Annotated in this window: 48 protein-coding genes and 9 pseudogenes; 30 read left to right on the forward strand and 27 right to left on the reverse strand. The window is 69.4% G+C overall.

The window, feature by feature from the left end; translation table 11 throughout:
* The first annotated feature begins 811 nt into the window (after window positions 1–811).
* The 11 genes from ACFYY6_RS32245 (at window position 812) to ACFYY6_RS32295 (ending at window position 11,455) form a co-directional block, all read left to right on the forward strand.
* Window positions 812–2,557: an ABC transporter substrate-binding protein gene (locus ACFYY6_RS32245; RefSeq protein ID WP_386610859.1), complete on the forward strand. Its 1,746-nt coding sequence runs from the start codon at window positions 812–814 to the stop codon at window positions 2,555–2,557.
* A 10-nt stretch (window positions 2,558–2,567) separates the two neighbouring features.
* On the forward strand, window positions 2,568–3,518 hold the full coding sequence (locus ACFYY6_RS32250) for an ABC transporter permease (RefSeq protein ID WP_351525726.1): 951 nt from the start codon (window positions 2,568–2,570) through the stop codon (window positions 3,516–3,518).
* Entirely contained in the window at window positions 3,515–4,501 is a 987-nt protein-coding gene (locus ACFYY6_RS32255) for an ABC transporter permease (protein ID WP_351525727.1), read from the forward strand. The genes ACFYY6_RS32250 and ACFYY6_RS32255 overlap by 4 nt, the downstream gene beginning before the upstream one ends.
* Window positions 4,501–5,505, forward strand: coding sequence for an ABC transporter ATP-binding protein (locus ACFYY6_RS32260; protein WP_351525728.1), 1,005 nt, complete (start codon window positions 4,501–4,503; stop codon window positions 5,503–5,505). Before ACFYY6_RS32255 ends, ACFYY6_RS32260 begins: the two co-directional genes overlap by 1 nt.
* Entirely contained in the window at window positions 5,502–6,521 is a 1,020-nt protein-coding gene (locus tag ACFYY6_RS32265) for an oligopeptide/dipeptide ABC transporter ATP-binding protein (protein ID WP_351633320.1), read from the forward strand. Before ACFYY6_RS32260 ends, ACFYY6_RS32265 begins: the two co-directional genes overlap by 4 nt.
* Window positions 6,522–7,013: 492 nt before the next feature.
* Complete coding sequence (locus ACFYY6_RS32270) at window positions 7,014–7,547, forward strand: sigma-70 family RNA polymerase sigma factor (protein ID WP_351524843.1); 534 nt, start codon at window positions 7,014–7,016, stop codon at window positions 7,545–7,547.
* On the forward strand, window positions 7,544–8,206 hold the full coding sequence (locus tag ACFYY6_RS32275) for a zf-HC2 domain-containing protein (RefSeq protein ID WP_389196939.1): 663 nt from the start codon (window positions 7,544–7,546) through the stop codon (window positions 8,204–8,206). Before ACFYY6_RS32270 ends, ACFYY6_RS32275 begins: the two co-directional genes overlap by 4 nt.
* 254 nt (window positions 8,207–8,460) lie before the next feature.
* Entirely contained in the window at window positions 8,461–9,144 is a 684-nt protein-coding gene (locus tag ACFYY6_RS32280; RefSeq protein WP_351524845.1) for a hypothetical protein, read from the forward strand.
* Window positions 9,144–9,821 (forward strand): class F sortase, encoded by a 678-nt coding sequence (locus ACFYY6_RS32285; RefSeq protein ID WP_386609591.1) that lies wholly within the window; start codon window positions 9,144–9,146, stop codon window positions 9,819–9,821. The genes ACFYY6_RS32280 and ACFYY6_RS32285 overlap by 1 nt, the downstream gene beginning before the upstream one ends.
* A 158-nt stretch (window positions 9,822–9,979) precedes the next feature.
* The gene (locus ACFYY6_RS32290) at window positions 9,980–10,717 is read left to right on the forward strand and encodes a hypothetical protein (RefSeq protein WP_386609592.1); all 738 of its coding nucleotides are present in this window, start codon (window positions 9,980–9,982) and stop codon (window positions 10,715–10,717) included.
* Between the two features lie 294 nt (window positions 10,718–11,011).
* The gene (locus ACFYY6_RS32295; protein ID WP_389196942.1) at window positions 11,012–11,455 is read left to right on the forward strand and encodes a hypothetical protein; all 444 of its coding nucleotides are present in this window, start codon (window positions 11,012–11,014) and stop codon (window positions 11,453–11,455) included.
* Between the two features lie 430 nt (window positions 11,456–11,885).
* On the opposite strand, the gene ACFYY6_RS32300 is transcribed toward ACFYY6_RS32295, so the two are convergent.
* From ACFYY6_RS32300 to ACFYY6_RS32310, 3 genes are all read right to left on the reverse strand, one after another.
* Entirely contained in the window at window positions 11,886–12,212 is a 327-nt protein-coding gene (locus ACFYY6_RS32300; RefSeq protein ID WP_351524849.1) for a hypothetical protein, read from the reverse strand.
* Window positions 12,213–13,030: 818 nt separating this feature from the next.
* A complete protein-coding gene (locus ACFYY6_RS32305; RefSeq protein ID WP_389196944.1) occupies window positions 13,031–13,501 on the reverse strand; it encodes a DUF6225 family protein in 471 nt (156 codons plus the stop codon).
* Window positions 13,498–13,644 (reverse strand): hypothetical protein, encoded by a 147-nt coding sequence (locus tag ACFYY6_RS32310; protein ID WP_386609595.1) that lies wholly within the window; start codon window positions 13,642–13,644, stop codon window positions 13,498–13,500. Before ACFYY6_RS32310 ends, ACFYY6_RS32305 begins: the two co-directional genes overlap by 4 nt.
* A 322-nt stretch (window positions 13,645–13,966) precedes the next feature.
* On the opposite strand from ACFYY6_RS32310, the gene otr(A) reads away from it, so the two are divergent.
* Window positions 13,967–15,856 carry a tetracycline resistance ribosomal protection protein Otr(A) gene (gene otr(A), locus ACFYY6_RS32315; RefSeq protein ID WP_389196946.1) on the forward strand — a complete coding sequence of 630 codons (1,890 nt, stop codon included), beginning with the start codon at window positions 13,967–13,969 and terminating at the stop codon, window positions 15,854–15,856.
* A 534-nt stretch (window positions 15,857–16,390) separates the two neighbouring features.
* Here the strand turns inward: otr(A) and ACFYY6_RS32320 are convergent.
* The 3 genes from ACFYY6_RS32320 to ACFYY6_RS32330 are packed head-to-tail and all read right to left on the reverse strand — an operon-like array spanning window position 16,391 to window position 18,498.
* Window positions 16,391–17,377 carry an MBL fold metallo-hydrolase gene (locus ACFYY6_RS32320; RefSeq protein ID WP_351633335.1) on the reverse strand — a complete coding sequence of 329 codons (987 nt, stop codon included), beginning with the start codon at window positions 17,375–17,377 and terminating at the stop codon, window positions 16,391–16,393.
* Window positions 17,374–17,820, reverse strand: a complete 447-nt coding sequence (locus tag ACFYY6_RS32325) for a PaaI family thioesterase (RefSeq protein ID WP_388651770.1) — start codon at window positions 17,818–17,820, stop codon at window positions 17,374–17,376. Before ACFYY6_RS32325 ends, ACFYY6_RS32320 begins: the two co-directional genes overlap by 4 nt.
* A gap of 60 nt (window positions 17,821–17,880) precedes the next feature.
* A complete protein-coding gene (locus tag ACFYY6_RS32330; protein ID WP_351524855.1) occupies window positions 17,881–18,498 on the reverse strand; it encodes a LysE family translocator in 618 nt (205 codons plus the stop codon).
* A gap of 111 nt (window positions 18,499–18,609) precedes the next feature.
* On the opposite strand from ACFYY6_RS32330, the gene ACFYY6_RS32335 reads away from it, so the two are divergent.
* A complete protein-coding gene (locus ACFYY6_RS32335; RefSeq protein WP_351524856.1) occupies window positions 18,610–19,062 on the forward strand; it encodes an Lrp/AsnC family transcriptional regulator in 453 nt (150 codons plus the stop codon).
* A gap of 233 nt (window positions 19,063–19,295) precedes the next feature.
* Here the strand turns inward: ACFYY6_RS32335 and ACFYY6_RS32340 are convergent, their stop codons facing one another.
* Window positions 19,296–19,559 (reverse strand): DUF4333 domain-containing protein, encoded by a 264-nt coding sequence (locus tag ACFYY6_RS32340; protein WP_351524857.1) that lies wholly within the window; start codon window positions 19,557–19,559, stop codon window positions 19,296–19,298.
* Window positions 19,560–20,212: 653 nt separating this feature from the next.
* On the opposite strand from ACFYY6_RS32340, the gene ACFYY6_RS32345 reads away from it, so the two are divergent.
* Entirely contained in the window at window positions 20,213–20,656 is a 444-nt protein-coding gene (locus ACFYY6_RS32345) for a CBS domain-containing protein (RefSeq protein WP_351524859.1), read from the forward strand.
* Between the two features lie 270 nt (window positions 20,657–20,926).
* Here ACFYY6_RS32345 and polX read toward each other — a convergent pair whose 3' ends face one another.
* The 3 genes and pseudogenes from polX to ACFYY6_RS32360 all read right to left on the reverse strand — a co-directional run bounded on the left by polX (window position 20,927) and on the right by ACFYY6_RS32360 (window position 23,701).
* Window positions 20,927–22,654, reverse strand: a complete 1,728-nt coding sequence (gene polX, locus ACFYY6_RS32350) for a DNA polymerase/3'-5' exonuclease PolX (RefSeq protein ID WP_351524858.1) — start codon at window positions 22,652–22,654, stop codon at window positions 20,927–20,929.
* Between the two features lie 218 nt (window positions 22,655–22,872).
* Window positions 22,873–23,106 (reverse strand): annotated as a pseudogene (locus ACFYY6_RS32355) (CBS domain-containing protein); the annotation flags it as partial.
* A gap of 418 nt (window positions 23,107–23,524) precedes the next feature.
* On the reverse strand, window positions 23,525–23,701 hold the full coding sequence (locus ACFYY6_RS32360; RefSeq protein ID WP_351521670.1) for a hypothetical protein: 177 nt from the start codon (window positions 23,699–23,701) through the stop codon (window positions 23,525–23,527).
* 910 nt (window positions 23,702–24,611) lie between these two features.
* Between ACFYY6_RS32360 and ACFYY6_RS32365 the strand changes: the two genes are divergently transcribed.
* The 6 genes from ACFYY6_RS32365 (at window position 24,612) to ACFYY6_RS32390 (ending at window position 30,247) form a co-directional block, all read left to right on the forward strand.
* On the forward strand, window positions 24,612–25,538 hold the full coding sequence (locus ACFYY6_RS32365; protein WP_351521668.1) for an alpha/beta hydrolase: 927 nt from the start codon (window positions 24,612–24,614) through the stop codon (window positions 25,536–25,538).
* Window positions 25,535–26,098 carry a hypothetical protein gene (locus tag ACFYY6_RS32370; protein ID WP_351521666.1) on the forward strand — a complete coding sequence of 188 codons (564 nt, stop codon included), beginning with the start codon at window positions 25,535–25,537 and terminating at the stop codon, window positions 26,096–26,098. The genes ACFYY6_RS32365 and ACFYY6_RS32370 overlap by 4 nt, the downstream gene beginning before the upstream one ends.
* Before the next feature lie 160 nt (window positions 26,099–26,258).
* The gene (locus tag ACFYY6_RS32375) at window positions 26,259–26,465 is read left to right on the forward strand and encodes a linaridin-like RiPP (protein ID WP_148838109.1); all 207 of its coding nucleotides are present in this window, start codon (window positions 26,259–26,261) and stop codon (window positions 26,463–26,465) included.
* A gap of 284 nt (window positions 26,466–26,749) precedes the next feature.
* Window positions 26,750–27,625, forward strand: a complete 876-nt coding sequence (locus ACFYY6_RS32380) for a hypothetical protein (RefSeq protein ID WP_351521664.1) — start codon at window positions 26,750–26,752, stop codon at window positions 27,623–27,625.
* A gap of 52 nt (window positions 27,626–27,677) precedes the next feature.
* Window positions 27,678–28,433: a class I SAM-dependent DNA methyltransferase gene (locus ACFYY6_RS32385; RefSeq protein ID WP_388651699.1), complete on the forward strand. Its 756-nt coding sequence runs from the start codon at window positions 27,678–27,680 to the stop codon at window positions 28,431–28,433.
* Window positions 28,430–30,247: an ABC transporter ATP-binding protein gene (locus ACFYY6_RS32390; RefSeq protein WP_389196949.1), complete on the forward strand. Its 1,818-nt coding sequence runs from the start codon at window positions 28,430–28,432 to the stop codon at window positions 30,245–30,247. The genes ACFYY6_RS32385 and ACFYY6_RS32390 overlap by 4 nt, the downstream gene beginning before the upstream one ends.
* Before the next feature lie 765 nt (window positions 30,248–31,012).
* Here ACFYY6_RS32390 and ACFYY6_RS32395 read toward each other — a convergent pair.
* Complete coding sequence (locus ACFYY6_RS32395) at window positions 31,013–31,513, reverse strand: hypothetical protein (RefSeq protein WP_351521660.1); 501 nt, start codon at window positions 31,511–31,513, stop codon at window positions 31,013–31,015.
* Between the two features lie 92 nt (window positions 31,514–31,605).
* Between ACFYY6_RS32395 and ACFYY6_RS32400 the strand changes: the two genes are divergently transcribed.
* On the forward strand, window positions 31,606–32,097 hold the full coding sequence (locus tag ACFYY6_RS32400) for a helix-turn-helix domain-containing protein (RefSeq protein ID WP_351521659.1): 492 nt from the start codon (window positions 31,606–31,608) through the stop codon (window positions 32,095–32,097).
* Here the strand turns inward: ACFYY6_RS32400 and ACFYY6_RS32405 are convergent.
* From ACFYY6_RS32405 to ACFYY6_RS32415, 3 genes are all read right to left on the reverse strand, one after another.
* Window positions 32,036–32,803 (reverse strand): TniB family NTP-binding protein, encoded by a 768-nt coding sequence (locus tag ACFYY6_RS32405; protein WP_386609602.1) that lies wholly within the window; start codon window positions 32,801–32,803, stop codon window positions 32,036–32,038. The genes ACFYY6_RS32400 and ACFYY6_RS32405 overlap by 62 nt on opposite strands.
* A 91-nt stretch (window positions 32,804–32,894) precedes the next feature.
* Complete coding sequence (locus ACFYY6_RS32410) at window positions 32,895–34,085, reverse strand: tryptophan 7-halogenase (protein ID WP_351521656.1); 1,191 nt, start codon at window positions 34,083–34,085, stop codon at window positions 32,895–32,897.
* Window positions 34,082–37,111 (reverse strand): LodA/GoxA family CTQ-dependent oxidase, encoded by a 3,030-nt coding sequence (locus tag ACFYY6_RS32415; RefSeq protein ID WP_389196952.1) that lies wholly within the window; start codon window positions 37,109–37,111, stop codon window positions 34,082–34,084. Before ACFYY6_RS32415 ends, ACFYY6_RS32410 begins: the two co-directional genes overlap by 4 nt.
* A gap of 331 nt (window positions 37,112–37,442) precedes the next feature.
* Between ACFYY6_RS32415 and ACFYY6_RS32420 the strand changes: the two genes are divergently transcribed.
* Window positions 37,443–37,625, forward strand: a complete 183-nt coding sequence (locus ACFYY6_RS32420; RefSeq protein ID WP_389196954.1) for a hypothetical protein — start codon at window positions 37,443–37,445, stop codon at window positions 37,623–37,625.
* A gap of 291 nt (window positions 37,626–37,916) precedes the next feature.
* A complete protein-coding gene (locus tag ACFYY6_RS32425) occupies window positions 37,917–38,225 on the forward strand; it encodes a hypothetical protein (RefSeq protein ID WP_351633371.1) in 309 nt (102 codons plus the stop codon).
* A gap of 230 nt (window positions 38,226–38,455) precedes the next feature.
* Here ACFYY6_RS32425 and ACFYY6_RS32430 read toward each other — a convergent pair.
* The 6 genes and pseudogenes from ACFYY6_RS32430 to ACFYY6_RS32455 all read right to left on the reverse strand — a co-directional run.
* A pseudogene (locus tag ACFYY6_RS32430) lies at window positions 38,456–38,607 on the reverse strand (DUF4158 domain-containing protein); the annotation flags it as partial.
* A gap of 747 nt (window positions 38,608–39,354) precedes the next feature.
* The gene (locus tag ACFYY6_RS32435) at window positions 39,355–39,789 is read right to left on the reverse strand and encodes a DUF6892 domain-containing protein (protein WP_351633377.1); all 435 of its coding nucleotides are present in this window, start codon (window positions 39,787–39,789) and stop codon (window positions 39,355–39,357) included.
* Between the two features lie 1,115 nt (window positions 39,790–40,904).
* Window positions 40,905–41,969 (reverse strand): annotated as a pseudogene (locus ACFYY6_RS32440) (PP2C family protein-serine/threonine phosphatase); the annotation flags it as partial.
* A 107-nt stretch (window positions 41,970–42,076) separates the two neighbouring features.
* Window positions 42,077–43,859: pseudogene (locus tag ACFYY6_RS32445) on the reverse strand (reverse transcriptase domain-containing protein).
* 490 nt (window positions 43,860–44,349) lie between these two features.
* Window positions 44,350–44,592, reverse strand: coding sequence for a hypothetical protein (locus ACFYY6_RS32450; RefSeq protein ID WP_389196956.1), 243 nt, complete (start codon window positions 44,590–44,592; stop codon window positions 44,350–44,352).
* Between the two features lie 474 nt (window positions 44,593–45,066).
* On the reverse strand, window positions 45,067–45,660 hold the full coding sequence (locus tag ACFYY6_RS32455; protein WP_351521647.1) for a TetR/AcrR family transcriptional regulator: 594 nt from the start codon (window positions 45,658–45,660) through the stop codon (window positions 45,067–45,069).
* A gap of 92 nt (window positions 45,661–45,752) precedes the next feature.
* On the opposite strand from ACFYY6_RS32455, the gene ACFYY6_RS32460 reads away from it, so the two are divergent.
* Window positions 45,753–45,968: a hypothetical protein gene (locus tag ACFYY6_RS32460; RefSeq protein ID WP_351521646.1), complete on the forward strand. Its 216-nt coding sequence runs from the start codon at window positions 45,753–45,755 to the stop codon at window positions 45,966–45,968.
* Between the two features lie 280 nt (window positions 45,969–46,248).
* Here the strand turns inward: ACFYY6_RS32460 and istB are convergent, their stop codons facing one another.
* Window positions 46,249–47,046: an IS21-like element helper ATPase IstB gene (gene istB / locus ACFYY6_RS32465; protein ID WP_389196958.1), complete on the reverse strand. Its 798-nt coding sequence runs from the start codon at window positions 47,044–47,046 to the stop codon at window positions 46,249–46,251.
* A complete protein-coding gene (locus ACFYY6_RS32470; protein WP_389196960.1) occupies window positions 47,043–47,753 on the reverse strand; it encodes a hypothetical protein in 711 nt (236 codons plus the stop codon). The genes istB and ACFYY6_RS32470 overlap by 4 nt, the downstream gene beginning before the upstream one ends.
* Window positions 47,754–48,254: 501 nt before the next feature.
* On the opposite strand from ACFYY6_RS32470, the pseudogene ACFYY6_RS32475 reads away from it, so the two are divergent.
* The 4 genes and pseudogenes from ACFYY6_RS32475 to ACFYY6_RS32490 all read left to right on the forward strand — a co-directional run.
* Window positions 48,255–49,092, forward strand: a pseudogene (locus tag ACFYY6_RS32475) (S1 family peptidase); the annotation flags it as partial.
* Window positions 49,090–49,257 (forward strand): LAETG motif-containing sortase-dependent surface protein, encoded by a 168-nt coding sequence (locus ACFYY6_RS32480; protein ID WP_389196976.1) that lies wholly within the window; start codon window positions 49,090–49,092, stop codon window positions 49,255–49,257. The pseudogene ACFYY6_RS32475 and the gene ACFYY6_RS32480, both read left to right, overlap by 3 nt.
* Before the next feature lie 203 nt (window positions 49,258–49,460).
* On the forward strand, window positions 49,461–49,649 hold the full coding sequence (locus tag ACFYY6_RS32485; RefSeq protein WP_386609608.1) for a hypothetical protein: 189 nt from the start codon (window positions 49,461–49,463) through the stop codon (window positions 49,647–49,649).
* A 796-nt stretch (window positions 49,650–50,445) separates the two neighbouring features.
* Window positions 50,446–51,525: a protein kinase family protein gene (locus ACFYY6_RS32490; RefSeq protein ID WP_388651767.1), complete on the forward strand. Its 1,080-nt coding sequence runs from the start codon at window positions 50,446–50,448 to the stop codon at window positions 51,523–51,525.
* Between the two features lie 274 nt (window positions 51,526–51,799).
* Here ACFYY6_RS32490 and ACFYY6_RS32495 read toward each other — a convergent pair.
* The 4 genes and pseudogenes from ACFYY6_RS32495 to ACFYY6_RS32510 all read right to left on the reverse strand — a co-directional run.
* Window positions 51,800–52,073: pseudogene (locus tag ACFYY6_RS32495) on the reverse strand (hypothetical protein); the annotation flags it as partial.
* Between the two features lie 84 nt (window positions 52,074–52,157).
* Window positions 52,158–52,922, reverse strand: a complete 765-nt coding sequence (locus ACFYY6_RS32500; protein WP_389196978.1) for an aminoglycoside adenylyltransferase family protein — start codon at window positions 52,920–52,922, stop codon at window positions 52,158–52,160.
* A gap of 107 nt (window positions 52,923–53,029) precedes the next feature.
* Window positions 53,030–53,581 carry an MFS transporter gene (locus tag ACFYY6_RS32505; protein ID WP_389196962.1) on the reverse strand — a complete coding sequence of 184 codons (552 nt, stop codon included), beginning with the start codon at window positions 53,579–53,581 and terminating at the stop codon, window positions 53,030–53,032.
* Between the two features lie 85 nt (window positions 53,582–53,666).
* Window positions 53,667–54,491, reverse strand: a pseudogene (locus ACFYY6_RS32510) (MFS transporter); the annotation flags it as partial.
* Here ACFYY6_RS32510 and ACFYY6_RS32515 point away from each other — a divergent pair.
* Window positions 54,400–54,639, forward strand: a pseudogene (locus ACFYY6_RS32515) (type I methionyl aminopeptidase); the annotation flags it as partial. The pseudogenes ACFYY6_RS32510 and ACFYY6_RS32515 overlap by 92 nt on opposite strands.
* 85 nt (window positions 54,640–54,724) lie before the next feature.
* On the opposite strand, the gene ACFYY6_RS32520 reads toward ACFYY6_RS32515, so the two are convergent.
* Window positions 54,725–56,269 (reverse strand): serine/threonine-protein kinase, encoded by a 1,545-nt coding sequence (locus ACFYY6_RS32520; protein WP_389196964.1) that lies wholly within the window; start codon window positions 56,267–56,269, stop codon window positions 54,725–54,727.
* Between the two features lie 63 nt (window positions 56,270–56,332).
* On the opposite strand from ACFYY6_RS32520, the pseudogene ACFYY6_RS32525 reads away from it, so the two are divergent.
* Window positions 56,333–56,539 (forward strand): annotated as a pseudogene (locus ACFYY6_RS32525) (hypothetical protein); the annotation flags it as partial.
* Between the last annotated feature and the right edge of the window lie 268 nt (window positions 56,540–56,807).

The following is a 56,807-nucleotide window of genomic DNA, read 5'->3' on the forward strand; positions in this document are numbered from 1 at the left end:
GCCAACTCCCCACCCATCACACCTGGTCAACGACACACCGATCAAACGGACACGCCACCGACGAAAGAACCTGACCAAGCACTACTAGTGCCGCGACCGAAAGGTTCACCGGCTCGCGAGGCCGGCACGGCTCCTCGCCGCGTTGTCGCATCACCCGAGTACGTCCCGTACGAGGGCGATCCTCCGCCTTGCGATGCACCGCACCGGACGCCGCGAGCCACCCGGCAAACCTTCCCGGTCACAGCACTAGTGCCGCGAAAGTCCCGTCCGGCCCGCGGGCGAACGACGCCACTTCCGAAGCACGCTCTGGGCCGCCGTCGAGGACGCGTTCGCGATGGGCCAGTCCGCCGGGGCCGGGCTCCACCATCAGCGGCGGCGCATCCACCGACGCCAACTGGTCGCACAGCAACCTGCTCGGCCGGCCCCTACCCGCCGAGTACGCGTATCCCGGCGCGTTCGGTGTCAGGACCGGTACGGGTGCCGCCGTCGGCAAGTGCCTCGTCTTCGCCGTGACCCGGGGCGGCAGGACCATCATCGGGGTCCTGCTCAATGTCGAGGAGCGCCACGTGGACTCCATGGCGCTGTCGGACCGGGCGCTCGGCCCGACAGCCGACTCCAAGGCCGCGCTCCAGCGCGGCAACACCGAGCGATCCCGGACGTCCTGGACTGACGGACCCCGGTCAACCACCCCTGATCCGAGCCGATTTGGACACGGCTGGATAACGGTGGTGCGCACCTCTTGTGCAGTGCAATTTCACATTACTATGTTACCGGTCACATCCTAGAGCGCTGCCCTTCACTGGAGTGACCCATGACCAAGCGCACCCAACTCGCCCTCGCCACCGCCCTGGTGGCGACACTCGCATTCGGCGCCTCGGGCTGCTCCGACCCCAAGAAGGGCTCTGCGGGCAACGACGCAGGCGCCAACCCCGCCGCCGCCAACGACGGCAAGATCCTCGGCGGGACCCCGGTGAAGGGCGGGACCCTCACCGTCCTGTCCAACCAGGACTTCTCCCACCTCGACCCCGCCCGCAACTGGGTCATGCCGACCATGGACTTCGGCATCCGCCTCCTCTACCGCACGCTCGTCACCTTCAAGGCCGAGCCCGGCAAGCGCGGCAGCGAACTCGTCCCGGACCTCGCCACCGACCTCGGCACCCCCTCCGACGGTGGCCGGACCTGGACCTTCACCCTCAAGGAGGGCGTGAAGTACGAGGACGGCTCACCGATCAAGGCCCAGGACATCAAGTACAACGTCGAGCGTTCCTTCGCCCCCGACCTCACCGGCGGCCCCGACTACGCCGCCCAGTACCTGGCCGGCGCCGAGGGCTACAAGGGCCCCCTCAAGGGGCAGCACCTCGACTCGGTCAAGACCCCCGACGACCGCACGATCGTCTTCGAACTCAAGCGGCCCGTCGCCGAGTTCTCCGCCACCGCCACCCTGTCGACCTTCGCGCCCGTGCCCGCCTCCCAGGAGAAGGGCACCCAGTACGACGCCCGCCCCTTCTCCTCCGGCCCGTACAAGATCGAGAAGTACGACCGCGACAAGAAGCTCGTGCTCGTCCGCAACGAGCACTGGGACCCGAAGACCGACACCGTCCGCAAGGCCTACCCCGACAAGTTCGTCGTCGTCATGGGCCTCAAGGGCGGCCAGATCGACGACCGCATCATCGCCGGTGAGGGCGCCGACGCCTCCGCCGTCCAGTACTCCGACATGCGGCCCGAGAGCGCCCCCAAGGTGCTGCCCAAGCCCGACGTCAAGGCGCGCATGCTCGCCGAGTCCCAGGGCTGCACCGAGATGCTCCACCTCAACAACTCCCGCGCCCCCTTCGACGACCCCAAGGTCCGCGAGGCCATGCAGTACGCCGTCGACAAGGAGGCCGTGGTCACCGCGGGCGGCGGACCGGCCCTCAACGAGGTGGCCACCGCCTACCTGCCCCCGGCCCTCTCCGGCGGCAAGCAGGCCGACACCCTGAAGATCGCCCCCTCCGGCGACCCGGCCAAGGCCAAGGAACTGCTCAAGGCCGCCGGCAAGGAGACCCTCAAGGTCTCCCTCGCCGTCTCCACCGGCGACAAGGGCAAGGCCGAAGCCATCCAGCAGGGTCTGGCCCGCGCCGGCGTCGAGGTCGTCGTCGACACCATCGACCCGGGCGCCTACTACGACGTCATCGGCGACCTCTCCACGACCCCCGACATGACGCTCACCGGCTGGTGCCCCGACTACCCCTCCGGCTCCACCTGGATCCCCTTCGTCTTCGACGGACGCACCATCAGGGAGAAGGGCAACCAGGGCAACAACGCCCAGTTCCGCGACGAGGCGACCATGAAGCGGATCGACGAGATCAACGCCATGGCCGACGCCCGGCAGGCCAACCAGGCCTGGATCGACCTCGACGCGGAGATCATGAAGAAGTCCCCGTCCATCCCGGTCCTGCTGAAGCGCAAGCCGCTGCTCGTCGGCGCCAACATCGCGGGCGCCTACGGCCACCCCGTCTGGACCGGCACGATCGACTACGCCACCGTCGGCCTCAAGGACCCGTCCAAGAGCAAGGGCTGACGGGCCCGCCATGACCGCCACCGCATCCGCCCCCGCGGCCCGCGAGGCGAAGGAGGCCCTGCCGGGCAGCAGCCCCTGGCAGCTCGCCCGGCGGGAGCTCCGCCGCCGCCCCGCCGTCCGCATCAGCCTCTGCGTCGTCCTCCTCTTCGTCCTGATGGCCGCCACTGCCCCCTGGCTGGGCGCGCTCGGCGGCTGGTCCCCCGAGGAGTTCGACAAGTCCGCCGTCGACCCCTACCTCGGCGGCCAGCCCCTCGGCTCCTTCGGCGGGATCAGCCCCGAGCACTGGCTCGGCGTCGAACCCGTCACCGGCCGCGACCTGTTCGCCCGCGTGGTCCACGGCGCCCAGATCTCCCTCCTCATCGCCTTCGCCGCCACCGCCATCGTGGTCGTCGCCGGAACCGCCGCCGGGATCGCCGCCGGCTACTTCGGCGGTCGCACCGACGCCGTCCTGTCCCGGCTGATGGACCTGACCATGTCCTTCCCGTCCCTCATCTTCATGATCGCGATGCTGTCCGTCGCCAAGGACGTCAACCGCATCCTCCTCATGACCACCGTGATCGGCGTCTTCGGCTGGCCCGGCGTCGCACGCGTCGTCCGTGGCCAGACCCTCTCCCTCAAACACCGCGAGTACGTGGACGCCGCCCGAGTCGGCGGCGCCGGCTCCTGGCGGATCCTGACGCGCGACATCCTCCCCGGCGTCTCGGGCCCCGTCATCGCCTACACCACCCTGCTCATCCCCGGGATGATCAGCACCGAGGCCGCCCTCAGCTACCTCGGCGTGGGTGTGCGCCCGCCCACCCCCTCCTGGGGCCAGATGATCGCCGAGTCCGTCGCCTTCTACGAGACCGACCCCATGTACTTCGTCATCCCGAGCGTCTTCCTCTTCCTCGCCGTGCTCGCCTTCACCCTGCTCGGCGACGCCCTGCGCGACATCCTCGACCCGAGGGGCGGCCGCACGTGATCCTCTACCTCGCCCGCCGCCTGCTCGCCCTCGCCGGCGTGCTCCTCGCCATCGCCGCCGTCACCTTCCTCATCTTCTACGTCCTGCCCGCCGACCCGGCCGCGGCCGCCTGCGGCAAGACCTGCAGCGCCGAGCGCCTCGCCGACGTACGCGCCTACCTGGGCCTCGACCAGCCCCTGTGGCGGCAGTTCGCCGACTTCCTCACCGGCATCTTCACCGGCCGCACCCTCGGCACCGGCCAGTACGCCGTCGCCTGCGACTTCCCCTGCCTGGGCTATTCGTACGAGAACTCCCTGCCGGTGTGGGACCTGCTCATGGACCGGCTCCCGGTCTCCGCCTCCCTCGCCCTCGGCGCCGCCGCCCTCTGGCTGCTCCTCGGCCTCGGCGCCGGCGTCACCGCCGCCCTGCGCAAGGACACCGTCACCGACAAGGCCCTGATGGTCGGCGCCGTCGCCGCCGCCTCCCTGCCGGTCTACTTCACCTCCGTTCTGCTCATCTACGGGGTCATCCGCGTCGCCGGACTCCTGCCCTACCCCACCTACCAGGCATTCTCCGACGACCCGCTCGCCTGGGCGACCAACCTGCTGCTGCCCTGGACCGCCCTCGCCCTGCTCTACGCAGCCATGTACGCCCGCCAGAGCCGCGGCTCCATGATCGAGGCGATGGCCGAGCCGTACATCCGCACCGCCCGCGCCAAGGGCATGCCCGAGCGCACGGTCGTCGTCAAACACGGGCTGCGCTCCGGAATGACCCCGATCCTCACCATCTTCGGCATCGACCTCGGCGGGCTGCTGGCCGGAGCCGTCATCACCGAGTCCATCTTCGGGCTCCCCGGTATCGGCCGGCTCTTCTACGGGGCGCTGGTCAGCTCCGACCAGCCTGTCGTTCTCGGCGTCACCCTGCTCGCCGCCTTCTTCATCGTCGTCGCCAACCTCGTCGTCGACCTCCTGTACGCCGTCGTGGACCCGAGGGTGAGGTACTGATGGACGCTCCGCTCCTGGAGGTACGCGATCTGCGCGTCACCTTCACCACTCCGCGCGGCACCGTACGGGCCGTCGACTCGCTCGGCTTCACCGTCGAGGCCGGCCGCACCCTCGGCATCGTCGGAGAGTCCGGCTCCGGCAAGTCGGTCACCTCCCTCGCCGTCATGGGCCTGCACCGGTCCGGGGCCGAAGTCGCAGGCTCCGTAAGGCTGTCCGGCCGGGAGCTGACGGGCCTGTCCGAGCGGGAGCTCTCCCGGGTCCGCGGCCGCAGCATGGCCATGATCTTCCAGGACCCACTGTCCAGCCTGCACCCCTACTACACGGTCGGCGAGCAGATCGCCGAGCACTACCGGGTGCACTTCAAGGCACGCCGGGCCGCGGCCCGGCGGAGGGCGGTCGACATGCTCGGCGAGGTCGGCATCCCCGAACCCGCCCGCCGGGCCGGGGAGTACCCGCACCAGTTCTCCGGTGGCATGCGCCAGCGCGCGATGATCGCCATGGCCCTGGCCTGCGAACCCGAGCTGCTCATCGCCGACGAACCCACCACCGCGCTCGACGTCACCGTACAGGCCCAGATCCTGGAACTGATCGCCCGCCTCCAGCAGGAGCGCGGTCTCGGCGTTGTCATGATCACCCACGACCTGGGCGTCGTCGCCCGCGTCGCCCACGAGGTGCTGGTCATGTACGGCGGCCGAGCCGCCGAACAGGCCCCGGCCGACGCCCTGTTCGCCGACCCCGCCCACCCCTACACCCGGGGGCTGCTCGACTCGCTGCCCCGCCTCGACACCGCCGACGACGTGCCGCTGCCCTCCATTCCCGGCTCCCCGCCCTCCTTGCTCATCCCGGCGCCCGGCTGCGCGTTCGCACCCCGCTGCCCGCGCGCCGCCGGTCCCTGCGCCGACGTACGCCCCGAGCTCCTGGCCCACGGGGATACGAACGGGCCGGCGCGGACGGTGGCCTGCCACCACGCCGGCTCCCAGGCCGCTGAGGAGGCTTCCCGATGACCACCACCACCGCCACCACCGCCGCCGACGGGACGGACACCTCGGCCGCCGGACCCCTGTTGTCCGTACGGGATCTCACCATGACCTTCCCGGGGAGACGGACCGCGACCGGGCGCCGGGGGGCGCCCGTGCGCGCCGTCGACGGGGTCTCCTTCGACCTGGCGGCCGGGCAGACCCTCGGCCTCGTCGGGGAGTCCGGCTGCGGGAAGTCCACCACCGGCCGCATGCTCGTACGGCTCCTGGAGCCCACCTCGGGCCGGATCGCCTTCGACGGCCGGGAGATCAGCCGGATCTCGCAGCGGGCCCTGCGGCCGCTGCGCCGCGACATCCAGATGGTCTTCCAGGACCCGCACTCCTCCCTCAACCCCCGCCAGACCGTGGCCCGGATCATTGCCGACCCGCTGCTGGTACAGGGTCGGAGCGCTGCCGACGCCCGTCGGCGCGCGGCCGAGCTGATGGAGCTGGTCGGCCTGATCCCCGAGCACATCGACCGCTACCCGCACGAGTTCTCCGGCGGTCAGGCCCAGCGCATCGGCATCGCCCGGTCGCTGGCCACCGGCCCCCGGCTGATCGTGGCCGACGAGCCGGTGTCCGCCCTCGACGTCTCCGTCCAGGCCCAGATCGTGAACCTGATGGAACGGCTCCGCGCGGAACTCGGCCTCGCCTACGTGTTCATCGCGCACGACCTCTCGGTGGTCAAGCGGGTCAGCGACCGCGTCGCCGTCATGTACCTCGGCCGGATCGTCGAGATCGGAGACAAGAGGTCCCTCTACGAGAACCCCCAGCACCCCTACACACGAGCGCTGTTGTCCGCCGTGCCCCTGCCCGACCCGGCGGCGGAACGACGCAGGGAGCGGATCGTGCTGCTCGGCGACCCGCCGAGCCCGGCCGCCCCGCCGCCGGGCTGCACCTTCCACCCGCGCTGCCCCAAGGCGCGGGAGATCTGCCGCACCGAGCGGCCGTTGCTGCAGCTTGCCGCCTCGCGCGAGGTGGCGTGTCACTTCCCGGGTGACTGACGGGGATCACGGGAAGAGGCGGGGCTCCGGGGACGAAGGCGTCCCCGGAGCCCCGCCGTCGCCATCGCGGTCCCGGGCGCTGCAGCCCGAGTTCGCGGCCGGCGCCCTGGACTCGTCGAGGGTGACGGGCGTCTTGCCGTCCGGGTCGTCCAGTACCGGGACTGTGGTGAAGGTGATGTTCTCGGGGTCGACCGAGGCCGGCTCCACACCCGAGCAGCAGGCCCCGGAGCACCCGGAGCCCAGCGGCTACCTCGCCATGCCCACCTGACCGTCGAGTTTTCCGGTCAGGGGAAAATACGGGCTGGAACTCGAATGCCTTCCCAGTTCCGTGGCCCGGAGGGTCTCACCGGGCCTCATAGAAATCCGCCCCCGGTTGAACCAGCGCCCCGGGCTCGCCGTTCCAGGTGCTGAGCAAGGTAAATGCCGTGACCCGGGAGTCGACATGCACAGGAACCCAGCCCGCCAGCAGACACCAGCCGCTGCGGCAACCCGTTGACCGAGGCGATCCGCAGCCTCGACGGGCTCCAATTGGAGTTCGGCCCTGCGGTACGCGCGTACCTCAATTCCCGTTGGCGGGACAGGCACCAGGCCGAGGACATGTTCCAGGAGACCTTCCTGCGGGCTTGGCGCTCGGGCGTGCCCGCATCCGACGGTCCGTACACGCAAGCCCAGATCAGGTCCTGGCTGTTCACCATCGCGCGCAGCGTGCTCGTCGACCATCACCGGGCCGACAGCCGACGGCCCGCACTGACCCGAGGTCACGAGGAACTGGTCGCCCTCAGCGACGCGACGAGCCTGCCGGTCACGGAGGCCGACCGGCTCGCGGACATCTGGCTCGTGCGCGCGGCGCTCGACCGGCTCACCCCATCCCATCGAGAGGTAGTTGTGGAGCTTTACTACCACGGACGCACCGTGGCAGAGACCGCCGAACGTATCGGTATCCCTGAGGGGACGGTCAAGTCCCGTGCCTACTACGGCGCCCGTGCTCTGCGTGCCGCACTGCAGGACCAGGGGCTGGTGCCGTGAGCGCGTCCGACCCGGATGACCCGCGACTGCATCCGTCGTCCGAACACGCCGAGGTCAGCGGCTGGCTGGGGGCGTACGTACTCGGTGGTCTCAGCATCGGCGACCGAGCCCGTGTCGATGCCCACCTGCTGGCCTGTGACGAGTGCATCCGTGCCTGCGACGCGCTGCTCGACGTCCCGGACGCCCTGGCCGCAGGCGCCCCACCGGTGCCTCCACGCCGCGTCGGTACCATGCCGTCGTCGGCACGGCCGATGAGATGGCGGCTGGCCGCGGCCGGGGTCGCCCTGGCCGCCTGTGCCGCAGGGGTCGGCTTCGCTCTCGGCGCCGCCACGTCCGGTGGCGGCGCGCCGCCGCAGGCCGCCGCCGTACGCGATGTGCCCCTCGGCGGAGCCCCCGGCCAGGTCACCGGCACCGCCGAGCTGGCTTCCCGGCCCTGGGGCACCGAGGTACGCCTCACTCTGCGCGACCTTCCACCGCGCGAGCGCGTGACGCTCGTGGCCGAGAACCGCGACGGCCGCAAGGAAGTGGCGGCGGTCTGGGTAAGCCCCGAGAACGGCAAGGCCAGCGTCACCGGCGCCACGGGCATCAAAGCCCAGGACATCGTCCGCATCAGCATTCTCGACGCCCGGCAACAGGATCTGACGCGGTTTCACGCCTAAGGGCTGTCCCGTAATCCCTGACGGGCGCGCGACGACAGCCGCGGCACCTCGCCGCGTTGTCGGAACGCCCACATACGTCCCGTATGCGGGCGCCCCTCCGCCTTGCGATGCACCACATCTGACGCCGCGCGCCGATCCGCCACGGATTACGGGACAGCCCTTAGGGCCCGCTTCATCTTCCCTTTCCCGGCACGGCAGTTCGGCCAGTCCTGTCGGCCACCGCATCGCAGCACAACACCAACAGGAGTGACAGCATGACCAGCAAGCGCCTCGTGACCACGACGGCCGCCGCCTTCCTTCTCGTCGGCCTCGGCGCCCCCAGCGCGCTCGCACTCACCGGGTCCACCGTGACCGGCGAACTCAAACTGATCGACACTCCGTACGGCAAGGCGCTTGCCGACTCGGACGGCAACGCCCTCTACGTCTGGGAGAAGGACTCTGCGGGCGCCTCCGCCTGCGCCGACGACAAGTGCGTGACCGCTTGGCCTGCCGCACTCGCCGACGACAAGCAGGAGGCGGACGGCGCTGTGACCGGCAAGCTCGGCCACATCGACTCCGTGCAGGCCCCGACCAAGGGCAAGCAGCAGCTCACCGTCAACGACCAGCCGCTGTACTACTTCGCCAAGGACACGGTGGCCGGTGATGTCAAGGGGCACGGCCTCGCCCCGGGCGGTGCCGGGACCACCTGGTACCTCGTCGGCGCCGACGGCGAGCGTCTCGCCGTCAAGGCTTCCGCCGGAGGTGCGGGCTCCGACGCGGGCAAGGACAAGGGTGCCGGACAAACCGCCGACAAGCCCAAGGGTGGCGTCGACGCGGGTGCCGAGGGTGTCACGGACAACAACACCACTCTCATCGCCGTAGGCGGCGGCGTCGCCGCCCTTGGTGCCGCGGCCCTGGGCTACTCCGTCATCAGGCGGCGCCGCGGCTCCGCCGCCTGATGACCGGCAGGCACGCATGCCGCCGGGGCGTAGCGGGCTTGCGTCCGCGACGCCCCGGCGGCGCCGGGGCGGGGGCGGGCTCGCTTGCCCTCGGGGTTGGCATCGCCGTGTACGGTGGCCTGGGCGCCCCGGCCGACGACACGGGCGCGCACATCCCAGCGGCAGCCTCTCGGCAAGACACCTCTCCCTCGGCGACCACGCCCGCTGCCGTGCCTCCCCTGGCCCGGTCCGAGCCGATCCGGGTCCGCATGGCGGCCGCGGGCGTGGACACGGGGCCACTGTTGAGACTCGGGCTGCGGAGCGACGGGAGCGTGCAGGTGCCCTCTGTCGCCCAGGCGGACCGCATGGGCTGGTACGCCGGAGCAGTCACTCCGGGGGAGCGAGGGCCGGCCGTGCTCATCGGCCACTTCGACACCGTCAAGGGCCCCGCCGTGCTGCACGACATCTCCCGGATAAGCCCCGGGGACACGATCCTGGTCGACCGGGCGGACGGCACGCGAGCCGAGTTTGCCGTCCGGGAGCTGCAACAGGTCCCCAAGGACCAATTTCCCACCGGGCGGGTCTACGGCGATACCAGCACAGCCGCCCTGCGCGTCGTCACCTGCGGCGGCTCCCTCACCGACGGCCACAGGCCCGACAACATCATCGTCTACGCGGAGTTGACCCGAAGCATATGACTACCCAGCACGCACTGCCGTCCCGCACACGCATCGCCCGCCGTGCCTGCGTCACCGCACTGGCCTCCGCCACCCTGCTGGTCAGCGCATGCTCGTCGTCCCAAAGCTCTTCCGCGAAGGCCACAGCGAGTGCTGCCTCCGCCTCCACCGGTGCCCGCATGAGCCTCTTCGCGCAGACCGCAGACTCGTTGAACGTACCGCGCGGGGGGCGCCTCGCCGTCCCCGTGGCCTTCGGCTGGAAGGGCGAGCGCCCGGTAGCGGGGGCCGAGCTGAGGATGACCGTGGAGAACGGATTCACCTGGGCGGCCGTCGCCAGCAGGGGCACGCGCGTGAACCGGTCAACGGTGAGCATCACCTACGACGACCTGCCCAAGTCCGGTAGGACCAAGGCGCGTTTGCAGGCGCCCGACGGCGCGTGGGACGCCTCGAAGGCTGCGCTGAGCGTAGAGCTGGTCGAGAAGGGCGCGGCAGACGGTTCTGCCTCGGGCGACAGCGTCAGCTCGACCAAGGCCGTGGAAAAGGAAGCCGACGTGGACCTGTTCATGTTCCCACCGCCCCGCGCCTCGAAGCCGGATGCCGACGGAGTGGTCACGTACGACTTCGACTACGGCAATCAGGGCTCGCAGCCCGCCAAGGGGACGATCCGGCTCGAGCCCTTCCCGGGGTACTCGTTGCAGGGGCGGCCCAAGGAGTGCGCCATGCCGACCAAGGACGGAACCGTCACCTGCGATCTCGGTGACATCCCGGCGCAGGCCACCTTCACCTTCAAGGTCGAGGTTCCCGAGGAAGCCACCGGCATTCCGGAGGCCGTGCGGTACAGCATCCAGGCAGCCGGCTCGACCGACGCCGATCCTCTCAACAACGACGGCATACGGTTCGTCGAGATCAAACGCTGACCCAGTGACAGCATGGGGGACCGGCTCCTCTGCCGCGGCAGGCGAGGCGGTCCCGCACTGCTCGTGGACGATCTCCCGGACAGCGGCCGGACATTGGCTGCGGCGGGCCGAAGCGAGCTGACCTGAGCAGCCGGACACACCACGGGCCCCGGGGGCCAGCCGCGACGTCCCCGGGGCCCGGGACGCAGTACAGCCGGAGCCGCCCCCGTACTACGGGGGGATCGAGCTGTCCACGTCCATCAGCAGGAACGCAAGTGCGGTGACCCGGCCAACGCGTCGCGGCACACTGTTCGAGTGACCTTCCGATTGGTGCCCGGCACCGGGCTCGTCCTCCCTGCGAACGCAGGCGTCCTGCGATTCGGCATGACCGAGCATGCGGCGCAGTGGACGGCGTCAACCCTGGCAGACATCCGCGTCGGCGGGTGGATGTGCGGTGCGCACTGGACCTTCTTCTTCGTTCACCGCGGCGTCCTGGTCACGGCTTATGCCTGCACGGCTTGTGCCGAGCAGGCCATGGGGCACCTGATTGTCGAGCGGACCGAGCGGGTCCCGGACCGAGCCGCCGACGTTCCGGTCGCCTTCGGAGACCTCGACCTCTTCGGCTATCCAATCCATGAACTGACCGAGGTCCTCGCCCCGTCGGACCGCAAGCTCCTCCTGTCCGCAAACGTCAACCCTCGGAGCACGCACTACCTGTCCGCCGTACGCCTCGACGCATGCGAAGGCGACCACCGCTAGTGCCGTGACCGGCGAGGTTTGCCCGGAAGGAGCGTCGTCCGGTGCTTCCCCGAGCTCTCAGCCTTGTTCGAGCAGGGGAGACCCCATTGATCGCAAGGCGGCCGAAAGCCCTCGGATGGGGTCTTTCCTGCTCGAACGAAGTCGAGAGCTTGGGGATGGGCTACGTGGGCTCTCGGCCAACGCCGAAGGGGGTCCCCCTGGCCCTTAAGGTTTTGGGGGAGTGCGTGCCGGACGGTGCGACGGGGCAAACGTTGCCGGGAGCGGCACTTACGACCTCGCCCACGATTGTCAGCGGCATCGCAGCGTCCGGGACCTCCGCCTCCGGCGTTGTCGTCAGTCACCGACGCTCCGCGTCGACTCCCTCCTCCGCCTTGGATTCGAAAGCCCCAGACACCGCTCCTTCCCCCACTGCCAATCGTGGACGAGGTCGTTAGTCGATACGGTCCACCCAGACGCTCACGACGTACCCCGCCCCCCATGGGTTGGAGGCGACCGAAGTCTGGCCGACCGGCGCCCAGTTACCGAGGATGATGCGCTGCGGCAGTCTGGGGTCGAGCGGGTTGAGCACCGCGTGAATCCGGTGCTGACCGGTACCGCTGGTGCAGAGGCTGGAGAGGCTGCTCCCGGACGAGATGGTGCAGTCGCCGGGCGCTGCCTGGGCGGCGGGGGCCGTGGCCAGCATCATGCCCGCCGTGGCCGCAGCGACGGCCACGGCACCGGCGATACCGCGCTTCTTGGACAGGGACTTCGTGAACATGGAGACTCCTTCGTCCGATGACGATGCGTGATGGAAAGACGCGCATGTACGGGTGGAGCGTGGAGCGGAGCGATCCGGCTTCGACCGGCGGATTCCATGGGATGCCACGGACACCGCGTATGCCAAAGCGCGACAATGGATGAGAAAGCGAGTGATTACCTGCTTGATCGCGAGCCAAATCCTGCCCAGGTACGCGGTTCCTGGCAAGAGCTCGGCCAGATTTGGTACAGACCAATTGTCGGCGCGCAGGCTCAGGTGAGGCGGCGACCAGCAGGGCGAAGGCGGCGATGATGACGGCGACGCGGACGTAGTGGGGAGGGCCCCCGCGGTACAGCCAGGTGGTTCCGGGCGTGACATCCCCGGTCAGATAGCCGGCGATGGGCTCCCGCTGCGTTGCGCTGTCGTACAGCTCGGTCTTGGTCAGAGACCGAAGTGATCCGCCCCTCGATGTGCTGGAGGCGCGCTGCTTCGGGGCGGGCTTCTGAGCGCGGGCTGTGTGAGAGGTGCTGGCCTTCTCGCCCGTGTCCTTGGGGGAGCGGGCCCGTTCGACGCCGGCGTGCAGGGCTTCCACGAGGTCGAGGATGCTGGTGGGCTTTGCGGCCGGCTCGGCCCTCTCCACCGTCTCGCCGGCGGCCTTGGCCTTGATCGAGGCGGCCGGCCCTCTCCTGGAAGGTGTCGTGGCAGGCCTCGGGATCCCAGTCGATGGAGAGGACGTCGATGAGCTGCGTGGCCGTCTTCACCTCGGCCGTGGGTCGCTGAGCACCATGGCGGTCAGCCCAGACGGTCGTATGCGCCCGGCTCCCAGTCGGCGAACAGCGTCAGGGCCTCCGTGTCTCGGTGCGCTCCGGCGCTGTGGAGGTGGCCGGCCACCAGTCCTCCACCTGATGCGCGTCCACGAGGACGAAGGCCCGGTATCCATCGAAGTCGCCAGGGTCGTCTGCCACGCCGATATGGATGGGTACGTCATCGGGCAGGTCTTTGAGTGCGTCGCGAAGCTGCGCAGCGTTCCAGACCTGCGGGGTGTGCTCGAAGACGTCGGTCATGGGCACAGATTGCCGGACCGGAACGCGTTGCCGGTGAAGACACGGCCGTGCCTCGGGCCAGAGCGCTGATCCGGGCGGCGCACCGGCACGGTCGTACGGCGCGACGGCCGCGAGCCGCTCGGGCTCGGTGTGGCGATCGGCATGATGACGACCGAGCGTGGCATGGCTACCCCGGCCGCCGACGACAGCGTCCTCGCCCAGTGGGAGGCCATCCTCGCTGCGGCCGCGCCCAAGCTCATCGGTCACGTCCAGGCCCTGGGCTTCGACGCGGACACCGACCGCCCGGACGTCACCCCCGACGCGCCCGCATACGGCACGAAGTCGCGCTGGAGTGCGGCCAAGCCGATCGAAGCGGCCCACTCGAAGGTGCCCGACGCGGGGGTGCGCACCTTGCACATCCTGTCGCCCATCCCCGGGAAGGCCGGCCCCGCAACGGTGGCCGCCGTCCCGGACCCGCAGGAGCCAGCGGCGGCCGCAGCTCTTGTTACTGGGCGATCTGCAGGGCACTCTGCAACACCGGTTTCCCCGGGGCCGGACTCCAGTGCCGGGAGCGGCACTCCTGGCCCTCAAATTCGGTTGCGGCCGGCCCGAGGGGATGGGCCATCATGGCAGCGTCCGTGTTCCCTCATGTCAGGAGCCCTCGCATGCGCCGACGCCTCGGAATCCCCCAGCTCCCCCACTGGACGACGGTTCTTGAGGACTCGACCACGCATGCGCACCCTGAACATCGGAATTCTGGCCCATGTCGACGCCGGTAAGACCAGCCTGACCGAGCGGCTGCTGTTCGACCATGGCGCAATCGACCGGCTCGGCAGCGTCGACGCCGGTGACACCCGCACGGACGACAGGGCGATCGAGCGGCAGCGCGGCATCACCATCTGCTCGGCCGTCGCCGCCTTCACGGTCGGCGACACCCAGATCAACCTCATCGACACCCCGGGCCACTCGGACTTCATCGCCGAGGTGGAGCGGGCCCTGGAGGTCCTCGACGGCGCGATCCTGCTGCTGTCCGCCGTGGAGGGCGTGCAGGCCCAGACGCGGGTGCTGATGCGGACCCTGCAGCGGCTGCGGCTGCCCACGCTGATCTTCGTCAACAAGATCGACCGAGCGGGCGCCCGCGTCGGCGAGCTGCTCGCCGACATCCGGCGCCGGCTCACGCCGCATGTCGTGCCGCTGACGGAGGTGACGGGCATCGGCACGGCCGCCGCCCAGGTACGCCGACGGGATGACCCGGAGCTGCGGACCGACCTGGCGGAGGCACTCGCCGAGGTCGACCCGGCGATCCTCGCCGCAGTCGTGGATGGCCCGGAACCGAGCGTGGACCGGCTGCGCGCCGCCCTCGCCGCCCGCGTTGCCGACGGCTCCTTCCACCCGGTCCTCTTCGGCTCCGCCCTCGGCGGCCAGGGCGTCACCGAACTCGTCGAGGTCGTGACCGGGCTGATCCCGCCGCCCGAACCGGCGCCCGGACTCGCCGCACCCCGCGGCACCGTCTTCGCCGTACGCCCCGGGCCAGGCGGCGAGCGGACGGCGTATCTGCGGTTGTACGACGGCGAGGTGGCGCAGCGTCAGCGGCTGACGTTCCTGCGCCGGGAGGCGGACGGCCGGACCACTGAGATCCCCGGACGGGTGAACCGCCTCGACGTGATCGGCCACCCCGGGAAGCTCACCAGCGGGAACATTGCGGCGCTCTGCGGTGTCGCCGGGATCCGCGTCGGCGACCGTCTCGGCGACCTCACCGACCGCGCCCCGCAGTTCGCGCCGCCGACGCTGGAGACGCTGGTCAGGGCCCGGCACCCCGACCAGGCCGCCACGCTGCGCTCGGCGCTGCTGGCCCTCGCCGACCAGGACCCGCTCATCCAAGTCCGCCCCGCGGACGCCGGCGCGACCGCACTGCTCCTGTACGGCGAGGTCCAGATGGAGGTGCTGGCGGCCACGCTGGCCCAGGACTTCGGTATCGAGGCCGACTTCGAGCCGGGCCGCGTCCGGTTCCTTGAGCGCCTGGCCGGGACCGGCGAGGCCTGGGAGGAGCTGCCGTGGCTCGACCACACCCGATACTGGGCCACGATCGGCCTGCGGGCGGAGCCTGGACCACGCGGTTCCGGCGGGGCGTTCACGTACGAGACGGAACTCGGCGCCCTCCCCCGGGCCTTTCACCAGGCCATTGAGGACACCGTCCACGAGACGCTGCTGTCCGGCCTGCGGGGCGCCGCCGTCACGGACTACCACGTCACGCTCATCCGCTCGGGCTTCTGCGCGCCGGTCAGCACGGCAGCCGACTTCCGGGGACTCACGCCGATCGTGCTGCGCCGGGCCCTGGAGCGGGCGGGCACTCGCCTGTACGAGCCGTACCACGCCTTCGAGGCGGAAGTACCGCTGGACGCCCTCGCCCCCGTGACGGCCCACCTCGCTTCGTACGGCGCCGAGTTCACGGGCACGACGGGCGGGAGCTCCTCCTGGCTGATCACGGGTGAGCTGCCGGCCCGACGGGTGCGGGACGTCGAGCTGCGGCTGGCGGGGCTCACGCATGGGGAGGGGGTGTGGTGGTCGCGTCCGTCGGGGGACCGGGAGGTGCGGTACCGGAAGGATGCGCGGGAATCGTAAGGGCGGTACGGGCACGGCGCGGCACGCAGTACCGCGCGCTGACCGGTGTCCAGCAGCCCGTACAGGAGATATGTAGACGCGCTACGGCAGCAGCCCGAAGGCGGGGCGGCGGCCGCAGACCGTACGCGCGGCACGCCGGGACGGGCGCAAGCCACTGGGCCTGGCGACGGCACCCGGCACGCTGGCCGCCGAGCGGGCCTGGGAACTCCCCGCAGGTGCCACGCCGCGCGAACGGTGGACGGCCGTCGCCCCGGACTTGGCCGGGCACGTCGCGGCCGTCGCCTTCGAAGCCGATGCGGGCCGGCTCACCCTGCGTCCGGAATCGGCGGCCTGGGCGGCGAAGACCCGGCTGGAGCAGGCTCGCTTCATCACGCCGATGTGCACGACGTACTGCGCGAGGCGGTCCGGGACTTCGCGACCGACGTGGCGGCGGGGACGTTCCCGGCACCGGAGCACGCCTTCCGACCGGAGCGGACGCACGAGGGGCGGGCGAGCGGCTGGAGGCCGCTCGCCCGCCCCTCGTTCCAGCAGGTGTCAGTGCGGCTCGGCCGTCGGCCAGGCTCGGGGGCGGGGAAGGAACAACGCTTCGGGCGCCACAGGGGTGTGGTGGGCGGCGGCGTGGATGCGGCCGTCGCGCAGGACTATGGCACCGCTGCCGAGCATGGTCGTGACCAGTTCGGCGGCGAGGACCTCGGCGGTCACGTCCAGGAGGCGGGCCGCGTCGGCCAGCCAGGCACGGTCGTGGAGGTACGACTCGACCTCGTCGGCCGGGATGCCGTCGCGGATCATCAGGGCGAACGCGAAGATCCGCCGGGCGCCGTACCAGACTGCTCCGGCCGGGTCGTCGACGAGCCGCTGGGCACGGAGCAGGGCGGCGGCGAACGCGGCTGCGGAGTCGGCGGGGATCGGGCCGTGGGAGGGGAGGATCCGGCAGGGGCCGAGGTCGGCCATCCGGTTGAGGGAGGCGAGCGCGGTGGCGGCCGCGTCGGGGCCGTCGAGGGCGAGGTTGACCCAGCCGACGTCGTAGTCCGACAGCGCGTCACCGACCACGAGCAGCCGCTCCTCCGGCTGCCACAACGCCAGATGGCCCGGAGTGTGGCCGGGGGTGCGGACGACTTCCCAGTCGGCATCGCCCAGCCGTAGGACCTGGCCGTCGTCGAGCGGGACGTCCACGGTGTACGGGGCGACCGGCTGGTCCAGGTACTCGGCGGCGCAGCAGCCGGGGTCCCGGCGGGAGATCGCCTCGGCCTCCGGGGTTCCTGCGGCGATGCCGGCGCCCTGGGCCTGGAGGAGGGCGTTGCCGCCGACGTGGTCGGAGTGCCAGTGGGTGTTGACGACCAGGTCGATGTTCCCGGCATGTGCGCGAGCCCAGGCGGCGGTCTCGTCGGCGTGGCCGACGAAGCCGGTGTCGACCAGGGCCGGTCGTTGTCCGGGCAGCAGGAGGGTGTTGGCGTCGGGGAAGGGGCGCTGCCACCAGGTCAGCCAGGACGGCAGGGCGGGAGTGGGCGGCTGGGGAGTCATCCGGCGGTCCTGTTGACGCGGATCAGGGCCTGCTGGCCGTTGGCGACGAGCTCGCGGACGCCGTCGGTCTGGAGGCCGTTGGCCTCCAGCCGGCAGACGGTCAGGGTGCGTCCGGGCTTGAGGACGGTGCCGATCGCTTCGAGGTGGTCGTCGGCAGCGGGCGCAAAGAGGTTGATCTCGTATTCGACGGTGAGGACCTCGGATTCCTCGTCGAACAGGGTGAGCGCGGCACAGCCGCCGGCGCTGTCGGCGACGGCGCTGACGGCGCCGGCGTGGATGGAGCCGTGCTGCTGGGTCACCGCGGGGCGGGCCGGGAGCACGATGTGTACGCGGCCGGGGCCGATGTGGTTGATCCGTGCGCCGAGGTGGGACATCAGGCCCTGCAGGTCGAAGCTGTCCTGGACGCGCTTCTGCACCGCGGGGCTCGCCTGTTCGTGCCGCATTCGGTCTTCCACGTGCGTGCTCTCCTTCGGGTGCGTGTCGGGTGGAGCGGGACGGGTTCCTCAGTCGGCCAGGCATTCCACCAGCAGGAAGGCGCCGATGGCGATCATCATGGCACCGCTGATGCGGGTGACGACCTGGGCGGCCGTGGGTCGGGTGCTCAGGACCGTGCGGGCCAGGACGCCGACGGCCAGGTAGACGACGGCGCACGCGGTCAGGTGCATCGTGCTGAGCAGACCGGTCTGCGCGGCGACCGGCCAGCCCGTGACAGGGTCGATGAACTGCGGGAACAGCGAGAAATACAACAGCAGTGCCTTCGGGTTCAGGCCGCTGATCCCGGCCCCCTTGAGCATGACCTGCAGCCGGGAGGCGCCCGCGCTGTCTCCAGCAGCCGCCGGAACGGCCGGCTGCCGCAGAACGCCCCAGCCCAGCCACAGCAGGTAACCGGCCCCTGCCACGGTCAGGGCGGTGAGCGCCGTTGGAGAGTTCGCCACGATCACCGCCAGGCCCGCGACGGCCACGAGCGCATAGGCCGCGTGTCCGGCGATCAGCCCTGTGACGGCTGGGACGACCGAGCGTCCCCGCAGTCCGGCGGAGATCGCGTAGGCCCAGTCCGCGCCCGGAGTGAACACCAGCAGCAGGTCCACAGCCAGGAAAGCCGCCAGTGTCGTCGTGTCCATGATCGTTCCCTCTCGCACTTTCTTGCTCTGGAGGGAAGGTTAGGTCGGATATGCCCGAAGTTGTTTGCGTCCTTACCCCGCGATCGCGCAATATGGGGGAGAATCTTCTCCATGGATGCCTTGGACCGGAATATTCTTACCGAGCTACAGCTCGACGGCCGCCTGACGGTCACCGAGCTGGCCGCCCGCGTGCAGCTCAGCGTCTCGCCCTGCCACCGCCGACTGCGCGACCTCGAACGCGAGGGCGCCATCCGCGGCTACCGCGCTGTCGTCGACCCGGCCGCCGTCGGCCTGAACTTCGAAGCCCTCGTCTTCGTCACCCTGCGCTGGGAGGACGCCGACACCGTCACCGCCTTCGAAGAGGCCGTGTCCGCCGTCCCGCACGTGCTCCAGGCACAGCGCCTGTTCGGCGAACCCGACTACCTCCTGCGAGTCGCCACCGCCGACCTCGCCGCCTTCCAGCAGCTGTACGACCAGCAGCTCGCCCGCCTGCCCGGGGTCCAGCGCCTGACTTCCACCCTCGTCATGAAGAACGTGATCGACGACCGGCCTCTGCCCGAGTAGTCGGGAGGAGGCCCACAGGGCCGCTCCCCGGACAGGGAAGATCACTTCCGCCGAGGGCGGCCCGGATAGGACCCGGCCTGGGGCGCGGGCAGCTGCTGGTCGTCGACCAGCGGACGCACCGCCAGCCGCGCTCCGCGATCGCCCTGCTCGGCCGACACCGACGGCCGCTCCCGGCAGGTGCGCGGGATCGGGGCTTGGCGGACCGGCTCGCCCTGATGCCCCGGCATGGATGGTCAGGGCGTGGTGCTCATGCTGAGACGGCCCTGGGCGTCAATGACCTTGACGTAGACGGTCTTGGTGGTGGAATCCTGCCAGACTCGGCAGTCGAACTGGTTGCCCTCCTCGGCTTCAATAGCCGTCGGACATTCCACCCCGTCCCTGGACATTTTCATGGGCCCCCGTACTGTCCCGGCAGCCTGCCGCTCCACCGCTTCCTGGTCCAGGAGGCGCGGCGGGTAGGTCGCTTCGGTATCGGTGTTCAACATCTTGATTGTCACGGTGAGGGCGCACCCGGCGACGATGACGGCCGAGAGTGCTATGACAGTGCGCGCGAAGTTCCCTTGATCAGCCGCGCTTGCTTCCTACCGGACCCGTGACCGCAGGGGCAAGGGCCGTACTTCGGACCCGCGGTTGTCCGGGGACCGGCATACGCGGCGGGCGTGGTCGGTGCCATTGCCCGTCAACTGGCCGGGAGCTGGCGCAGCGAACGCGCCGCGCGCCACGAGGTCACGCCGCGCGCGGTGCCGCCGGGCGGATGCGACAGCCCGCAGGCCCGCCCGGCCCGGCGCGACAGGGCTTTCTCCGGGAGGGAGACTCGGGTCCAGGGGCTGAACAGGAGACCCCGTGCCGCGATCGCGGGGGTCCTTGATGCGCTTCCATCCGGCGCGAGCGCCCGTGCGGCCACCTTCTGTGCCCACTCTGCGCTGTATCCCCTCGCCCTCAAGGAGACAGCTCGCATCCCCCATGGCATCCATCGACGTGGGCGCCGCGGTGGCCGTCGCCGAGAACGGTCCTGTTCGGCCTGGCCGCCCTGCCCGCTCGGCCGGCGGACCATGCGGGCGCATCGAGCTTCTGGGAGGAGCGGGCGAAGTGACGCCGAGACGGTCGGACGACGTGAGAGGGGAACCCGGTGATGAGGGTCTCCGAACTGATGAGTTCACCGGCGGTGACCGCCGCGCCTGCAACGTCTCTGCGGGAGGTGGCTCGGTTGATGGACGCGCATGGCGTCGGTGCCGTAGTGGTGACGGAGAGTGGGTTCCCGTCCGGGATAGTCACCGACCGCGACCTCGCTCTGCGCGTCCTGGCCAGAGGTCTGGACCCCGAGTCTCCTGTGAGCGGTGCGATGTCGAGCCCGGTGATCACGGTGGATGTGAATGACGGGGCGCAGGAGGCATACCGGATCTTCCGCCGGTGCGGTGTGCGCCGCCTGCCTGTCCTTGACGAACGGCGGGTCATCGGGGTCCTGACCGTCGACGACATGCTCATGGACGTCTTCCGCCGGATGGCCGACCTGCTCGGCGGCCCCATCGCCTGGAGCGTCCTGGAAGAGCCTCCCGGCCCACCAGGGCAAGAGGCCGGCCCCGGCATCCCGTAGGCGCCTCGTATCGCGTCTCCTTCTCGGCGGCCGGGCATGAGTGTGGCTCGGCCGCGGCTCAGCGAGGGAGCGGTGACATGCGGCATCGGATTCGGGCCGGGCGGCGGCAGGGGGCGGGCGGATTCCCCGGCCGGTGGATTTCCGCGGCGGTCCTGATGAGACGCTCGACGCCGTGGCGGAGGCGGGGCCGCGGACGGCGGACGCGGGCCGGGACGCGGTGCGAGCGGGACGGTCGGCGATCACGCCCCTGCGCACCGGCCGCGCGCGGCCTCAGTCCGCCCGGTCTTTGCACAGGAACCGGCGTAGCCGCCTCAGTGGCCACGTGTTGATCACATCGTCCGAGGTGAGCCATCCGCGTTGTGCCGTGCCGATTCCGTAGCGGAGGCACGCGAGCTGGGGGATCGAGTGGGCGTCGCTGTCGATGGCGAACTTCGCCCCGTGACTTCTGGCGCGGCGGATGTCCTCGTCGCCCAGGTCGAGGCGGTCGGGCTGGGCGTTGATCTCCAGGGCTGTGCCGGTGCGGGCGCACGCGGCGAACACCTCGTCGAGGTCGGCGTCGATGCCCGGCCGTCTACCGATGAGGCGGGTGGTGGGGTGTCCGATGACGTTGACGTGGGGGTTCTCGCAGGCACTCACGATCCGCGCCGTCATCGTCCTGCGGCTCATGCTGAAGTGGGAGTGCACGGAGGCCACGCAGATGTCGAAGCCTCGGAGGAACTCGTCGGGCCAGTCCACCTCCCCCTCGGGCCCGATGTTGAGCTCGGTGCCGTGCAGCAGCCGTATCCCGTGGTGCCTGCCGTCCAGTGCACGCACCTGCTCGCGCTGGGCAAGAACCTTCTCGTCGGTCATGCGCTGCATGTACAGGTCCGGTGCGTGGTCGGTAACCGCGTAGTAGGCGTAGCCCCGCTCGGCCGCCGCCGCCACCATCTCCTCCAGCGGGGCGAGGCCGTCAGTGAGGTCGGTGTGGGTGTGCAGGTCGCCTCTGATGTCGTCCTCCGCCACGACCTCGGGCAGTTCGCCGCGCAGACCGGCTTCGATCTCCCCCCGGTCCTCGCGCAGCGTGGGCGGGATCCACGGCAGGCCGAGCCGGGCGTACACCTCGTCCTCGGTCCGGGAAGCGACCCGCTTCCCGCCCTCGGTTTCGAACAGCCCGTACTCGGAGAGCTTCAGGCCCTGGTGGACGGCGATCGTGCGGGTGCGGATGTTGTGCGCCTTCGAGCCGGTGAAGTACTGGAGGCCGGCACCCCAGGAGTCGGGTCGCACGACGCGCAGGTCGACCTGGAGGCCCTTGACCGTGCGGATCGAGGTCTTCTTCTCGCCGTGTGTGAGGACCTCGGCGGTGGAGGGCAGTTCGGTGAGCGCGTCCATGAAGGCGCCCGACCGGCCGGCGGCGACCAGGATGTCGATGTCCCCGATGGTTTCCTTCATGCGGCGCAGAGATCCGGCGTATGCGCAGTTCTCGCAGCCGGTGATGCGTGAGAGTTCGGCGACGGTCTCCTCGGCGGTCTCCATGGCCGAGCCCAGCGGGATCCGCCCTCCTGCCTGCTGCATGAGGGCGATACCGCGCAGGATGTTCTCCTCGGTCTTCTTCCCGAAGCCCTTCAGGTCGCGCAGCTTCTCTGCCTTGATGGCGTCGGCCAGCTCGGCCACCGAGGAGATGCGCAGGTCCTCGTGGAGCGTCATTGCCTTCTTGGGGCCGAGGGTGGGGATGGTGATGAGCTCCCTCACCCCTGCGGGAATCCTGGCCCGCGTCTCCTCGACCAGCGCGACCTTGCCGGTGCGGAAGTACTCGGAGACCTTCTCGGCGATCGACTTGCCGACGCCCGGGATTTCTTTCAGGCCCGCAACATCGAGGTGGGAGACATCGGCGGGGTAGCCTCCGATCGCGCGGGCGGCCTTTTCGTAGGCGCGCGCCTTGAACGCGTCACCTCCGGTGATGGCGACGAGGTCCGCGTACTCCTGGAGGAGTGCCTCGACCTCCTCGTTGGGCCGGGCCACGTCTCATAGTCTATCTGTCCAACGGGCCAGTTGGGGGGCGCGTGTCTGTCGTCGGTCTGGCCAACCGCTTCGCCTGCCGCCGCCTCCAGCGGCGCCGATGCCGCGGTGCTCACCACCGGGCCACCGCATACGGGGCACGCCGCGCCCTGAACCACAGGGCGTGACCACAACCGCTCCACGTCGGCGAAACCCCCGGGTTGGTGCGATGGGGCCCAGCAGTCGGTGGACAGCGCTTCCAGGAGGTCACCGACCCGGGGCCGGCGGGGCACCGCCTCGTCGGCCTGGGCGGCCTGGGCGACCATGCCGACGAGGCGGTGCCCGTCGATGACGGGCAGCCGACGGACCTTGTGGTCGGCCATGGTGCGCAGGATGACGGAGGCGTCGTCGTCGGCTCCGATCGTGACGGCTTCGCCCTGCGCCAGCTCCCCGGCGGTCGTGGCCTCCGCGTCCTTACGACCTCGTCCACGATTGGCAGTGGAGGAAGGAGCGGCGTCCGGGGCCTTCGAATCCAAGGCGGAGGAGGGAGTCGGATGGGGTCTCCCCTGCTCGAACGCAGCTGAGAGCTTGGGGAAGGAGCGTCGGGGACTGACGACAACGCCGGAGGCGGAGGTCCCAGACACCGCGATGCCGCTGACAATCGTGGACGAGGTCGTTACCTGCAGCCAGGCCCGGGCAGCGCGCCGACAACCATTTCCGCCATTTTCCGTGCCGCGCGCAGTACGGACTCGTCCGCACCGATGCATTCGGCGGGAGCCTGCCTTCCGGGGTCGCCGGCGAAGAGACCGGCGGGGCCGTTCGCCCGGGCACGCAGTGGCAAGCGGGTGAGCGCGGTGAGCGCCTGGGGCCTCGAATGTGCGTCGTTCCCGGCCCTCACCAGCCGTGCGGGACGGCCCCCAGCACGGTGCCGCCGAGATGCGTGGCGAGTCTCTCAGCCCGCGGAAGGTCGCCCAGCTTGTCGACGTGGACGAAGACCGTGATGGCCGGCTGGCTTCGACCAGTTGACGTCGTCCGCGCGGGCTGGAGACGGCGGGCCCGGGGATGGCGCATACCCAGGGTCCGCCGCGCGGGAGACGGGGCTTTCCCGAGCGTTGGAGGGCATGGCGCCACTGGACCGCGTCCACAAGCGTCGCGATCTGCACTGCGGTCATGCGCTCGACGAGGAGGCCGTGGAGTACGTGCGGAGGGATCCGAGGGCTCGTTGCGGTGGTCCGGCGACCCTTGGTCCACGCGATTGAAGGTTCGTCGAAGGTTCCTTCCAGGCCGGTCGACCACGGTGGGACAGCGGTGTTCGCAGGCGCGATGACCGCGATCGCACAGACAGCCGACTACGCCCGCATGGGGTGAAAAGGTCCACAGAAGAGGAAATTATGCGTGCACGAATATGGCTCACCGGCGCCGCACTGGGAGCCGCCCTGCTGACGGGTGGTACAGCCGCCGAACAGGCAGCCCCGCCCCCTCCGATTCCAGCGTGAGAGCGGTGACCGAGCGCTGGAAAGAGACGCAGATGGACTCGCAGCGACAGTGTGGAGCATGCGGGGCTCCTACGCCGACAGTGTCTCGGGCTTCGTACGGCGACAGCTCCCCCGGGTTTCCGATGGCGTCATCTTGCTGTGGTCATGACGCACGGGACAGTGGTGGATTCCGCCGTGCCCCGCTGCCCGAGGCGCAATCCGGACAAGGCCCTGACCAGCCCGGACAGCCCGCTTCTGTCCGGGACGGCCAGCTGCCGTTGCTTCGGCCCGCCGCGGTCAGCAGTCTCTGTGGTGCCCGGTCGGCCAAACCGTCGATACGCACGGCGAGACACATAGCGGGCCCGTGCATACGGGCCCAGCCCGGTCGGCTGACGCACCGGTGGCCGGGCTGACCCGCCTTCGGGTGCGACTACCGTCCGGCCGGGATCACGCCCGGCTCTTGGGACGCAAGAGGAGAGAAGATGAGCGTGCCAGCAGTGAGGACGATGTCGATCGAACGGAAGTTCGCCATCGGCGTGGTGGCGCTGTGCGTCGGCAGCTGGGCGACCGGTGCGCGGACGCGGTTTCTCGGGAAGCGCCGGCGGATGGCGGCGTTTTCCACGATGACTCGCGCCGATGGCAGTGTGGTCGAGATCGATCTCCGGCGACCGCCGGACGCCGAATTCGGTGTGATCTTCTTCAACGGTCTTGGCCTTCCGCATGAGCAGTGGGCCTGGGTGCGCGAGCACTTGCCCGAAAGTGCCGCCTGCGTGGGCTACAACCGGCCGGGCCACGGCCTCAGCAGCCCGCGGGCGGAGGCCGCCTTGGAAGAACAGCTCCGGATCGTCGATGAGCTGCGTGAGCGCTACCTCGACGGGCTGCCCGTCGTGATGGTCGGGCATTCCATCGGCGGCCACCTGGCCGCCGCGTACGCCGAGTCGCGTGGCGACGCGGGGTTGTCCCACGTGGTGATGGTGGATCCCACGATCATCGCCGACCTGCGGGCCGGCCTCGGCGAGCTCCCCGACTGGTGGACGCGGCAGCGGCTGCTGCTGGAATGCCTGTGGGCCGCCTCCGGGCTCAACGTCCTGCGCCCGATGACCCCGGCTCGCGAGCACTACGCCGAGGACATCAAGGAAAGCCTTACCGCGTACCACGCCATGCCGAGCGTGTGGGCCACTGCGTACCGCGAGTACATGGCGGCGCGTGCCTATCCTCCGGTTGAGAGGCTGACCGTTCCGCTGCACGTGGTGACGGCGCTGCAGGGCACGCGCAGCGCCGTGAAGCACCGAACGTCGCAGGAACGAATGCTGGAGCTGTCGGAATTCTCCTGTCACCACGTGTATGAGGACGCCGACCACATGGGAGTCGTCGCGGAGGAGATACACGCGAAGACCCTCGCCGAGCTGATCGTTCCCGGGAGCAAGGCATGAACGGGCAGCGTGCCGTGTACACAGCGGTATCCACCGGGCTCGCGGCGTGGCTGGTCAGCACCGCCGCCGGCCAGCTTCCCGACAGCAGGTTCGACCACCTGCTCGCGAAGGGCCCCCTGCGCCTCTTTCGGGCACCCAACTGGAGGTTCTTCGGCCCCAACCCCGGGGTGTCGGACTCGCACCTTCTGTACCGGGACATCACCGGCGGCACGACGGCCCCCTGGAGGGAGATCGAGGTGACCCCGGACCGGCCCTGGTACGCCCTGGCCTGGAACGCGGGCAACCGCGCGCCCAAGGTCCTCTTCGATGCCCTCCAGGTCATCATCAAGGCCGCCAACGAGTCGTCCGCGGACATGGGCCGGATCGTCTCCAGCCCCGGCTATCGGATCCTCCAGGGCTACCTGACCACGCGGATTCCGCACGAACCGGGCGCCGACCACACCCAGTTCATGCTGCTGCGCGCCCACCCCGAGCGCGAACGGCACGCGATAGAGCCACTCTTCGCCTCCGAGCACCTTCCCCTCCGCGACCCGTCGCTCGCGAACGCAGCCGCACGGTAGGACCGCATCGGCCGGGAGTTTCGCCCTCACGCCGCCGTGTTCGCGCGGGAGAGCGGAACCCCCAGCCGAAACGGGTGTCACGCCCCGCTGGGGGCAGTCACTGCTCCATCCGAAAAGACCACCAAGAGATCTGCCACAGGATCACGAAGAAAGGGACCAGATGTCTCTCGTTGCCCAGTTCGCCAACCAGTCCCTGACAGACATCGCGCCGGGGATGCTCTCGGAGACCGACGCCGCCCGTCTGGACACCCCCGCGGACCCCGTGATGGCCACCCCGACCACCGTCCTCGCCGTCGAGGTCTTCGCCGTTGCGACGGGGATGCTGGCGGCGAACATCGCCAACTACGTCGACCGCAACAACTACTGACGCGTAGTGCTGCGACCGGAAAGGTTCACCGGCTCGCGACGCCCGGCACGCCACCTCGCCGCGTTGTCGCACCACCCGATTACGTCCAGTACGAGGGCGATCCTCCGCCTTGCGGTGCACCGCACCGGACGGCGCTCCTTTCGGGCAAACCTTGCCGGTCACGGCACTGGCTGCGAACCGAGTACCGCTGACCTCACCCGGCCAGGACAGCCGGCGGCCGGGGACAGGCACCGTCCTGTCCCCGGCACATCATTCCCACCGCAACATCGCCGTAAGGAGACCGCGTGTTACGTCACCTGACCCGGGTGGCCTCGTCCCTCGCCCAGCTGGACCCACCCACCACAGCACGCCGCATCGCCTCCGCCGGAACGTTCATCGCGGCGCTGGAGACACTCAGCCAGCACAAGCGGTTCGTGAAAGGCGACCTGCTGGGAAGTCAGGTCGAGGCGTTCCATCCGTGGCTCGCGAAGCGATACCCCAGGGTGAACCGCGCGCTGGCGTCCAGGGCGTTCCCCTACGCGGTCTTCGGCACGCAGGCCGCGGTGTCGGCGGCCACCTTCCTGTGGCCCAGGAACCGGCCGCTGCGGATCGCGGGCGGCGCGGCGCTGGCCGCCCTGCAAAGCGCGCAGTCCACCTTCATTCCGTTCGGCCGCGACGGCGCCGACCAACTGCAGCAGGTCATCAACGTCACGATGGCCTCCACCGGGCTGATCCGCGAACGCGAGCAGGCCGACGACCTCGCCATGCGCACGCTGGCGCTGGAGGCCTCGCTGTCCTACGTCGCCTCTGGGCTGGTGAAGGCCGTCTCTCCGGTCTGGCTGAAGGGAGACGCCGTGGCCGGGGTGCTGCGGACCAAGAACTACGGGGACCCGCGCGCCCACCAGTTCCTCACCCGCTACCCGGTGATCTCCAAGGCGCTGTGCTGGGGCACGATCGCCATCGAGTGCGGCTTCCCCCTCGTCTACGTGCTCCCCAAATCCGCCGCCCGCGCCTACCTCGCCACGATGACGTCGTTCCACCTCGGCATCGGCGAGTTCATGGGGCTCAACCGGTTCGTTCTCGCCTTCGGCGCCACGCATCCGGCGATCCACTACGTGCTGTCACAGCGTCGGCGCGAGCTGTCCGCCACGCCCCGGCCCACCGCCGCCCTCGCCGCATGAACCGCGCGGAAGCGCCATCCCGGCACGCCGCGACCACAGAAACGGAGAACGCATGACGATCACGGACATCGGCTACGGCAGGCAATTCGCGGGCTGGTACGACCGGATCTTCCAGAACGACGCGCCCACGCGGGCCGCCGTCGATGCGGTGGCCGCATTCCACCCCAACCCGGATTGGGGCACGCTGGAGCTCGGCGTCGGCACCGGCCGCATAGCGTTGCCGCTGTCGCACCGGGTCGGCCCGATCACCGGTGTGGACTCCTCGCAGGAGATGCTGGCGGCTCTGGAGAAGAAGGCCGACGAGGGCGAGGTGACCGCACATCTCGGCGACATCCGGACCTGGCGCGCCGAGCGGCGGTACGGCCTCGTCTACTGCGTCTGCTCCACGCTCTCGCTGATCCTCGACCCCGAGGGTCAGCGGGAAGTCTTCGCCCGCGCGGCCGAACACCTGCGCCCCGGTGGCCGGCTGCTGATCGAGACGCACAACCGTCCCGGCGTCGTGATGCTGCATCAGGGGCTGGCGCACTCCACGATGTTCGTCCCCTGTCGAGAGCCGGACACCGGCATCCAAATGCACGCCACACTCCTGGCGGACAACCAGATCTGGCAGGTGTCCACCCTGTTGTTCGAGGCGAACGGCACTCACCGCATCGGCACCGAGACCACGCGCCTGCTCACGCCGGACGAGGTGGATCTCTACGCCCAGGACTCCGGGCTGCGGCCCGAGGGCCACTACAGCGACTGGCAGCGGGCCGACTACGTCCCCGCGTCCGGCCTGTTCGTCGCGTCCTACCTCAAGCCGGTATGAACCTCCGGGAGACGGTCCGCCGCCACTGGGTCCTGCTGGTCCTCGGCTTGGGCATGGGCCTGGCCGGAGCGGCGGCCAAGCTCGCCCAGCCCTGGATGCTGGGCCGGCTGATCGAAGCCGTGGCCCTGGACAGGGCGATCGCCTGGCCCATCACGTTCATCGTGCTGTTCTTCCTCACCGACGCGGGCCTGAGCGCCGGACATGCCTACGCGATCGGCCGGGCCGGCGAGAACATCGTTTTCGACGCCCGGCGCACCATCGGCGGTCGCCTGCTGCGCAGCCAGATCCCGCACTTCTCACGTCTGGAGCACGGTGACGTCTTCGCGCGCACCGTGTCCGACACCTCCATCGCCTGCCTGGTCATCGCCCAGGCGATGGCGCAGACGGCCACCTCCCTGTTCATGGTGGGCGGCGGCATCGTGCTGATGGCAAGGCTCGACTGGCAACTGCTGCTCACCACCGTCGGCTGCCTCGGCCTGGCCAGTGGCGGCGCGGTGCTGCTGGCCCGCCAGGTGCGCATCGCCGCCCTGCGGAACCGGGAGCGCATCGGAGCGTTCGGCTCGGGCCTGCAGCGGGTGCTCGGCGCCCTCACCACGGTCAAGGCGTCACGCGCCGAGGAACGGGAGACGCAGGAACTGACACGGCTGGCCGACCGGGCGCGGCGCAGCGGGATCCGGGTCGCCGGGCTCAGCTCGCTGCTCACCCCGGCGATGAACGTCGGCACTCAGCTCACGCTCGCCATCGTCATCTCCTGGGGCATGGCCCGAGTCGCCACGGGGTCACTGCCGGCCGCCGACCTCACTGCGTTCGTGATGTACCTCTTCTATCTGGTGACGCCGCTGGTGCTGCTCTTCCTGGCGATCGGCCAGATCCAGCAGGGCCGTGCCGCCGTCCAGCGTGTGACGGAACTGGGAACGATCCCGCAGGAGGAGGAAGAGGAAGCGGGCACCGGACCCGGGCAGCGGCAGGAACACGAGCCCGCAGTGGCGCCGACGCCCGCAGTCCGCTTCGAGCACGTCAGCTTCTCCTACCACGACAACGCCCCGGTGCTGCGGGACGTCTCCTTCGCCCTGCCGCGCCGCGGCCTGACCGCGATCGTTGGTGCTTCCGGCGCCGGCAAGACGACGACGTTCCAGCTCATCGAACGCTTCTACCGGCCGGACTCCGGCACGATCCAGGTCGCGGGCCACGACATCACCCTCCTCGGACTCGCCGAACTACGGTCGCTGGTCGGCTATGTCGAGCAGGACACGCCGCTGCTGCGCGGCACGATCCGCACGAATCTGACGTATGCGAACCCGGGGGCCGGCGCAGCCGACATCGCCCGCGCGCTGCGGCTCGCCAGCTTGGAGGGCTTCGTCGCCGAGCTGCCCGACGGGCTCGACACGGAGCTCGGTGAGCGCGGCGCCGGCCTGTCCGGCGGCCAGCGGCAGCGGCTCGCCATCGCCCGCACGCTGCTGCAGCGGCCGGAGGTGATCCTGCTGGACGAGGTCACCGCACATCTGGACAGCGACACCGAGGCCGCGCTGCGCGATGCGATGACGGAAGCCGCTCGTGAGTGCGCCGTACTGGCCATCGCGCACCGGCTGTCCACCATCGTGCAAGCCGACCGCATCATCGTGATGGAGGAGGGACGCGTGCGAGCGGTCGGCACCCACCGGGAGCTCATCGAGTCCGACGAGCTGTATCGGCGGCTTGCCGGCCAGCAGTTCGCTGCCGAGGAAGCCCTGGCAAGACGCTCGCCGACGTCGCCGTCGTCGACAGCGGCCCGAACGGTCTGGCCGCCGCCGTCACCATGGCCCGTGCGGGGCTGACCGCGCACGTCCACGAACAGGCCGCTACCGTCGGCGGAGGCCTGCGCGGTGAGGCGCTGTTCGACGCCGAGGAAAGTGCTTGCTGGATCCCCCGCGGTATTCAGCGGTATTCATGGGAGAAGTCGAATCCCTCCGCGTGGTCGCTCTCGACTACGCCCCACGTGGCGATCCGACCGGGGCGGACCTCGGCCGCCCGGAGCATTGATCAGCTGGACGCGACGGGAGGGGTCGGCGGTGGGTCCCGTGAGGGCGGTCGCGCCGACGGAGACCGCGTCGGCGACACGGGGCGGGCGCCGCGCCGACGGGTGCCATGGCGTAGAGCGGGACGTCGACGGCCTCGGTCCGGCTGGTCAGACGACGACAGGGCCGGCCTGGGCGAGGTTGGTGGCTCGGTTGGTGACGATGGGCTTGTCGGCGTTGGCGGCCGGTGCTGCCGGAGGAGCCACGCCAGCGGCAAGGTCACTCCGGACGGCACACACACCTCCGAGACCTCGGCTGGAACACATCCACCGCGTGACTGTTCCCCTCGGTTGAGTGCGGTTTCGGTCGGCGTGTGAAGCGGCCGGTCGGCCCTTCGCCGACCGGCCGGAACAGCGGGGAGGTACGTTGCCCGACGGCTTCCTCGGCTTCACGTTCCCGTTCCGCCCGCGCCTGGTCGGCGGGGAGTCGCACACCTGGCCGCCCTGCCGGAAGCCGACTCGCGATGGAGGGGTTGCTTTGCCCGGCTGTGCTACCGGCCGCATCGCTTCCCAGTTCGTTCACCGCTCATCGGGGCAGGCGGGTGTGTTCGGCTCGGCTGGCGGCGATCCGCTCACGCGCGAGCGTACGGGCCCGCTCGGTGTCACCACCGCTGAGCCGGGCGAGGATCGTCGCGAGCGGCCTGATCCGGCCCCAGCCGCCCCAGTGGCCCTCGGGTATCTCGGTAGGAAACACCCAGATCCGGCCGGCGTCACGCGGCCAGGCGCCGTTCTCGGCATCGAGGATCGCCTCGGTGACCTCGGCGATGACGCCCGCACGCTTCTGCTCATCGAGCTGGCCCTCGGGGACGGACGGGACGACCTTGTAGCGAGGTGCGTCCACGAGTTCTCCGCCGACGTAGACGCCGGCCGGTCGGTGCAGCCAGAGCCAGGAGACGGAACGGCTCACCGGGTCGGCGGGGTCGAATCCCTCGTTGCGGATGAGGATCTCGGTGATGCGGTTCAGCAGCGCCGCCTCGGCGTCCGGCTGGAGAGCACCGTCGGGAATGTACACGTCGAGCATGGGCATGGTCGGCTCCTTCTGGGTTTACTTCTTCAACTCAGGTCGGAGTCTATGCGGGCTAAGTTCAGCTTGTAAACTCAGGTCCGTATACTCGTCCCATGGAGACGCGGCGAATCGACCCAGGGAACTGCTCGGTGGCACGCGCCCTCTCGGTAGTGGGGGAGCGCTGGTCGCTGTTGATCGTGCGTGAAGCGCTGGACGGCGCGAGCCGGTTCGGGGAGTTCCACTCCCGCCTCAAGATCGCCAGAAATCTCCTGGCGACTCGGCTCGACACCCTGGTGGCCGCGGGAGTGATGCGCCGCGTGCCGTACCAGGAGCCCGGAGACCGGCAGCGCTTCGCCTACGAGCTCACCGAGCAGGGCCGCGCGTTGCGACCCACGCTCGTGGCGCTCCTCGAATGGGGCGACACGTACTTTGCCGACCCGCAGGGGCCGTCGGTCATCGTCCGCCACCGGCCCGTCCACGATGCGAGCTCATGCGACGAGCCCGTCAGGATCGTCCTCGAGTGCACTGCCGGGCACAGCCACCTCACCCCGGACGACATTTGCCGTACGCCCGGACCGGGTGCGCGCTTCGTGGAGAGCTCCTGAGGACCGTATTGGGCCGGGACCAGGGCCTGGTTGTATGGATCCGGTCGAGGCTGGTCTTCGTGATGCGTTCGCTGTCGTCGAGCATCGTGGTGATCGAGGCGCGGCGTAGGAGCCGGGTCGGACTTCCGATCCGGCCCGCGGTCCGCTGGTGAAGGCGGGAAGCGTGGCGGGGGAGCGTCCCTGGCCGGTGCGCGCGGAGATCGAGCGCGGCTTGCCTGGTCGTGATCAGCTCCTTGAACGGCTCGTGTTCCCCGAGCCGCGCCGGGAACGCACCGCACTCCACCGGACTCGCGCGTGCGGCGAGCCGAGCCCCACGCACATCGCTGAACAAGGCGGTCGTGAGGACGTCGATGTCCGCGTACACGAACGCCGCCTGGATGCGTTCGGTGAGGTCTTTCAGCAGGTCGGCGGTTTCGGCGCCGGTGGCGGTACGAGGGTTGAGCCGGTGGATCTCGTCGATGAGTACCAGGCGCACCCCGGCCTTGTCGTGGGTGTGGCAGACGGTGTCGGTGATCTGGGCCTGGGTTGCCCGGCGGGTGACGGGGACGCCGAGGTAGCGGGCGAATTCCGCGGCCAGGGCTTTCGCGGTCGCCCGGGCCGGGACCAGGACGTATGCGACCGGCTCCGCGGTATGCGTGGTTCCGGCCGGTGCCGGGTGGCTGTGGATGTGGGCGAGGTGGCAGGCGCGCCCATCGTGCCACTGCACCCGGGCCGGCGGCCATCGGCAGCCTCGGCTGAGGGGCGCCCACGTCGAATCCGACGAAGCTGTTCGGGGTGTCGGGGATGTTCCGGCGCTTTCAGGCTATGCGGGGCGGAGGCTGTCCGCCCGCTCGTCGGCGATCCCAGAAGGGGCTCAGGGGCCAGCGTTGCTCCTGGTCGTATGCGTACGCATGGTTTTTTCGGTAGGCCGCCGCGATCCCATCCAGGAACGCCGTGTAGTCGGCGAGCGCGGCGCTCGTGCGCTGTCCGTCGGCGAGGCAGTCGGCCACGGTCTGTCCGGCGCGGGCACCAGTGTGCAGCGCGGTGAGGATGCCCTGCGAGGAGAGCGGGTCGAAGGCGAGGGCAGCGTCCCCGGCCGCCACCCAGCCGGGCCCGGCCGTAGGCGTGAGCCGCAGGCCGTGCGCAGGTGCCCAGCACGGTACGGGAGTCACGGCCGGACCGTGCCCGGCCAGGCGACACCGGACATGGACGGTGCGGCTGAGCGCGTGCCAGAAACCCTGCGGGGTGCGCAGCGACGGGTCGGCGAGGTCGGCGTCCGTCAGGTGGGCGACCAGGCGCCCGGCCGGGATCCGGGTGGTGTACCACCAGCCGCTCGGAGCCGCCTCCACCAAGGTGCGGGCCTCGGCGTCCGCTCGGGCTGCCGGTTCCGCCGGGCAGCGGTCGGGGAACACGACGTACGCGGCTACGAGCCGGTCCTGCCGCCGGCGGTGGCCGTGGCGGCGGCCGATGACACAGCGTCGGCCGGTGGCGTCGACCGTCCAGCGGGTGGACAGCTCCACCACGGCGCCGGTGCTCCGCTCGCGGACGATCAGGCGGTCGTCGAGCCGGTCCAGTGCGGTGGCCTGCCGCAGTTCGGCGCCGGCCGCGACGGCCGCATCCCGCAGAAGGGCGTCGAAGCGGAGCCGGTCGAGATGCCAGCCGTGCCCGTACGGGTCGAACAGGTGGCTGCGACCGTGCAGCGTCGCCGACCCCCAGGCGGCGTAGGTGCCGGTGGAGACGGGGTGGCCGGAGTCCAGGAAGCCGTCCAGCAGCCCGAGGTCGCTCAGCAGCGGCCGGGCAATGGGCGGCAGGAACTCCCCGATCTTGAACACGGGTCGGCCGCAGGGCGCGGCGCGTGGCGGGGCTCGGCCGCCGTCGTCCAGCAACTGGACGCGGTGGCCGGCCCGGGCCAGGACGAGCGCCGCCACAGCGCCGGCCGGACCACCGCCCGCCACGACGGCGTCGACGGGCCCGGACAGGCGCACGCGATGGGGCGGGGCAGGGGTCACCGGCTCGACCGGAAGCGCTTGACCTTGTCGATGAACCCGGCCGAGACCTCCTCGTCGGGAGCGTCCGCCACGGTGACCGCGGTGGCCAGGGCGGCCGCGCCCAGGACCGGGTCGGCGCCGCGGTCCACGTGCACGGTGATCAGATTGCGCCCGGCCGGCGGTGCGGGCTCGGGCGGGAAGCTCACCTCGGACTCCACCAGGAGCTCGGCCGGGAGACGGGGATCGTCGGTGGGCCCGGGGCGGCGCTCGACCACCCCGAGCTTGCCGAAGTCCTGCACCATCGCGTTGATGGCGGCCGTGTAGTCGCGGGGCAGCCAGCGGAGCCAGGTGCGCCGGGTCTGGAACGCGGTCAGGCGATCGGCGATCGGGCGGGAGGTGTCGACCACGACGTCGTAGTCCTCCTCGGCGAGCACGTGGTTGGGTACCCGGGCCGGCCAGAAGGTGGGCAGGAACGGGTCGTAGGGGCCAAGGCCGGAGCCGTACTCGTAGCCGGCACGGCAGCTCGCGGTGTCGGTCTGCCAGGGCACGGCCATCCACCGGGTCAGGTCACCCGGCGCCTGGGCGTAGAGCGGGCCGTCGAAGGAGAGCGCGATCTCCGGGGTGAGCTTCGGGCCGTAGGAGGGCGTGGGCGTGAGCGGATCGCGGTGACGGATCCGGAACGGGCTGGTGTACAAGGTGGTGTGGCGCATCGGCCAGGTGAGCTCGCAGCCGGGGTGGAAGGCGTCGGCGAGGCAGAACGACAGGGCCGCCCGGTCGAGGGTCGCGGGCTGGTCGGGGAACGGGATGTCGTCGAGGGTGGCGGGCAGTGCGGCGTGCGGGTCGTAGTCGTTGACGAAGTCCCCGCCGGCCCACCGCTTGAGGAGCCGGTACTGGAGCGCGGAGAGCGTCACATGCTGCCGTACGGACTGGGGCGGCACGTTCATCGCGTCGCCGTAGACCGTCGGCCAGGGCACCGGTGACATGCTGTCGCGGTCGTAGTTGCGGACGGCGAGCCAGATCTGCCGACGGAGCTCCCGCTGGACCGGTGAGGGATCCGCCAGCTCGGCGATTCTGGCGGGGGCGAGGAGGTCCTCGCGTCCGCCGAAGCCGAACTGGGTGGCCAGTCCCTTGTTGACCCACTGCAGATCGCACAGGCGGCGCAGCACGGGCAGGATGTCGCGGGTGAACGACACCTGCTGCGGTTCGGGGAGGCGGCCCTCGGCCACGAAGGCGTCCCGCACCAGGTCATACATTGTGCGCACCGAGGTGAGTTCTGGCGCGTAGTTGGGCGGTGCGGTCACCACCCAGGCCGGTTCGACCGGGATCGGCCGTCCGCCGATGCTCACCTCGGCGGTGACCGGGCCGTCGGAGACGTCGTCGTGCCAGCCGTCATTGTTGGCGAAGGTGTCGGCGGGGGTGCTGGTCGCCGAGGCCGAGGCGCCGCGGCCGCCGAGGAAGATCAGCCGGCCGTTGTCATCGGTGCGCAGCTCGCCGAGGTAGACGGGTTTGCCCATGAAGGTGCCGGTGTCGAAGCGGTGCTCGGGGGCGGAACGGTTACGGCCGCGTACCGAGCGGGGGCCGGGGTCGATGGTCAGGAGGTGGTCGCGCTGGGCGGCCGGAATCGTGGGGTTGCGCAGGTTGCTGTTGTCGGCCTGGCCCGCCTCCGGGATGTCGAGGGCGATCTGGAACTGGTACCAGGCCGCCTTCGAGTTGGCGATGTGCACGGTCCAGCGCAGGTCGGCGTTGTCGGCGGTCAGTTCGGCGACCGGCTCGCCGGCGGCGTTGTAGCCGTAGACCCGGAACCGCACGGCCTGGCGCTTCAGGGCGCCGGTGACGTCCTTGTAGCTCCCGGCGGGCAGCGGGGACGGCTCGTCGACCTCGGGGGCGAGGACGAAGTCGTCCATCATGCTGTCGCCGACCCGGGCCACACCGATGGCCGGGTGCACGGCGGCACGGACGATTCGGGTGTCGCGGGCCGCCGGTGGGGTGATCTGCGGGCGGGCGGGGCCGGGCTCGGCTGTCGGGACGCCGTTTACATCGCGACGTTGTTCGGCCGAGGCCAGGTACACCGCCCTGCGCACGTCGGCGATGCTGCCGATCGGGCGGTGCTCCGCGAGGCTGTGCCAGGGGTTGAGGGCGAGGTTCTCGCCATAGGCGGCCTGGCCGCGGGCGGTGATGTCCTGCTGCTGGAGGGTCAGCCGGGCCACCTTCACGGGAACGCTCTCGGACTCCTTCCAGCGCACGGTCGCCATGTCCAGCGGCATCGTCTCGTCGTCGGTGCGGAACTGGAGCATCAGATCGAAGACGGCCGGACCGGCCGCGAGCCGGTGGGCCAGGTCGGCGCCGAGATAGGTGGGGTTCTCGTCGGGCGGCGTGGCGGCCGGGTCACCGGGCTCGCAACCCGCGGGCACCAGCTTGTACTTGACGAAGCGCTCGGGTCCGAAGGCGTAGGGGAGCACGCCCCAGTAGGTGGCGGTGAGCACGCTCGGCTCGAACTTGGCCATCGCGTCGAGGATTTCGCGGGTGACGGGGTGGGTCTCCAAGTACTTTTCGTAACTGCCGTCGATGACACCGGCCTTGGTGAACTCGCACATGTCCTGGGCGGTGTCGACGAAGAAGACGTCGTGGTTCTGCAGCAGCAGGTCCTGGGTGCCGGCCTCGGTGTAGCCCTCCAGCAGCTTCGGGCCGGGCACTCCGAACAGCTTGAGGCCGATGCCGAGTGTGGTCTTCAGGTCGGGAAGGCCCGGCACGGTGTCGCTGGAGAACCGTACCCAGGCATTCAGGCCGCCGGCCTGAGTACGGGCGTTCTCCAGGAAGCCGACGCGCATCTCGGGCGGCAGGTCGTCGGCGACTGTGAGCGTGCCGCGGGCGATGCCGTGCGGCTTGAGGAACACCGGCCGCTTGACAGGGTCCTGGCCGCGGGCCATCCGCGCGCCCTGGGTCAGGTCCACGAACATCTGCTTCAGGGCACCGATCGCGTCCTCGGCACAGCCTGGCAAGGATGGCGTCCCCGCGGTCTCGTCGAAGGGCTCGGGGGTCCCGGTCATGCTGTGCTCCCGTCGGTGCGGTGGTCGGTCGGGGCCGGCGGACCGGCTTGGTCGACGCTGCGCGCTGCTTCCGGACCCCAGTCAAGCGTGCACAAACCTTCGAGGCGCGGCGCGTCGACGTACGCCCGAAACGACGAGGCCGCGGGCCCGACGCGGGCCGTTTCACTCCAATCGGCCAGCAGCGGTCGCCCCGACAGCGGCCCGGTGACAGCGTCGTCGGTGACCGGTCGACCGTCCCCCGGGAATGGAAGGACCCTGGCCAAAGTAAGGACTGCGTGTTTCCGTCCATGGCGCCCTGCCGCACGAGGTGCTGGAGAGGATCGGGGACTCGGTGCGAAGAGCCGTCCTCGACGAGGTCGCGGAGCTCGATCTCGCGCCGTCGCTGCGTGAGGTGCCGTTCGGCAACGTCGACTGTCCTCGCGACGCGGTGGAAGAGGTGATGCGGTGGCCGGGGGCCGATCGGAATCGCGGTGGCGCAGGAGGAGTAATGGGCGCCGGCGAGGCCACGTTCTGAGCGGGGCCTGGGCTGAGAGCGCCGATACCGCCAGGGCCGTCCCGTGGTTGGAGCGGACCGCATGATCCGGTGAAGCGGCCGGTTCACGATGTCTGGGCTGGGGCGGGAGCGCCGTCCAGGAAGCTGCGGAGTTCAGGACCGACAGGTCGCTTCGTGTACTCCGGCCAGGGGCGGACTGCACTTCAACCGCTGGAATGCCCGCGCAGGAGGATGAAATCTGATAGTGCGCGAACCCTGCGAGGAAGGTGTCAGCGAGAAAGACGCCGAGTCTTCACATAAGGAGTGGCTCCATTGCCTGAGATCGTGAAACTGCAGCCGGAGAACGGTGATGGCTATCTGCCGCCTGTGTTCTACCTCAAGTTCGACCAAGAGGAGTTCCCGAAATTCCTCGCGAACCCCACAGGCACGCTTAGAGAGCTTGGGCAGCCGGTGAACAACGTGTCAGTCGTCGTGAAAGATCATGTCTGGGACACCAGCAAGCAGAGGTGGATCACCGACCAGGACGATCCAGTTGTCCGGGATTTGCCTGGGTCCAGCAGTTGGGGGTGGCTGTGCGGATACCAGGACGAACAGTGCGTGTGCGAAAGAGTTCTCATGTAGTGCAACTGACGGCCCATTGCATTGGCCGTGGAGCCGAAGCCGTCGGAGGCCGAACGTGGCATGCCCAGTCTTCGTCGACCGCCGACAGCTTCGGCTTGCGCCAGCTCGGCCGTGTGGGTTCACTGGCACATGGAGGCCGCCGGAGGGGATCGGTCTCATTCACAATACGCAGCATTTCGGCAGAGGGCGCAAACTGCTTCGTCACGATCTGCGGGCAGCGTCGACACCATGCCCAGGCGATGTGCGTCCGTACGACGCAGGGCGATCAGGCCGCGGTCGTCATCGTCGAGGAAGAAGAACCGCTCCAGTTCCGGGCGGGTGGGCACCTCGGTGAACGTCCCGTACGCCTCGGCCTGTTCATCAGTCAAAACTCCACCGGCATGCGGCAGACGGTAGCCCTGCCCGGCAGCGATCGAGGATCTTCCTCCGAAGCCCCGCACCAGGCCGATCGCCTGTGCTAGTGCCGTGACCGACAAGGTTTGCCCGGAAGGAGCGTCGTCCGGTGCGTGCGATCGCAAGGCGGCCGAAAGCCCTCGTAGCGGGCTACGTGGGGTCTCGGCCAACGCCGCGAGCGTGCGTGCCGGACGGTGCGACGGGGCAAACGTTGCCGGGAGCGGCACCAGTGCCGTGACCGACAAGGTTTGCCCGGAAGGAGCGTCGTCGGCCGCACCCCGGCTCTCCAAGGCGTCATGAACGGCGAGACCCCGCCCGCGGCCCGCTCGGCTACTGCACCGGCACCGGCCCCGACGAGTCGTTCGACCCCGACGTCGCCACCCGGGTCCTGGAAGCAGGGCGGCTGGCGTGTAGCCAGCCCCTGGGCGGAGACGCCGTCGATGCACGAGGCACCGTTCAGCACGACCGTCGAGAAGGCCGGCCCCCCCGCCGGAGGCTTGGACCTGCTTGGGCTTCGCCCACTCCTTCGCCGGGGTCTTCCCCGCCGCGTTCTTGCGGGGCTTCATCTCGCGGACGTTGAGTCGGCCGGGGCGTCGGCAGCCCCATTGAGCCGACCCGGCCAGCGGCCGGGGGCGCCGGAGCAGCCGTAGGCGCTTGAGGCGTCCGTGTGACGGCGGTGCGCGGCCTTCCCCGGCCGGGGCGGCCGGGGCGGCGGGGGACGGATGGATGCCGGGGCTCAGTCGGTGTCGATGCCGCGCGCGGCGAAGACCTCCGCCGCGTCCGGTACCGCCAGGACGCCGTCCTCGACGAAGGTGACCTCCCGCAGGTTGGGCAGCAGGGCGAGGTCGTCGAGCGAGCGGACGTCGAACAGGTCGTCCTCGCCGTCCCAGGCGGGGGCGCAGTGCCGGAAGACGTCCGCCCCGGCGTCGAAGCACAGCTCCTCGACGCGGGCGAGCAGCTCGGCCGGGATCTCCAGGGACTCGAAATGGGCCCGGGATTCCGGCAGCACCTCCGCGTGGAGGCCGTTCTCCAGGACGTAGGACGCGGGGTCGCCGATCCCCCGCTCGGCCAGCCGCGCGGGCAGGTCGTAGACCGGGAGGAGCGGCTCGGGGCCGTACATGAGCTCCTCGATGACGAGCAGCTTGAGGTTGAAGTCGTGGAACTGGCTCATGAGACATGAATACCAGGGAGGTACGACACGGGTCCTCCGCCCGGCCCCCTGGCCGGGCGGAGGTAGGGGAGAAGCGACCAGGCCGAAGCTGATGGCGCCGGTCCAGATCGTCGCCGGCATGCGGGCCTCCCGCGCGGGTGCGGCCTTTCAGTACTTCGATCGCGGTGGTGGCGTGGGGCCGACGCATCTTCGCTGTCCGGCTGACGTTGCGGAAGATGACCGCGGGACCTGGGCGATGACACCACCCGGAACAAGCCCGCGAGGACGCGGACGTCAGAGCCATGCCCCGCGTCGACCACGCGGCTGAGGGTGCCGACGTCGTACGCGTCGCCTTCGACACGGGACGGTCTTCCTCAACGACCGCGGCATGGGGGACTTCAGCGAGCAGGCCTGACACAGCTGCACCAGGTTCTCGCCCTGCCACATGACGACCTCGGCCTCGCCCGCGTACGCCACCCAGCTCCAAGCTGCTCAGCTCCCGGATCGTCACCGCGGCGAACGACGCGGTCGGCACCCAGTCGGTCCGCACTGCCCGCGTCCCGGCCTCGGGCAGCACGCCCCCGGCGTCCCGCGAGACGGTCACCGCCCCGACGGCCGCAGCCGCGCCCGAGGTGCCGGTGAAGACCCGCGACATGGCCCCGCCGGGCTTCCAGGAGGCCCTCGCCGCCCACCACGCCGGCGGAGGCACCCGCGAGACCGGACTCGCACCCCTCATCCGCGAGGCCGCCGACCGCCAGACCGCGGCCCTCCACCAACGCCGCGAACCCGAAGAGGCGTACAACCGGGATCGCCGCCCCGGAGGAAATCCTCCAGACCCAGGCCCAGGCCCGGCAGCGCCGCACCCGGCCCGACGGCACCCTCGAAGACAGCATCCAGGCCGCCCAGTGGCGGGCCCGTGCCGAGAGGGCCGGGACAGCGCCCTGCGAGAACGCGGCGCCGGCCGCTCTGGGAAAGACGGCGTGAATCGGCGGCCCGGGGCCATGAGTTCAGTGGTCGAGGCAGCACGTCTTCGGGAACAGCTTTCCAGGAACGTTGAGGAACGCACAAGCCGGCCCCGGTTCGAACTACCCGAACCGGGGCCGACCTGACGGTGAGCACCGTGGAGGCCGCCGCTGTCACAGACGGATCACGACCAGGGCGGTGTCGTCGGTGGTACCGGCAGATGGGGTCAGGTCGTCCAGGAGGGCGTCAGCAAGCGTTTCGGGGTCGGTGCCCCGGTGGTCGGCGAGGGAGTTGGCAAGCCGGTTCAGGCCGACGTCGATGTCCTCGCGACGGCGTTCGATCAGCCCATCGGTATACAGCACAAGGGTGGCCCCCTCCGTAAACGGGGCCTCGGCCTGGGGACGGGGCCTGTGCTCGGGGCGGGCGCCGAGAGGGGGGTCGGTGGCCTGGTCGAGGAATTCCACGGTGCCGTCGGGGTGCAGCAGTGCCGGTGGAGGGTGGCCTGCGCTGCTGTAGGCGATGGCGCGGTTGATGCCGTCGATGACGCACAGGACCGCTGTCGTCGACTCCGCACCGTCGACCGACCGGGCGTACAGACCAAGAGCTTCCAGGGCCTGGGCGGGGCCGTCGGCGATGTGGGAAGCGGCGCCGAGGGCACTGCGCAGCTGGCCCATGACGCAGGCGGCGGCCAGGCCGCAGCCGACGACGTCGCCGACGGCCACCGCGATACGGCCGTCGAGCAGTTCGACGAGGTCGTACCAGTCCCCGCACACATTCAACGCTCCGGCAGCCGGGCGGTAGCGCACTGCTGCATGGTGATGCCTCAAAGGCGCAGGGGTGGGAAGCATCGCCTCCTGCAGGCTCAGAGCGACTTCATGTTCGCTGGCGTGCGCCTCGCGCAGCCGTTCGTTGACCTCCTGCAACTCCCGGGCCTTGGTGTACAGCTCGGCTTCCAGCGCTGAAGCCCGGTCCTTGCCACCTCGGGTACGGACGAGCTCGGTGATGTCCTCCTCCAGGTGCAGCAGCAGCGCCACCCGCCCATCCGGGTCGAAGACGGGGACGTTGACCGGGCTCCAGTACCGCTCCTCCCACACCCCGGGCCGGTCCGGGTACTCCACGTCGTAGCGGTGAAGCGTCATGGCGTCGCGCTCACCGGTGGCGGCCACCCACCGCAACGACGCCTGCAGCTTGCGCATGCCGGTTACCGCGGGGTTCTTCGGATCGTCCGGGAACGCATCATGGTACTGGTGGGCCGTCGGCGAGGTGCCTGCTGAGCAGGTCCTTTTCCCACGGCCCCCAGCCCGAACGACGCATGCGACTTTCGCCGCACGTCGCTCTCCAGTGACTACTCCGTGAGTGCTGGGACGGAACGTTTTCCATGGATGTCCGTGTGACAACTTCCGCAGACCACAAGGGATTTACGGTGTCGTGCGGCCATGAGATCTGCCCATGGCGGCCGGATTCCCGGTCGTCCGAGGTCGGCGAGCTTGGCGACGTGGTGCACTTCCACCTCGTCGATCCGCCCGCAGGACTCGCATCGTCCGGCGAGGAGTCGGGTGACCAGCTCCTTGCGTTTGGTGTTGACCGGGGCCAGCCGACGGTCGGTGATGACCGTCTTCTTGTCCCGTCGCAGCGGGATCCCGCCGAACCTTCCGACCAGTGGCTTCCTGCCGGTGCGTTCGACGCGGGCCTCGAAGCACTTGCGTGGCCCGTGCGGTGTTTCGATGGTGGCCGTGTACTTGCGGGCCATCTTCGAAACCGTCGAGCGGTGCTTGTTGGCGAGCGTCGTCAGCATCGAGGTCTCCATGACCCATTGCAGCCGGGCGAGTCGAAAGACGTCGCCGGCCAGCAGGTAGTACTGGACGATGCCGCGGTACTCCGACCCGTAGGTGCTGAGGATGACGTGGTCGTCCTGGTTCAGCAGTTCGGGCCGACGCGCGGGTTTGCCGCGCTTCATGTACTGGGCTTGCTTGGCAGATACCACCGAACGGGGGACACGCAGTCTGATGACCCCATTGACGGAGCGCCGTCCACCGGTGACCTTGCGGTCGTTGTGGTGCACGGTGATGTCGTAGCCGAGGAACCTCGCCGCCTGGGTGCGGGCGTGCGTGATGAGCGTCTTTTCTGGCGACAGTTCCAACTTGAGTTCGTCACGCAGGAATTGCGCCAGACGCTGTTTGATTGCCTCAGCCTCTGCCTTTGGTCCGGCGAACCCGAGCAGAGTGTCATCGGCGTAACGCACATACCGAAGCCGCCGGTAGCCGGGATCCTGAGTATCCATGCTGGGCATGCTGCGGAGTTGCTTGCGAAGTTCCCGCATCTCGGTGCGGTTACCGCGCTTGCGTGCGCGACGCATCGCGTTCCAGACCTTGAAGAAGGCTTGGTTCGGCTTCCTGACTCTCCCACGGGTGTATTCCGGAATCAGAACGTTCTCGACGTACTCGTCCAACTTGTGCAGATAGATATTCGACAAGATCGGTGAAACAACCCCGCCCTGCGGACTCCCGCTGCGTGGCGTTCCAGACCCAGTCCTCCAAGTATCCGGCCTTGAGCATGTTGTGCACGAGCCGAAGGAACCGGTTGTCGTGGATTCTCTCACCCAGGATTCGCAGCATGACTGAATGGTCAAGCCGGTCGAAACACTGCGTGATGTCACCCTCGACAAGCCAGATCGTTCCCGTCCAGGTATTGGCCACATCGCGCAGTGCGGTGTGACAGCCCCGACGGGGACGGAAACCGTGAGAGGAGCGAGAGAACGTGGGCTCGTAATACGCCTCCAGGAGCAGACGGATTACCTCGCCGACGAGCTTGTCACTCCACGGAGGCAGGCCGAGCGGACGCAGTTTCGTGCTGCCCCGCCCTTTCGGGATGTAGACCCTGCGAGCTGGGCTCCATCTGTAGCGCTCGTGGCGCAGCGCGTCGATGACGTGCTCGATCTTGCCCAGCGACATGCCGTCCACGGTCTCCCCAGTGGCTCCGGGCGTCGTCGCTCCCTTGTTGGGGTACAGACGTCCGTAAGCCAGGAGATACAGCCGCGGATTGAAGAGCTGTCGATATATTTCATTGCACGGCAGGCCGCGCCTGCCGCGTTCACGGAGGACACCCAGCACCGTTTCGGCACTCTGCATTTCGCATACCTCTCAAGTCTTGAGTGTCCGATCACCTGGCCCCCTTCGCCCAGTGTGGACGGCTTTCCCGTCCTCCTTGGCCGGTCGTTACTCCGGCGACTACTACGGGGCCTCCGTCGCCATAGGAAGATCTCTTCCCGTAGGCGATCCCATGTTCGTCCTTGTCGTACTTCCTAGCGTGATGTAGGTGCCCCACTCATTCCCTTGAATGCCCTCGCTGGGCATCGCTCCGCACTCCAGAGGTTGCGTCGGCCATTCCACAAAGCCGTCGCAGGGTGCGGCGTCGGTTTCAGGCATCTTTCCGGCGGACTCGACCTTCAGTCTCCTGGGAATTAGGGTTCAGGCAATTCAGCTTTCACCGTGTCACGCGGGTCCCTCGATACCCCGTCTTTGATACCTAAGCCCGGTCATCGATTTCCTGGCATGCTCTGGTCCCTATCACCGTTTCCGGATCGGGTAAGCCATCAGACCCAAGAACCTCCCTCTGAGTTCATCCCGACTGAATCGGGGATACGACAAGGCGCCTCATGGCGCACAGGTAACGGCCCACCACCTGGTCACGGGCACGCCCCATGCTGCGCAGGAACGCCTCATTGACATCGGCGTACACCAGGTCCGTTTTGAACAAGGCCACCGCGCGCGGCAGCGCCTGGAAAACAGCCTCGTAGTCGATCTCGGATGCGTTCACCATGCCACCTGCCAGCGCCGCTGTGTCGATCACGTGCTCCGTCACGATATGCACCAGCGTGACTCCAGAGAGGCAGCACACCCGTGTTTGCAGAAATGAGCATTTGAGAGAGGCACCGGACGAGGCCAGGGCCGCTTGCGTTCCCCCTGGTCGCCACTCGCAGAACACCTCTCAAAACCTGTGGGGTGCTGAAACGAGTGGCTTCATCGATGTGTAGTGACAGCACTTGTGCACGGGTTCCGAAGGCAGTCGGTGATCAACCCAACTCGGATTGTTGACGAGAAGTGATGGCACTGCCGGTTGCTCCCAGGGCCGCGTCAACTATTCGCTGTGACGGGATGGGGGCGTCCGTAGGGTTCGTGCATGGCCGACGAGAGGCGGAGCTGCGGCTTCTCGACCCCGAGTCCACCGAGCTCGGTGCGTCTGACAGGCGCTGGAATGCGACGTCGATTCGCTGTTTTATGAGCGACCACCTACGAAACACGGTGTCGCCGCGTGATGCGCTGGGCGAGGTGGTGGTCAGCCCAGGAGGTTGTCCAGGTGATAGTCCAGCACCCTGAGTGCTTCGTCGGGAGAACGCTGCCCCAGGGCGACGTCGACCCCCAGGCTTGTGGCCAGATTCCAACAGATGTCGGCGTCGATCAGGCCGTTGCCCCGTGCTGGCGCGCCCTGTTCCTGCCGGGCTGCGGCGATGAGTCCCGCGGTGAAGTCCAGAAGCTCGCCGCTACCTGGCGCCAGCACGCCGGCCATTGCCGGATCCGAGATCGCCCTTCCGACGACCGCGACTGACAGCTGGAGTAGGCGCAGGCTTTCCGGGTCACGGGCGAGCATCGCGCGCAGGCATTCACGGAGCATCGTCTCCGCGCTCGCCGGGTCTGTTGCCTTGATGGATGCCTCAATCCGGGCGTTCAGTGCCCGCACGGCGCGGTCGATCGCGTCACGGACCAGGTCCTCCCGGGTGGCGTAGTAGTGCTGCACCTGGCCCATGGATACCCCGGCCTCCACCGCGACCTTGCGAAGCGTCACACCCTCCAGTCCGTCGCGGAGCGTCAGCGTCCAGACGGCTTCGGCCAGGCGGTGTCGGCGCTCCTCGTGGTCAACGATCTTCGGCATGCATCCTCCCTGGCAAGCCAATGCGTTCGCATTGCATCGCCATCGGCAGTCTATTACAATGCAAGTGCATTGTGAAAAACTGAGGGGGTATCATGAAGTTCGTCGTTCTGCTTATCATCGGAATGGCTTTAGTAGTCTTCAGCGGCCAAGCCGCGATCCGGCTGCTCATCGATCACGACAACGGTGGGGTGCTCAGCGGATTGCCGTTTCCGGGCGCCCTGTGCGTTTACATCGCTGCCCTCGCCATCGGTGTCCTCCTCGCCGGCTGGGCACAGGGCCGCGCCAAGGCCCTCGGACACCTCAAGTAACACCCACCACGGCGCCCAGCAGGCTGCCGCAGCACATTCCGGCCTCTATCCCGCTCGGAGTCCCGCCGGGCCCGCTTCGCCGGGACCATCAGGGGCCCGGCGGCCTGCTTTGCACCGTGGGTCAGAGATAGGAGTCCGGGGCCGAGTATGGCGAAGCTCCCTGTGGCGTATGACGGAAACGGGCTGGTGCATGTACTTTCACCAGGGCACTTTGGCGGGCTGAGCGGGGATGGTCCGCCGCTCGTGAGGGCGGCGGACCATCGAGACGTAGCGGCAGAGGTCAGTCGGCCTTGGCAGGTTCTTCGGCTCGTGCGCGGGTGCTGGCGAGGCGGTAGGAGTCGGTGCCGGTCTCGATGATGGTGCCGTTGAAGGTGAGGCGGTCGACGATGGCCGCGCAGAGGCGGGGGTCGGTGAAGGTCTTGGTCCAGCCGCCGAAGGACTCGTTGGAGGCGATGGCGACGCTGTTCTTCTCCTCGCGTTCGGTCAAGACCTGGAAGAGGAGTTCGGCGCCGTGGCGGTCCAGTTCCATGTAGCCGAGTTCGTCAATGCACAAAAGATCGACGCGGCCGTAGCGGGCGATGGTTTTGTTCAGCTGCTTCTCGTCGGCGGCCTCGACGAGCTCGTTCACCAGTTTCGTGGCGAGGGTGTAGCGGACGCGGTAGCCCTTCATGGCGGCCTCGGTGCCCAGGGCGATGAGCATGTGTGACTTGCCGGTGCCGGAGTCGCCGATCAGGCAGAGCGGCTGGCTCTTCTTGATCCACTCGCAGCTGGCGAGGGTGTGGATGGTCGCGGCGTCGATGTTCGGGTTGGCGTCGAAGTCGAACGCCCGCAGCGACTTCTCCCGCGGGAAGCTTGCCGCCTTGATTCGCCGCTCCGAGCGGCGGCGGGCCCGGTCGTCGCACTCGGCCATCAGCAGCTCTGCGAGGAACCCGCGGTAGCTCATCTGGTCCTTGAGCGCCCGCTCGGCGATGTCGGAGAACTCGTTGCGGATCGAGGGCAGCCGCAGCAGGCGGCAGGCGCTGTCGATGGCGGCGTCGGCGGCCTGCTCGGTCAAGCCTCGCTGGCGGGGCAGGGTCACTGTGCTTCTCCCTCACGTTGGTCACCGCCGCTGGTGCGGCGGCGTCGGAGCAGTTGGTCGTAGGGGGTCACCGAGGGCAGCGGCCTGGTGTCCGGCGGAAGGTGCGCGAGTCGCCATTCGTGCAGGGAGGTAACCGTCGCCGACGGGTTGCCGGAAGCCAGCCGGTCGGTCTCTGGGGTGGGTTCGTTCTCGGCCTGGGCGGCCTTGCGGGCCTCTAGAGCGACCGCGTCCGCGGTCATGGCGCCAGCCCGCAGAGCTGCGGCTAGGCCGGCGACGACATGCTCGTGGGGCAGATGACGCCCCAGCAAGAGGACCTCGATCAGGGCCCGGGTTCCGTCCCGCTCACCATGAATCTTGCGAGCCTGGTCCCACCAGGCGTCGTGGACCGGGGTGAACCTGCCTGCTGAACGGGCCTGTTCGAGCGCTGTGGAACCGGGGAAGGCACCGGGCTTGCGGACCAGGACTTCCAGGTAGTGGTCCAGGTCCAGACGAACGGCGCCCTTCGCGATCAGCCGCTCGTGCCGGGCCACTTCCACGTTCTGGTCGTAAACCACCAGATGAGAGGCGTGCAGCACGACCCGCACGCGTTTGCCGATCAGCCGGATCGGGACCGAGTAGCGGTTGGTGCGGACAGAAATCTGGCCGTAGCGGTCGACCCGCGGAGTGAACAACCGTCCTGTCTCGAACGGTTCCTCGGGCAGCGGCATCAGCGGTGGCCTGCGGCGGCACCACCATCATCGGCCTCATACACCTCCAAGCCTGCCACTGCTTGCTTACGCGCCGCCTCGCCCCGATCCCCGGGTGCCAGCCCGCCGGTGGCTGTTTCCCGGCCGCCGAACCGGGCAACCGCTCCACCTCGACGTCCTGGCGGCGCTTCTCAACGACATCGGCATCCCCACCACCGCTGGCCGCACCGCCGCGATCCGGTAGCACGTCCTGGAGATGCCTGCCCCGGTAGTCGCTGAGGCTCTGAGCCACCACCGAGTTACCACGGCCAAGCTGGGCTCCGAGGCCGGAGGCACCTGGCGTGGGGGATGCTCAAGAAGGATCTCTCGCAGAGACCCCGTCGCATCGTCGGCCAGGTGCTGATCAAGCCATCCAGGCTCACGGCCCCTGCCGAGGCGAAGGCGCTCGCGAGCGGGGGCTGGCCATACCATCGACCGACCCGTTGCCCGGATAGTGCGGCAGGTTTCTAACAACGAGGCTGAATGCATACGGATCCACCAAGCAAAAGGGAACCCTCTGTGTTCAGCTTCAAGTCGCCGCGCCGCCGTACCGCCCGCACCGCTGCAGTCGGCGTTCTCGCCGCTATGGCCTGCGTCACTGTCATGGCCGGTAGCGCCGGAGCCATCGTCAATGGGTCGGACTCCACCGAGAGCTATCCGTTCATGGCGACAATCCCGGAGTCGGCCCCGGACCAGGGTCTGGTCGACGGGAACTGTGGGGCGTCGCTGATCGATCGGCAGTGGGTGCTGACGGCGGCTCACTGCCTGAAGGTCGACGGCATCAAGCTGGACGGCATCGTGCGGGTCGGCAGCGACCACCGCAAGTCCGGCGGCACCGTCCGGAAGATCGACCGGACCTTCGTCCACCCCGGCTATGTGAAACGGCGACAACAAGGCCGCCAACAAGAACGACATCGCGCTGATACGCCTGGACCGCCCGGTCGCCCAGCAACCCATCAAGATCGCCGAGCAGGCAGGGCCCCCCGGTACGCCGACCCGGCTCCTGGGCTTCGGTACCACCGTCGACACCGAGTTCGAGTTCCCGGACCGGCTGCAGGAGCTGAACACCCGCAGGGGCGCCGAGTCGGAGTGCGCGCCCGGCTACGCGGACCGGACCCGGCTGTGCACGATCACCACCGTGCCCAAGGCCATGGCGTGCTTCGGGGACTCCGGCGGACCGCAAGTCCAAAAGGGCCGGCACGGGCGCTGGGAGCTGATCGGCGTCACCTCGGGGCCCGGCGCCCCGAAGGTTCCGTGCTCGCAGGGCCCCGGCCTCTACACCAGCGCGCCCGCCTACGCGGGCTGGATCGACAAGACCATGAAGACCAACAGCGCTCCGTCGACTGCGGCCAAGGGCTCCGACCTCGCCGAGACCGGTACGAACGACAACACCACGGCGATCGCCGGCGTGGCCGCCGCGCTGATCGTCGCCGGCGGCGGCACCGCGGTCGCGGTACGCCGCCACAAGACCCGCCACGCTGCCTGAGCGAAACCGTCGCAAACCCAAAGGCGGCCCCCTCGCCACGAGCCGCCCGCCCTTCGCCGCGCCCTGTCCGCCCCCGCTCCGAACCCCCGAGGAGCGCCGCGCCCGCCCCCGCCCACCTTGCTTGGGGCAGGGGCGGGGCGCGGGCTGCCGAGCAGAAGCCATGGACGCAGGCCCGCCATGCCACGAGGCGGTCACGGTCATACGTGGGTGACGATGACGAGCAACGCCAGGCACTCGGCAAGCACCTGTGCAGCGACTGCCACGCGCCGAACTCGCACGGCTGGTGCGGCCAACGCGACCGCGAGCGCTACGACACCGATGCCTATACCCCATACGAAAAGCGACGCGGGCAGCCCGGCGGCACACGCATCCTTGTACACGACGCATCGTGAGGTCCGCTCCGAGGAAAGGGCTAGGGTCTGTGTGATGTCGTGGCCCGACTCCGACTCCGACTCCGACTCCGACTCCGATCTCGGCCTCTATTACCGCCCTCCGCTGGACACCGCCGCCCTGCGCCTGCTCGCCACCGAGCTGACCGGCGGCGCAGTCGAGGTGACCGAGCCGGGCGGCCGGGGGCCGTGGGTCGATGGCGGCGGTCGGCTGACTGTCGAAGGGATACACATCGACTGGATCTACCGTGATCTGGACCAGCTTGCACCGGATCTGGCAGCAGTGCCAGGCCGGGCACTTCGAGGTAGGCACCCAGGCAGGCCACCCGCTCGGGGCTACTCGCACGCCTACACCGGTGAGGTGGCCCTCGGACGCATCCTCGTGGACCCCACCGGTGAACTGGCTACTTTGCGGGAGCAGATCAGGACTTCCTACCCGCAGCCGCTCCGTGAGTCGCTGGTCGTCAACGCGAGATGGGAGGTGCCGTTCACCTTGTCCATCGCCCGCAAAGGCGTGACTCGGGGCGACGCCTTCCACATCGCCGGCTGCCTGCTCCGCGTGGTGGGAATCCTCGTGCACGCCCTCCATGCCCAGGCCGGGTGCTGGGTGCTCAACGAGAAAGGAGCCGTCCAGGCGGCAGGACAGCTCCCAACCGCCGGTGCCGAGGGCCGAGGCAGAGCCGGGGCCGTCACTCTTGGGCGGCTGCGAGGGCTTGCCGGGAAGGCCCCGGCGGATATGGTCGATCACGTTCGCGAGATCACCGACGCCCCGGTTCGGGGCACCGAGGAGTCCTCCACGATGCAGCACCCAGACCCGCGGTATGCCGGGCGGCTCGCTACTTATGGGGCCGTGGCCACGCGCCTGTCCCTGCTGAGCGACCGTCGGCTCGGCGAGGTCGTGGCTGCTGCCAGCCCACTCGGGTCGGGCATCGGGGGCCGGTTGGCGGAGCTGGACATCGACGGGACACGCGTGTTCGTCAAGCGGGTCCCCTTGACGGAGCTGGAGTTGCGACCGGAGAACGTGCGGTCGACGGCGAATCTCTTCGGACTGCCGATGTTCTACCAGTACGGGGTGGGATCGTCGGGGTTCGGGGCCTGGCGGGAGCTGGCTGTGCACACAATGACGACTCACTGGGTCCTTGGGAATGAGTACGAGGGCTTTCCGCTGATGTACCACTGGCGGATCCTGCCCGACTCCGCTCCCGAGGGGTTCGCCGACGAGTTCGGGGGCATCGAGGGGGCGGTCGCACACTGGGAGGGCTCATCGGCAGTGCGCGAGCGTCTGGAGGCCATCGGCCGGTCTTCGTCCAGCCTGGTGCTCTTCCTGGAACACGTGCCGCAGACGCTCGCCGCGTGGCTGGACGGCCGCCGGGAAGGTGTGGTGGAGAGCGAGGAGGGCTCGCCCTATCCGTGGGTGGAGGAGGCTCTGGCGAGGGGGACCGCCTTCATGAGCTCGCACGGGCTGGTCCACTTCGACGCCCACTTCGCCAATGTCCTGACCGACGGCCGGCTGCTCTACTTCGCGGACTTCGGACTCGCCCTGAGCTCCAGCTTCGAACTGTCAGCGATCGAGGTCGAGTTCCTCTCAAACCATCTCGCCTACGACCACTGCCACACCGCGAGGCATCTCCTCCGCCACCACTTGCCCGAGCGCGTGCGTGGCGGCTCGGAACACGAGGAGTTTCTGCGCGAGTGGGTGACTGGCCAACACCCTGAGGCGGTCCGGCCTGAGATCGCGGCGATCATCGACCGGCATGCCCGGACCGCCATCGTCATGGGCGAGTTCCGCCGACGCCTGCTCACCGAAAGTAAGCAAACACCATTTCCGGCTGCTGAGATCGAGCGGATCCGGGACGCTGCGGTCACGGCGCCCCACTGAGGCCGTGCCTCCGCACGAGAGCGATGTCAGGAGGTCTCGGGGTGGGCGGTGTGCCGGGGGCCGAGGCGGCGTCGCAGTTCGGGGTTCTCGCTCTGGGCCGTTTCGATGGCCTGCCGCGGGGCTTGGACTTCGTCGTGGTGGCGTCGTTTGAGTGCGGTGAGTTGGGCGGTGAGGTGCGGACGACGCTGCTGGGCGAGTCGCCGGGCGGTTGTTCTGCAGGCTGTGGCGGGTGGCTTCGCTGCTGGTCCCGGAGCTGTTCGACGCGACGGCGGATCTCGGTGCAGCGTTGTTTGGCGCCGAGCCAGTTGTAACGGGTAGCGGCCTGGCCGGCCCGCGGGTTGCCGTACTCGTCGTAGTCCAAGGCAACGGGGGCCTTGCTGGTGTCCAGCGAGAGCTGGAGTGCAATTGTCGCCGTGGATGTTGGTGAGCTGGAGGATTGTGTCGCCGGTTTTGGTGGTGGTGGCGAGGTCGCCCGAAGCGGATTCGATGTTGCGGGTCAGGGCGCCGGCGGTGGTGTCCTCGGTGATCCAGCGGGGGTTGTCGCTGTCGAGGGCGGCCTGGGTGGCTTTGTCGTCGGCGGCGGCGCCGAGGGCGACGGCGCGGTTCGCGGCGGACAGCACCGTAGGAGCGGTTCAGGCTAGTCGGCGCAGGTGGTCGATGCGGGTGAGGACATCGGCCACGTGCGGGCGCACCTGGGCCTTCAACTCCTCGCTCCAGACCTCGTCCTGATAGTGGCAGGTGAGGTACAAGTTTCTGGCGTGCTCCAGGACAGGGCGGTGTTCTGGGGGCAGGTGGGCCATGGCCCAGTCGGCGGCGGCGTCCTTGGTTTTGATCTCGCCCGTGGCGAGGGTGGTCCAGGCGCGGGCGAGGGTGAGCAGGACGTTGCGGGTGTCGTCGTCCAGGTCGGCCAGGAGTTCGGGGATTCCCCCGACGCTCGCCCGGACGAGATCGGTGTACGGTACCGGATCCAGGAGTTCGGCGGGAGGCGGCCCGGTCAGGGGGTGGTCACCTGCCAGGGCCACCGTGAGAACCAAGGCCAGGTCCGGCAACGGGCCGGGCCGCGGAGACCCGCCCGTCTGGAATTCGTCGCGCAGCCACTCGCCGTAGAGGAAGTCCCCGGTCGGCGGGAACCGCCACGGTCGGACTTCGGACTGGACAACCACAGTGAGTTCAACCGGCCGGACGGAGGGCGTGAGGCCGGAGATCTCCAGCAAGCTCTCGACAAGCGCCCGCCGCTTCGGCTCTTCAAGACTCCGCCGTGTGACCGCCAGAACGTCCAGGTCGCTGGCCGGGGCGAGACCCCCAAGCACGGCGGATCCGTGGAGGTACGTCCCCAGGAGCTCCGACCCCATGACGTCGCGGACGAGGCCGACGGTCTGCTCAAGCTGATCCATCATTGAACCCCTCCCGCTGTATCTCTCGCCCGAGCGCATCGAGCACCTGGAGCGGCTGACCGATGCGATCCGGCTGCGCGCAGTGCCGTACACGTCATCGAAATCGTTTCTCAGGAAGCGGCCTCGCGGTGCTGCCGATCGGCAAGTCCGGGGAAGGCGTTGCGGCGCGTGAGCGCCGAGGTCAGGATCGCCGGGACGGCGATGGCCAGGGTCGCCCTGGGAAGCATTTCGGGGCCTGCTCCTGCGAGGAGGGTTCCGCCGATCACGCCACCGTCGGCGATTGCGAGGTTCCAGGCCGTGACGAAGAGCGACTGCCCCGTGTCGACTGCCGGCCCTGCAGCCTCGGCGGCCGCTGTCTGGAGCAGGGTCGCCACCCCGCCGAACGCGAAGCCCCACAGCGCCGCCCCGATGGATACGAGAGCGGGGAACTGCGCGAAGAGTGCCAGCACGACCGCAGCGAGGGCGAACAGGCAAGAGCTCGCGATCACCAGCGTGCGGAGGTGGCGGTCGATCAGTGTGCCGACGAGCCAGAGGCCGAGGACGGAGGCCCCGCCGAACACCAGGAGCACGGCGTCGACTCGTTCCTCCAGGCCGACTGATCCGAGGAACGGGGCGATGTAGTTGTAGAGCACGCTGTGCGCGAGCACGTAGGCGGCGACCACTGAGCACGGGCAGCGCGCCTGGTATCCGCAGTGCACCCGAGAGCGGCTGGCGCTCGCCTCGCTTCTGGCCGGGAAACTGCGGTACGGAGAGCAGGATCCAAAGGGCGAGAAGCACCGTGAGGATGCTGATGGCGACGAACGAGACCCTCCAGCCGAGCGTCTGCGCGAAGAACGCGCCGGCGGGAACCCCAATCGCCGGCGCAACAGGCGTTCCTGCGGATGCAATCGCCAACGCGCGGCCCCGCTGGTGGGGTTCGACCATGCGCCGCGCGTAGCCGGCAAGCAGCGCCCAGATCAACGCGGAAGCGGTGTCGGCGAGAAACCGCGACACGAGCGTGAGTGCGAAGTTCGTGGAGAGCGCTGTGATTGTGTTCGCCACGATGAAACCGCATACCGCCGTCAGCAGAAGCCTGCGACGAGGCCACTCCGCCGTCATCTTCACCAGGGGAACGGCTGCGAGCACCGATGCGATTGCGTATACGGTGACGGTCTGCCCGGCTGCCGAGACGGAGATATCCAGATCGTGCGCCATCGCCGGAAGCACACCACGGGCAGGGTCTCGGTGAGCAGGGTGATGAACGCGGCCGTCGCGAAAGCGAGCAGCCCCCACAGCGGAAACCTTCGCGCATTCGGTGCGGCGGGGGTTCGGGCAAGGTCGTGTATCTCTGCGACATGTGTCATAGGCTCCATGCTGAACCTTGACATCAATTGTGAGGGTCAATCGGTTCCGAGCAGCGGAGGGCCCCGTTGGGCAGGCGTTTTTCTGTCCGGGCTTCGGATTCCACCCCGCGCCGGCCCCGTCGCGCCACGGCCCCCCGCACCAGGACCCGCACGTTTCGAACACCGGACGGCCCGGCCGTGGATACCAACTGTGCCCTGGGCTGCTGCTGGCACTGGAGCCGTGGGTCATGGCGGACAGCGCTGAACTCGTCACTCATGCCGACGGGGGGAGGCTCCGAAGTGCGACAGGCTGCCGGACAGTACACAGTGAGCACACGATCGCCATCACCAACGACGGAGCCGAATTCCTCACCTTGCCGAAGCAAGCGCAGCCGTGAGGCCGGACCCCCGTGTTCCTTTTTCCAGTCGCTCGGTTGCTGGGCCGGGCGACACGTCGAAACGACGACGTTGCCTGATTCCGCATTAGTAACGGGAGCAGCGGCCGGTCGGTCGGCTGGCGGGAGGGCGGCACTTGAGGGCGTCGTCGGCCGAATTGGTGCTCAGGTAGCGGCCGATGCATGCGTTGGCCGTGGTTCTGCCACGCTCGGCACAGAAGGCGAGTGCGGAGCGCCCATCGGTGAAGGGGCCTGGGGCATAGAACACCCAGTAGCCGGGGCGCAACGACGCGTAGTCGTCGCTGCGGAGAACCTCCGCTTCGGGCACCGACCGCCGAACCGCGGCGAGCCGTTGACCACGCGCCGCGACGCCCGCGCTGATGGGCTCGGAGTGGAGCTGGGCGATCCAGCGGCCGCTGGGCAGGGGAGGTTGTTCGGCCGGGGCAACTGATTGCGACGTATCAACTGTCGGGTCCGCCGTTGTCTCCGCTGTCGCATCTGCCGTCGGGTCCGCCGTCGCGGTGGGAGTCTGCCTGGGCGGGCGGCTCGGTGCGGTGGCCGGAGATCGGGAGGACGTCGTGCTTGGCGAAGTGCCCACTTTCCGGCTCGCCTCGCCGTCTTCCGCACCGTGAGGTAGGAGCACCAGTGCGGTCGACGCTGCGGCCACCAATACTGCAGCGGTCAGGGCGATGACGACCGGCTTTCGGTTCCGTCGTCGCTCCGACACGGGGGCGGGCAGCCTTGGGCTGTCCAGTTGAGTGGGTGGATGCCCGAGGGAAACAGACGGTGGCACCGAAGCGGTGACCGTCGGCTGTGCCTGGTGGGGCGCCGAGACGGCCTCCACCTGCGCCAGCATCGCGTCCAGTCGTTCCGCGTTCGGGCGGGCCGCCGGGTCGCGTACCAACAGCGCTTGGAGTACGGGGGCAAGTGGGCCGGAGCGCACCGGCGGCGGTACTGGTTCGTCGAGCACCGCGGCGAGGGTGGCAAGCGTCGTAGCACGCCGCATCGGGCTGACACCCTCCATGCTCACGTACAGCACCAGGCCGAGCGACCACAGGTCGGACGCGGGGTCGTCGTCGTGGCCGCGAATGCGTTCAGGAGCGATGTACTCGGGCGAGCCGACAAGTTCGTGGGTTGCTGTCAGCGAGGTAGAGCCCTGCAGCCCTGCGATTCCGAAGTCGGTGAGCACGGCGGTTCCGTCGAGGCGCAGCAGAACATTGGCGGGTTTGACGTCCCGGTGGTGTATGCCGGCCATATGGGCGGCCTTGAGCGCGGACAAGACCTGTCGGCCCATGCGGGCCGCCTCCACGCACGTCATCGGACCCGCCGAGAGCCGTTCCTGGAGGGAGTGGCCGGAAACCAGCTCCATCACCAGCCACGGGTGCGGATCTGCATCCACGATGTGGTGGATGGTCACGACATTGGGGTGGTTGAGCCGGGCCAGTGCCCGTGCCTCGCGCAGAACACGCTCACGCGAGACATCCGACGCCTCCGCGTCCGACCGCACAGCCTTGAGTGCGACTTCCCGGTGCAGCACGGTGTCGCTCGCCCGCCACACCGTGCCCATTCCGCCACTTCCCAGCTGCTCGATCAGCCGGAAGCGTCCATCTATCAGGTGTCCCCCTGTACCCATGCGTCACAGAGTAGGGACTGAGTCAATTCTTGATCAAGTTCACGGAAAAGCTGCTGTGAGGAGGTCGCGAGGCTGCTGACTCACGGTCTGGAACGGGTGCCGCGGTGGGAGAAGCCGTGGCGGGTGCCGCCCACGGCGGCGATCGGCCGGGCCCGTCGGCGGCTGGGGCCGGAGCCGTTGAAGCGGCACTGCGCGAGCGGCGCGGCGGGATCCGGCGGCGGGCAGCCGGAGCCGGGCCCAATCTGTGCGGCGCTTCACGTACGCGCCTGAGCCCGACCCGGAAGGCTCCCGCACCACTCGTCGTCAGGCGCCTGAACCAGAGCCTCAAGCAGCCGCCAAGGGGAGCTCGCGACCCCACGCCCACCAGGCCGAACATGCCTGCGCCCCCGGGCCAACGAATCTGTCGCACAGCTCACCCGGCCAAGTCGGCGGCCATGACGCCCGCCCATGAACTGGCGCTGGACCATGCCATGCCCGCCCGCCAGATCTTCGGGCGCCGCTGCCTCCCCTGCCTCCGTCGGCTCTTGCGAGGAGTGCT

Source organism: Streptomyces sp. NPDC001750, assembly GCF_042892615.1.
Lineage (GTDB): Bacteria > Actinomycetota > Actinomycetes > Streptomycetales > Streptomycetaceae > Streptomyces.

Coding starts and splice junctions, on each gene's coding strand:
- ACFYY6_RS32280 (WP_351524845.1), top strand. CDS start 8,461: ATGACCAGCAAGCGCCTCGTGACCACGACGGCCGCCGCCTTCCTTCTC.
- ACFYY6_RS32345 (WP_351524859.1), top strand. CDS start 20,213: ATGAGTTCACCGGCGGTGACCGCCGCGCCTGCAACGTCTCTGCGGGAG.
- ACFYY6_RS32500 (WP_389196978.1), bottom strand. CDS start 52,922: ATGATGGATCAGCTTGAGCAGACCGTCGGCCTCGTCCGCGACGTCATG.
- ACFYY6_RS32455 (WP_351521647.1), bottom strand. CDS start 45,660: ATGCCGAAGATCGTTGACCACGAGGAGCGCCGACACCGCCTGGCCGAA.
- ACFYY6_RS32435 (WP_351633377.1), bottom strand. CDS start 39,789: ATGAGCCAGTTCCACGACTTCAACCTCAAGCTGCTCGTCATCGAGGAG.
- ACFYY6_RS32395 (WP_351521660.1), bottom strand. CDS start 31,513: ATGCCCATGCTCGACGTGTACATTCCCGACGGTGCTCTCCAGCCGGAC.
- ACFYY6_RS32390 (WP_389196949.1), top strand. CDS start 28,430: ATGAACCTCCGGGAGACGGTCCGCCGCCACTGGGTCCTGCTGGTCCTC.
- ACFYY6_RS32290 (WP_386609592.1), top strand. CDS start 9,980: ATGAGCCTCTTCGCGCAGACCGCAGACTCGTTGAACGTACCGCGCGGG.
- ACFYY6_RS32490 (WP_388651767.1), top strand. CDS start 50,446: ATGCAGCACCCAGACCCGCGGTATGCCGGGCGGCTCGCTACTTATGGG.
- ACFYY6_RS32480 (WP_389196976.1), top strand. CDS start 49,090: ATGAAGACCAACAGCGCTCCGTCGACTGCGGCCAAGGGCTCCGACCTC.
- ACFYY6_RS32375 (WP_148838109.1), top strand. CDS start 26,259: ATGTCTCTCGTTGCCCAGTTCGCCAACCAGTCCCTGACAGACATCGCG.
- ACFYY6_RS32385 (WP_388651699.1), top strand. CDS start 27,678: ATGACGATCACGGACATCGGCTACGGCAGGCAATTCGCGGGCTGGTAC.
- ACFYY6_RS32330 (WP_351524855.1), bottom strand. CDS start 18,498: ATGGACACGACGACACTGGCGGCTTTCCTGGCTGTGGACCTGCTGCTG.
- ACFYY6_RS32370 (WP_351521666.1), top strand. CDS start 25,535: ATGAACGGGCAGCGTGCCGTGTACACAGCGGTATCCACCGGGCTCGCG.
- ACFYY6_RS32260 (WP_351525728.1), top strand. CDS start 4,501: ATGGACGCTCCGCTCCTGGAGGTACGCGATCTGCGCGTCACCTTCACC.
- ACFYY6_RS32265 (WP_351633320.1), top strand. CDS start 5,502: ATGACCACCACCACCGCCACCACCGCCGCCGACGGGACGGACACCTCG.
- ACFYY6_RS32470 (WP_389196960.1), bottom strand. CDS start 47,753: ATGCCGCTGCCCGAGGAACCGTTCGAGACAGGACGGTTGTTCACTCCG.
- ACFYY6_RS32300 (WP_351524849.1), bottom strand. CDS start 12,212: ATGTTCACGAAGTCCCTGTCCAAGAAGCGCGGTATCGCCGGTGCCGTG.
- ACFYY6_RS32325 (WP_388651770.1), bottom strand. CDS start 17,820: ATGCGGCACGAACAGGCGAGCCCCGCGGTGCAGAAGCGCGTCCAGGAC.
- ACFYY6_RS32320 (WP_351633335.1), bottom strand. CDS start 17,377: ATGACTCCCCAGCCGCCCACTCCCGCCCTGCCGTCCTGGCTGACCTGG.
- ACFYY6_RS32335 (WP_351524856.1), top strand. CDS start 18,610: ATGGATGCCTTGGACCGGAATATTCTTACCGAGCTACAGCTCGACGGC.
- ACFYY6_RS32285 (WP_386609591.1), top strand. CDS start 9,144: ATGACCGGCAGGCACGCATGCCGCCGGGGCGTAGCGGGCTTGCGTCCG.
- ACFYY6_RS32360 (WP_351521670.1), bottom strand. CDS start 23,701: ATGCGCCATCCCCGGGCCCGCCGTCTCCAGCCCGCGCGGACGACGTCA.
- ACFYY6_RS32460 (WP_351521646.1), top strand. CDS start 45,753: ATGAAGTTCGTCGTTCTGCTTATCATCGGAATGGCTTTAGTAGTCTTC.
- ACFYY6_RS32400 (WP_351521659.1), top strand. CDS start 31,606: ATGGAGACGCGGCGAATCGACCCAGGGAACTGCTCGGTGGCACGCGCC.
- ACFYY6_RS32245 (WP_386610859.1), top strand. CDS start 812: ATGACCAAGCGCACCCAACTCGCCCTCGCCACCGCCCTGGTGGCGACA.
- ACFYY6_RS32365 (WP_351521668.1), top strand. CDS start 24,612: ATGTCGATCGAACGGAAGTTCGCCATCGGCGTGGTGGCGCTGTGCGTC.
- ACFYY6_RS32415 (WP_389196952.1), bottom strand. CDS start 37,111: ATGACCGGGACCCCCGAGCCCTTCGACGAGACCGCGGGGACGCCATCC.
- ACFYY6_RS32520 (WP_389196964.1), bottom strand. CDS start 56,269: ATGGGTACAGGGGGACACCTGATAGATGGACGCTTCCGGCTGATCGAG.
- ACFYY6_RS32250 (WP_351525726.1), top strand. CDS start 2,568: ATGACCGCCACCGCATCCGCCCCCGCGGCCCGCGAGGCGAAGGAGGCC.